This is a genomic window from Leucobacter celer subsp. astrifaciens (genome assembly GCF_001273835.1).
In the GTDB taxonomy this organism is placed as follows: Bacteria; Actinomycetota; Actinomycetes; order Actinomycetales; family Microbacteriaceae; genus Leucobacter; species Leucobacter celer.
The window spans coordinates 113,962-171,355 of the sequence record NZ_JHEI01000138.1; the positions used below are offsets into that span (position 1 = coordinate 113,962).

The following is a 57,394-nucleotide window of genomic DNA, read 5'->3' on the forward strand; positions in this document are numbered from 1 at the left end:
CAGGATCAAGGCGACCGTCTCGGGCACTCTCGGACAGCTGCTCGACGGGAGCGCAACCGTGGTCGTCGACACCTCGGCGCTCAATCTCGGGCTCATCGGCAGCCTGCTGACGCCGCTGCTGGGAGCGGTCACTGGAGTGCTCGGGAGTGTTCTCGGCCCGCTGGTCGGCGGGGTGCTCCAGGGGCCGATCACCAACAACGTGCTGCCGCTCGCGAAGCTCCCCGCGGATGCCCTCGTCTCACTCGGCGGACCGATCTCGGGCGCTCTGGGATCCGTCTTCACCGGGCTCTCCGGCGCCGGCCTCGTCTCGATCACCGTGAACGCGCAGAACCGCCCCTCGTCCGGAGGCCCGGAGCCGCCGGAGTGGTCGACCGGCCTGCCGAACTCTCAGTACGAGATCGCGGCGCTGCGCATCGGGCTGCTCGAGCTGCTGCCCGCCCCGGTGCGACTCTACCTGGGGCGCGGCTCGGTCGGCCCGGTGTGCTCGGCGGCCGGCACTGCGGCCGGCGGCTGCGCCGGATACTGACCGGGTCAGGCGATCCGCTGCGCCACCACGATCGTGTCATCGAGGGTGCCCGGAGCGCCGTCCGGATCGGTCGCCTCTCGGGTGCGCACCTCGGCGGTCACGGTCCACTGCTCGGGATCGAGGTCGAGCGTCGCCAGCTCGCTCTCGGGGCTCGGGAACGGCCCGGGGTGCCCCTCCGCCCACGACGGCGGGGCCGCGTGGGAGATCACGACGAGCCGCCCGCCCGGGGCCACCCGGTCGGCCGCCGCGCGCAGGATCCGCTCGCGCGGCAGCTCCACCGGCGACTGCAGGAAGCTCGCGGTCACGAGGTCGAAGGGCTCGTCGGCGACGCTCCGCGGATTCTCGATCCACTCCCCCAGATCTGCCGCGACGAATCGCGCGTCGATCCCGTCGCGCACCGCCGCGGCCTCCCGGGCCCGGGCGATCGCGGTCTCCGAGAGATCGATGCCGGTCGCGCGCCACCCGCGCTCGGCGAGCCAGAGCACGTCGCCGCCCTCGCCGCAGCCGAGATCCAGCGACCTCCCGGGTTCCCAGCTGCCGGCGGCATCGGCGAGCGTGCGGTTGACGCGCCCCGACCAGACCGGCCCGGATCCGGTGTAGCGGCGCTCCCAGAAGACCGCGGGGTCCTCGTCGGCATCGGCCTCGGAGTGGGCGCCCGCACCGTGCTCGTGCCGGTGGACCGGGCCTCGCTCCGGGTGATGCTTCCGCGCCTCGGCGGCGAGCGCGAAGTCCTCCTCCACCAGTGCGGCGTTCACGGCCGCGCCCGCGAAGGTGCCCGCACCCATCACCATCGGCACCGACGCGAACGAGTTGACCACGTTGCCCGCCGCCCAGATCCGGGGGTGAGTGGTGCGGCCCATTCCGTCGATCGCCAGGAAGCTGCCCGCCGGGGTCTCCGACCGTTCCAGGCCGAGCTCGGCGAGGAAGCCGTCGTGCGGCACCGTCTGGCTCGCGGTGAACACCGCGTCGACGGCGAACTCGCGGCCCGTCTCGGTGCGCACCGCGGTAACGCGGGATCCATCGCCCACGATCTCGGCGACCGGGGCCGGCTCGATCGTCACGCCCCTGGCCTCGAGCGCCCGCGCGGTGTCGGCGTCGAGCACACCCACACCGGCGCTGAACACCACGAGATCCTCGCTCCACTGCCGCAGCAGCTTCGCCTGGTGCAGGCCGAGCGGCGAGGTGGTCAGCACCGCGAGCCGCTGCCGGCGCACCTCCCAGCCGTGGCAGTAGGGGCAGTGCAGCACTCCGCTGCCCCAGTGCTCGGCGAGGCCCGGGATCGGGGGCAGCACGTCGCGCAGGCCGGTCGCGACGACGAGCGCCCGCGCTTCGAGCGTCTCGCCGCCCTCGAGCTCGAGCCGCACGGTGCGCGGCGATCCCGCGCTCTCGCTCCCGGCCCCGGATACCGCGCCCGCCTCAGCGCCGTCGCGCACCGCGAGCACCGAGGCCGCCCGGAACTCGACCCCGTAGGCCTCGGCCTCTTCGCGGCCACGGGCCACCAGTTCGGCGGGCGGGGTGCCGTCGTGACCGAGCACGTTGTGCATGTGCGATGCGAAGCGGTTGCGGGGCCGGCCCGCGTCGATCACGAGCGTGCGACGCAGCGAGCGGCCGAGCGCCTGCGCCGCGCTGAGTCCGGCGGCGCCCGCGCCGATCACGATGGCGTCCCAGACGGCGGGGTTGGAGTGGTGCGTGTTCGTCATGCTCCCATGCTCGCCAGGGCGTGCCATAATTGCAATCAGATTTGCAAAATCAGCAAGGAGTATCCGCCATGGACGAACTGCAGCAGCTCGGCCCGCGCCTGCGCACCGCCCGCCAGGAGCGCGGCTGGACGCTCGATGAGCTCGCGGGGCGCGCCGGCATGTCGGTCAGCACGCTCTCGCGCCTCGAATCCGGCAAGCGCCAGGCGAGCCTGGAGCTGCTCCTGCCCCTCACCCGCCAGCTCGGGATCCGCGTCGACGACCTGCTCGAGCCGCGGGATCGCGACCCCCGCGTGCGACGCCGCGCGATCCAGCGCGACGGCATGACGATCGCCCCGCTCACCCGAGAGGAATCGGAGGTGCGGGCCTTCAAGATCACCTACCATCCCGACACCCCCGAGCAGCCGCTGCGCACGCACGAGGGGCACGAGTGGTTGTACGTGCTCTCGGGGCGGCTGCAGCTGACGCTCGGCGAGCAGGAGCTGGTGCTCGCCCGCGGCGAGGCGGCCGAGTTCGACACGAACACACCGCACCGTATGCGCGCCGCGGGCACCCGCCCCGCCGAGGTCGTCAGCATCTTCAACACGGTCGGCGAGCGGCTGCACCTGCACAGCCACGAATAGGGGTGGAGGCGGTTCGGCGGGCGGTTCGGCTGCCCAGTCCCGCTGCCCGGTCCCGCTGCTCTGACCCGCGACCCGCGACCCTGCCGAGAGTAGGGTTTCGGCGGGGCCTGATCCGGATCACTCGGCACCGAGGGTCGCTGGCGCGTTCAGCTCTCGAAAGACCCGGGCCGGTGCGGGGCAGTGGCCCCGCCGCATGCCGCGCAGAGACGCTCCGCGTCTCTCTGCGAACGACATGCGCACCACGGAATTTGCTGAACGCTGGCGCGTTCAGCCCTGAAAATTCCGTGCCCACTCCCGCACGCGGGCGGCGCTCTCCGCCTCGGAGAGGTCCTCGACGCGGGTCATCACCGACCACCGCACGCCGAACGGATCCCGGATGCTCGCGTAGCGATCCCCCGAGACGAAGTCCGTCGCGGCCTCGCGCACCGTCGCGCCCGCGGCGACCGCGCGCTCGACCGCGTCGTCGACGTCGGGCACGTACAGCCCCATGGAGTAGCAGTCGTCCTCGCCCTCCGGCGGGGCGACCATGTGATAGTCGGGCATCGGCTCGCCGAACTGCAGGCGCCCCGTGCCGAAGTCGAGCTCGGCGTGCGCCACGACTCCGCCCATCTCGGTCACGTCGACCACGCGCGCGCCGAACACGTCGCGGTAGAAGGCGATGGCCTCGGCAGCGCGCGGGATCGCGAGGAACGGCGTGAGGCTGGTGGATCCGTGCGGCATCCCGTTGGTCGTGTGCGCGCCGTTCGCGGCGCGGGTCTCATGAGCGTTCATGCCTTCAGCGTAGGATCGGGCCGAGATCGTCGCTTGTAGATGTGCGCCACGATGGGTGCGCGGAGGTGATCGCCGAGGTGCCCCGATCACCGGAGGGAGACGGCATGGACGAGGATCGGCGCGGCATCCTGTACCCGCAGCGACTCCCCGAGTTCCACCGCGTCACCCCGCCTCCGGGGCTCGCCCACGCGGTGCGCTGGTTCTGGATCCCGGAGTGGTCCCTCCCCGGCGACGAGGAGTCCCGCCAGGAGATCCTCCCCTTCCCCGCCTGCAACCTCGTCGTCGAGCCCGGCAGCATCTCGGCGGTCGGCCCCACCACCCGGGCATCCGAGCGTGTGCTCGCGGGCAGCGGGTGGGCGGTGGGCGCGCTGCTGCGACCGGCGGCGGTGCCCGCGCTGGTGCCGGATCCCGCGAGCTGCCGCGATGCGGAGCGCGCGATCCGGGATCCCGAGCTGCTCTACGGGGTCGTCGCAGCGATGGCCGACGTGTCGGTTCCGGGGTCGGTGCGCCGGCAGCGCGCCGTGGCCGTGCTCTCGCGCTGGGTGCTGGACCGGGTGCCCGTTCCCAGCGCGGACGGCGCGCTCGCGAACGAACTCGCCGAGGCCCTCGCGGATCCCGCGATCACGCGCGTCGACCAGCTCCCCGCGAGGCTCCACACCTCGGCCCGCACCCTGCAGCGGCTCGCCGAGCGCTTCTTCGGCCTCTCACTGCACTCGATGATCCGCAGGCGCCGGCTGCAGGAGGGTGCGCAGCGACTGCGCGAGGACCCGGAGCTCGGGATCGCCGCGCTCGCGAGCGAGCTCGGCTACGCCGACCACGCCCACTTCAGCACCGATTTCAAGGCGCTGCTCGGGGTCACGCCGAGCGAGTACCGCGCCCGGGCCGGTGACGCGGGCGGCTCGGGTTAGCCGGCGCTCGCCGGCCCCGGCCCCAGACCCGGGCCGGGCACGGCACGGGCGCAAGCGGAATCGCGGGCGGGGCCCGGGCTGCGCCCTCAGACCGTGGGCTCGCCCAGCGAGAGCATGAGGCGGTTGGCCCAGTTGAAGAAGGCCCCGGCCTGGATCGCGTCGAGCAGTTCGAGCTCGTCGAGGCCCGCGCCGCGCAGCGCCACGACCTCCGCGGCGCCGAAGCGGGAGGGCGTCGCGGTGAGCGCCACCGTCGCGTCGATGAGCGCGTCCCACTGCGTGCCGAAGCGCGCGGTCACCCCCTCGTCGAGCAGCCGCTGCACCTCGGCGCGGTCGGCGCCCTGCTCGGTGGCGAAGCGCGAGTGCACCGAGGCGCAGAACACGCAGCCGTTGAAGCGCGACGCGGCGGCGGCCGCGAGCTCGCGCTCCGCGCGCGGCAGGCCCGCGTCGGCGTTGTGGAAGATGTCGAGGTCGGTGAGGGTGCGCTCGAGCAGCGCCTCGGGATCGCGCGCCAGCACCCGGAAGTAGGGCATGTGCACGCGCTCGCGCTCGACGAGCGCCTCGTAGTGCCGCTCGGTGAACTCGGCCACCGGGAGCGGCTCGAGCCACGGCTTCCACCCGAGCGAGTCCTGGGTGAAGCGCGGCGGCTCGGTGACCCGCGGCGCAGGCGGCAGCTGCTCGGCGGCGGCAGCCCCGGCGCCGGGATCCCCGGCACCCGCCGCGAGCTGCGCCTCGGCGGCTCGTGCGACCTCGCCGGCAAGCGCGGCCAGGTCGTCCGCGGCGACCGCGGCGCCGCCGTCGGCCCGACGCACGGCGTCGAGCCCGTGGGCGACCCGCAGTTGGAACGTGAGGAAGGCGATGAGCTGCGAGAGCGTGACGACGCCGGTGCTGCTCCAGCCGGCATCGAGCAGTCGCTGCAGATGCTCGCGCGCCGCGTCGCGCGGGTGCAGCACCAGCAGGTGGGCGTGCTCGAGCGCGGCGGCGAGCCGGTCGCCGAGGGCGTAGGCCGCTTCGACGGACGCCACGGTGTAGACGGGGCCCTCGGTGCTCTCCGGCGCGTTCTCGGCGTGGAACGCCCCGTAGGGTCCGGATCCCGCCGCCCGCTCGGCCTCGGCCACGATCAGGGGCTCGACGCCCTCCCCGCCGCCGGTCTCGCGCAGCAGCGCACCGTAGAACGCGACGGCGGCCGGCTGCGCGTGCAGTCGCGCCACGAAGAGCGCGACGGCGGCGCGCTCGGACAGCGACACCTGCGAGTCGTCGACCGGCAGGAACAGGGCCCCGAAGCTGCCCTGGGCGTGGTCGCGCGCGTCGGGTCGGCGCCGGCGGGCCGCGTCGAGCGCGTCACCCGCGCTGATCCCGGTCAGCGCATCGATGATGTCGGTGGTCGGAGGTACGTTCGGTGCGTTGGAAGGCATGAGGTTCCGTTCGGAGAGGAGCGGTCGATGAGTGGTCAGGAGCGGCGGGCGAGAGGAAGGGATCCCTAGATCACCCAGTGCCCCGAGGTGAGCGATGCCCCGGGGATCGCCTCGATAAGCCGCTGCGTGTAGGGGTGCTGGGCGTTGCTGAAGACCTCCTCGGTCACGCCGTGCTCGACCTGGCGGCCCCGCTGCAGCACCGAGACGGTGTCGGAGATCTGCCGCACGACGGCGAGATCGTGCGAGATGAACACGTAGGTGAGGCCGAGCTCCTCCTGCAGCTGGGCGAGCAGCCGCAGGATCTGCGCCTGCACCGTCACGTCGAGCGCCGATACGGCCTCGTCGAGTACGACGAGCTCGGGCTCCACGATGAGAGCCCGCGCGATGGCGACGCGCTGCCGCTGGCCTCCCGAGAGCTCCCGGGGCTGCCGGTGCGCGAAATCGGGTGGGAGCGCCACGAGCTCGAGCGCGTGGGCCACCCGATCCGACTGCTCCCGCCTCGCGCCGATCCGGAAGTTCTTCAGCGGTTCCGCGAGGGCCTGGCCGACGGAGAGGCGGGGATCGAGCGACCCGTAGGGGTTCTGGTAGACCATCTGGGTGGTGCGCCGGAACTCGCGCAGCGCCCTGCCCCGCAGCTCGGTGACCTCGACCGCGCCGCCCTCGGCGTCTCCGACGCGCACGCCGCCCGAGGTGGGCTGCGAGAATCCGGCGATCGCGCGGCCGGTCGTGGTCTTGCCCGAACCGGACTCGCCCACCAGCGCGTGCGTGGTGCCGCGGGCGACCGTGAAGGAGACGCCGTCGACGGCCACGAATGCGTCGGCACCGCGACCGAACTCCTGCCGCAGCTCGCGCACGTCGACGAGCGGAGCCCCGGAGGAGGAGGCTCGGCGTTCCTCGATTTCGACTCGCTGCGCTCGCCCAGCCAGCGGAGACCCAGCGGTCTCGACTCGCTGCGCTCGCTCAACCAGCGGAGCGAGCGTCTCCCGCGCGATCAGCCGGCCGAACGACGGCGCGTCGTCCATCAGCTGCCTCGTGTACTCCGACTCGGGCTGCGCGAGCACGCGGGCGCTGGGGCCCGCCTCCTGCACCTCGCCGCTGCGCATCACCACGACGCTGTCGGCGCGATCCGCGGCCACCGCGAGATCGTGCGTGATGAACAGCACCCCGGTGCCGGTCTCCTCCCGCAGCTGGTCGATCAGGTCGAGCACGGTGCGCTGCACGGTGACATCGAGCGCGCTCGTCGGCTCGTCGGCGATGATCAGCTCCGGATCGTTGGCGATCGCCGCCGCGATGAGCACGCGCTGCCGCATGCCGCCCGAGAACTCGTGCGGGTACTGCTTCGCGCGCCGGATCGGGTCGTCGATGCCCACCTGCTCGAGCAGGGCGTGCACCCGATCCCGCACCTCGCCGCGGCTCGACGAGCCGTGGATGCGCAACGACTCGCTGATGCTCTTGCCGATCGGCTGCACCGGGTTGAGCGAGTTGCCGGGATCCTGCGGGATCAGACCGATGCAGCGGCCGCGCAGATCCTGCCAGCGGCGCTCGCGCAGCCCCACGAGCTCGGTCGAGCCGAGCCGGCGCTCGTTCAGCGTGATGCTGCCGCCGGCGATGCGACCGTTCGAGGCGAGCAGGCCGATCACCGACTGGGCGACGGTGGTCTTGCCCGATCCCGACTCGCCGACGACGGCCGTCACCTTGCCGGCCTCGACGTCGAAGCTCACGCCGCGAACGGCATCGACCGTGCCGCGCTTCGTGCGGTACTGCACCGCGAGGTCGCGGATGCTCAGCAGCGGCGACTCGCTCATCGGACTCCTCCAGCGTTGATGGCCTGGCTCAGACGATTCGTCGCGATCACCACGACCGCCACGACGATGCCGGGCAGCGTGGTCAGCCACCACGCGGTGGCCACGTAGTTGCGGCCCTCCGCGATCAGCAGCCCCCACTCGGGCGTGGGCGGCGGCGCGCCGTAGCCGAGGAAGCCGAGCGTCGAGATCTGCAGGATCGCGGATCCCAGCTGCAGCGCCGCGAGCGCGATCACCGGGGTGAGCGAGTTGGGCAGCACATGCCGCCACAGCACGCTCCAGAAGGTGCCCCCGGAGCCGTAGGCGGCCTCGACGAATTCACTCGCGCGCACGCTCACCACCTGTGAGCGCGACAGACGCGCGAACACCGCGACCGAGGTCACGCCGACGGCGATCGCGGCGTTGGCCGTGCCGAAACCGAGCAGGATCACGATGCTGAGCGAGAGCAGCAGCGTGGGGATCGCGAGCAGCACGTCGACCAGCCGCATCAGCGCCTCGTCGACCCTGCCACCCGTCGCCCCGGCGGTCACTCCGATGAGAGAGCCGAACACCAGGCCGACCGACACGGCGATGAGCGCCGCGGTGATGGACTGCGACGCCCCGAACACCACTCGGGAGTACATGTCCCGACCGGTCGCGTCGGTGCCGAACCAGTGCTCGGCGCTCGGCCCCTGCAGCGCGGCGCCCACCTGCGCGGTGGGGCTCACCGAGGTGAAGAGACCGGGCGCGATCGCCCACGCGAGCGCGATGAGCAGGATGAGCAGCGGCACGAGCACCCCGGGGCGCAGTGCGGCGCGCCAGGCACTCGCCTGGCGCGCACCGCGGGAGGGGCCGCCCGACGGGCCGAGGGTCGCGGTCGAGGTGATCGCGGTCATCGGGTGCCTCCTGGGGTCTCCGCGCCGGGAGCGGACGAATCGGTCGCCGCGGTCTGCTCCGCGGCCGGTACGACCGCGGTTGCAGCGGCCTCGACGGCTGGTGCCGAGCGACGCGAGGAGCGCCCGCTCGACGCGCCGCTGCGCCGCAGCCGCGCGTCGAGCACGGGGTACAGCAGATCCACCACCAGATTGATCGTGACGAACACCACGGTCGCGATCACCACGACGGCGAGCAGCACCGGGGTGTCGCGGTTCGCGACGGCCTGCGCGGTGAGGCTGCCGATCCCGACCCGCCCGAAGACGGCCTCGGTGACGATCGCACCGCCCACCAGCTCGCCGAAGAGCAGCCCGGCCATCGTCATCGCCGGCAGCAGGGCGTTCGGGGCGACGTTGCGCCACAGCAGCCACGAGGTGCTCGCCCCGCGGGCCCGCACCACGTTCACGAAGGGCTGCTCGCGCACCTCGTCGATGCTGCGCAAGAAGACCTGGGCGAGCGGCGCTGCGATCGGGATCATGAGCGTGAGCACCGGCAGGATCAGCGCCTGCGCGGGGCTCGCGCCGATGACGGGGACGAGACCGAGCTTGAAGGAGAAGACCTGGATCAGCACGATGCCGATCCAGAACACCGGCAGCGAGATGAAGAGCGGCGGCAGGTTGCGGAACAGGCGGCGCAGCCACAGGCCCTTGCCGTAGCTCGCCGTGAAGGCGATCACCACGGCGAGGAACACCGCCCCGACGAGCGCGATGCTCGCCAGGGCGAGTGTCGAGGGAAGCGCCTCGGCGATCAGGTCGGAGACCTTCGCACCGCTCTGCACCGAGTACCCGAAGTCGCCGCGCAGGAACGCGCCGATCGACTCGAAGTAGCGCACCAGCAGCGGCTGATCGATGCCGTACGACTCCCGGATCTCGGCGATCTGCTCCGCGGTGAGGCCGAGGTCGGGGCTGCCGTAGCGAGCCATCACGGCATCGCCCGGCAGCGCCGCGAGCAGAATATAGGCACCGGTGTATGCGAGCACGAGGACCAGGAAGGCCTGGCCCACGCGCCGCAGCAGCGCCACCCTACTCATTTCTCGATGGTGACTTCATAGAACGAGGGACGACCGATCGACTCGGTCTGGAACCCCTTCACCCACGACTGCAGACCGAACACCTGCGGCTCCTCGAAGAGGGGCAGCACGTAGGCGTTCTCGGCGATGTGCTGCTGAGCCGCGGCCGAAGCCTCCTGGCGCTCCTCGGTGGTGGGCACGGAGGCGATCTTCGCGAGCAGCTCGTCGAGCTCGGGGTCGTACAGATCGCCGGTCTCGGCGTTCAGGTTCAGCGCCGCGTTGCGGTTCGCCGAGTACAGCTGCGACTTCAGCACGTCGAAATCGGCGCGACCGACCATGGAGTGGTAGACCTGCACGGTGTCGATGTTGCGCTGAGCCTCGTCCTGGGCGACCTGGTCGCCGGCGAAGATCTCGACGCCGATGCCGATCTCGGCCAGCTGCTCCTGGATGAGCGTCACGACCTCCCTCGAGCGCGGCTGCGGCAGCGCCTCGTTGAAGGTGAGCGTCAGCTTCTCGCCGTCCTTCTCGCGGATGCCGTCGGATCCGGGGGTCCAGCCGGCCTCGTCGAGCAGCTGCTTCGCCTGGTCCTGATCGAAGACGTAGTTCTCGGAGGTGTCGACGTAGCCGAGAGCACTCTTGGCCAGCACACCGGTGGCCAGCGGGTAGCTCTCGGTGAAGAGCGTGTCGACGATCTTCTGGCGGTCGATGCCGGCGATGATCGCCTGCCGCACCTTGATGTCCTCCAGCAGCGGGTGGCCGAAGCGGAAGTTCAGGCTGTTGTTCACGCCGTTGGTGGCCGCGGCGACCAGCTCGAGGCCGTCGGCCGCGAACTGCCCCTCATCGGGCGCGGGAATGGTGCGCGCGATGTCGGCCTGGCCCGACACGACGGTGCCGACGCGTACGCTGGCCTCGCCCGCGACGATGAAGTTCACGCCGTCGATCCGCGCCGCGCCCTGGTGGTCGCGCGACGGGGGAGCCCAGTCGTAGTCCTCGCGGGTCGTGAGCGACAGCTCGCTGCCGATCTTCTCATCGCCGATCACGAAGGGGCCGCTGCCGATGATCTCGGTCGCGTTGCCCGGACCGAACTCCTCGCCGGTGCGGTCGAGCGTGTCGCTCGAGAGCAGGCCGGAGTTGATGGTCGAGACGGCCTGACCGAAGCCCGGCGACGGCGCCGAGAAGTGGAACTTGACCGTGTGCTCGTCGACGACCTCGCCGTGGTCGTAGTTGTTGATCGCCTCGGAGACGTTCAGCGCACGATCCGGATCGCCCGAGCCGAAGAGGTCGATGTTCTTCACCACGTTCTCGGCGTCGAGCGGCGTGCCGTCGGAGTAGGTGACGCCCTCGCGCAGCTTGAAGGTGTACTCGGTGGCGTCCTCGTTCACCTCCGGCAGCTCCTCGGCGATCCAGGGCTCGAGCTCCAGCGTCTCGGGGTTCTGGTAGAGCAGGCGATCGGTGATCTGGTTGACCACGCCGCCGTTCGGGTAGAAGCCCGCGGCCGGCGGGTACAGGGTGGTCCAGGTCTGCGGCTCGAGATAGGTGAGGGTTCCTCCGGCAGATGCACCGGATCCGGAGTCTCCCCCACCGTTCTCGCTCGCGGAGCAGCCCGTCATCGCGATTGCGACGGCGGCTAGTGCTCCGATCCAGGCGACACGGCGCTTGTTCATGTTGGGGACTCCTCTGTGGGTTTCTAAGCGGTGGTCCGCGATGGGTGTGCGGATGCGCGGAATTCCACGCATCGAAGCTATTCTTATACGTGTCATAAGATACAAGAAAGTGCAGCCGTCACAGAACTTCATGAAATCCGTTCCGAATTCCGCCCGTCACATTCGGTCATCCGCCTCCGCGTACCCAGCGCCCACCGCGTATAACGGTGGGATGGCCTCTTCCCCGCACAGAGCCTCGATCGCGCTGGTCGGCGCCGGCCCGCGCGGCGCATCGCTCATCGAGCGCATCGGAGCGAACCTCGAGGTCGCACCGGCATCGGCCGAGATCGACCTGCACGTGATCGACGACGCGCAGTCCGGAGCCGGGCGCATCTGGCGCACGGACCAGACCCGCGAACTGTGCATGAACACGCTCGCCCATGCCGTCACCCTCTTCACGGAGCCGGGCAGCTCGGTGGCCGGACCCGTACGCCCAGGCCCCACACTCTACGAGTGGTGCCTGCTCGTGCTGCGCGAACTCCTCGTCCAGGACGATCCGGCCGCCGGCTCCGACCTGCGCTCCGGCCTCGCGGAGATCCCGCGCGCCCACGTCGAGACCTTCGAGTCGCACCCGGTGCGCGCGGGTCTCGCGCACGACTACCGCGACGAGCTCGCGCGCACGCTCCCCGATTCCCACCCCAGCCGCGCGCTCTACGGCGAGTACCTCAGCTGGTGCTACCACCGTGCCGTCGCTGCCCTGCCTGCCGGGGTGCGCGTGATCCGGCATCGCGCACGCGCCATCGGCATCGAACGCGTCGTCGACTCGGGACGCACAGCCGGCTCCGACCACACAGCCGACGCCGGGGCTCAGCGCGAGATCGTGCGGCTCTCGGACGGCGAGCGCATCGTCGCCGACTCCGTGATTCTCGCCACGGGTTGGATGCCGCGCGGGGAGACCGCCGCCGAACGCGGCATGGCGGCGGCGCTGGCCGACCGCCCGGAGCTCACCTGGGTGCGGCCCGCGAGCCCGGTCGACCAGGATCTCGACGGCATCGCCCCCGGCTCCCACGCAATCGTGCGCGGCATGGGCATGGGGTTCTTCGACACGATGGCGCTGCTGACCATCGGGCGCGGCGGTCGATTCGTCGAGGATCCGGCTGCACCGGGCGGGCTGCGCTACGAGCCGTCGGGGCGCGAGCCGATCCTGCACGTCACCTCGCGCCGCGGCGTCCCGTTCCGCGCGAAGACCCTCTACGGATCGCTGCCGCCGAGCCCGGAGCAGCGCTTCGCGCTGGGCGTCGACTGGAACGCGATCCCCCGCCCCATCGATTTCGATCGGCAGCTGTGGCCCCGCATCGTGGCCGACGCCTACTTCGACTACACCGATGCGCTGCGCCGCACGCGACCCGGATCGGTCACCGCGGGACCGGAGGAGCTGCGGGCCGCAGTCTCAGCCGCTCTCGCCGACCTCGCCGCAGAGACCGACGACGCGGACGCCGCGCCCGTGGACCTCTTCACCGCACCCGCCCGTATCGGCGAGGCTTTGGCGCCGTTCGTCCCGGATCCGGCGCTCCGCTTCGACTTCGCCTCCGAGATGCGCCCCGTGCGCGGAACCTTCGAGAGCCCGGGCGAGTTCGACGCCTGGGTGCGCGACCGGGTGCTCGGCGACCTGAGCGAGGCGGCGCTCGGGCACGACAGCGCGCTCAAAGCCGGCCTGTGGTCGATCAGCGCCGCACGCGGCGTCGCGGGCTCTCTGGGCACGCTGGGCGGCTTCGACGCCGAATCGCGCGCGTCGGGGTACGGCCTGCTGATCGCGATCGGCGGCATGGTGGGGTCGGGGCCGCCCGCCTTCCGCAATCGTCAGCTCGTCGCACTCGCCGAGCAGGGCCTCGTGCACTTCATCGGCCCGGAGGCGCGCGTCGCGGTGAGCGCGCACGGCTTCACCGCGAGCTCGCCGGCCGTCGCCGGGTCCGAGGTCACCGCGCCCGCTCTCATCGACGCGTGGATGCACTTCCACAGCCTGGCCGAGACCGCGGATCCGCTCGCCCGGAGCCTGCTCACCGCCGGTCGAGCACGATCCTTCACCGTGCCCGCGAGGCGCGGGCCGCGCGCGATGACCGGCGCCTTCGACCTGGACCGGGCGACCGGGCTGCTGATCGGGGCCGACGGCTCGATCGACCCGGCCGTGCACATCGCCGGGATCCCCGTCGATGAGGCCGTGCACGGCACCATCATCAGCCCGATGCCGGGCACCGATCCACCCATGCTGCGCGAGACCGACCGCGTGGCCCGCAGCGCGATCCGCATCGCGGTCGCCACCCACGACACCAGGAGCAGCGCATGTCTGACCCCCGTCCCGTAGCCCTCATCACCGGCGCCTCCAGCGGCATGGGTCGCGAGATCGCCCGCGAGCTGTCCCGCACTCACCGCATCATCGCCGTGGGCCGCGATGCCTCGAGGCTGAGCGCCGTCGCCGCCGAGACCGGCGGGGAGCCCTGGCGGCTCGACGTCACCGACGCCGAGGGCCTCGCCGAGCGCGTCGCCGGCCTCGACCGGCTCGACGTGCTCGTGCACGCGGCGGCGATCGCCCGCACCCTGCGCGTCGACAACGCCGACCCGCACGACTGGAGCACGCACTTCGCCGTCAATGTGACCGCCCCCGCGGTGCTCACGCGCCTCGTGCTCCCGCTGCTGCGCGCGGCGCAGGGCACCGTGGTCTTCATCGGCTCGGGAGCGAGCACCCGCCCGGTGCCCGGCAGCGCCGTCTACGCGGCCACCAAGCACGCCCTGCGCGCCGTGTCGGATGTGCTGCGCATCGACGAGGAGCCGCACCGCCTGCGCGTGGTGACGGTGGCTCCCGGGCAGACCGACACGGAGATGCTGCGCAGCATGGTGCCCGACGAGCACTACGCGCCGGAGCGGTACATCCGCCCGGAATCGGTCGCGGGCGCCGTGCGATTCGTGGTCGACGCCCCCGCCGACGTGCAGATCACCGACATCGCGGTGCGCCCCCGGCAGGAGATCAACCGCATCTAGGGTGCGGCCGTCGAGGTCGCAGCACCCCGGGAGCCGTCCCGTGATTCGCGATGCAATCGTGACGGCCACCACACGGCCGGACCGATGTCGTACATGAGGGCCGGCACCAGGAGCGCACGGACGACGAACGTGTCGATCAGCACGCCGAAGGCGACGATGAAGGCGATCTGCACCAGGAACAGGATCGGGATGACCGACAGCGCGGCGAACGTCGCCGCGAGGACGAGCCCCGCCGAGGTGATGACCCCTCCCGTGACCGACAGCCCCCGGACGATCCCCTGACGGGTTCCGTGGCGCAGCGATTCCTCCCGCACCCGCGTGGCGAGGAAGATGTTGTAGTCGATGCCGAGCGCGACGAGGAACACGAAGCCGTACAGCGGGACGGCGGGATCGGCGCCCGCGAAATCGAAGACGTGGTTGAACACCAGTGCGGAGACCCCCAGTGCGGTGCCGAAGGACACCACGGTGGTGAGGATCAGGATCACCGGCGCGACCACAGAACGCAGCAGCAGCATCAGGATGATCAGGATGACCATCAGGACGATCGGAATGATGAGGGTCCGGTCGCGGATCGACGCGTCGTTCGTGTCGATCGCGGTGGCGGTGATGCCTCCTGTCAGGGCCTCGATGCCGCCGTCGGCGAGGGTCTGCCGGAGTTCCCGCACGGTCTGCTCGGCATCGGCGGAGTCGGCTGCGGCGGTCAGGGTGCCTTGGATCAGCACCCGCGCGTCGACGACCGCGGGTTCGGGCGCCGGAGCACCCTGCGGGCCGATCGCCGCGATCCCATCGGCCGTGATGGGCACCGCACCCGCCGGAGAATCCTCGCTCAGCACGCTCACGCCGTCGATGCCCGGGTGGTCGAGCAGCACGTCCGCGACGCCCTGGAGATCATCCAGATCCGCGAGCACCGAGACCGGGCTGCCCGAACCGCCGGGGAAGTGCTCCCCCAGCACCTGCTGGCCGTCCCGTGCTTCCGAGGAGCCGAGGACGAGTTCCGACTGAGCCACCCCCTGAGCCTGGAGTTGCGTGACACCCATGGCACCTGCGAGCAGCACGACAAGGGTCACCACCCATACCGCTCTTGGGCGTCGGCTGATCAGCGCACCGGCGCGATGCCAGAGCCCCGTGCTCGACACACCCCCTTCGGCGGCGACGATCTCGGGTTCGTACACCGGCCGCTTCGGCCAGAACGCGGCCCTTCCGAAGATGAAGAGGATCGCCGGCAGCAGGGTGAGAGCCGAGAGCATGGCGAAGACGATGCCGATGGATGCGACCGGCCCCAGCGTGCTGTTCGACTTGAGATCGCTGAACAGCAGGCAGAGGAGCCCGGCGATCACCGTTCCGCCAGAGGCGAGGATGGGTTCGAACGAGCCGCGAAGAGCCTGCATGCTCGCCATCCATCGATCCTGCTGAACACGGAGTTCCTCGCGGTAGCGGGCGACGTAGAGCAGCGAGTAGTCGGTGGCGGCGCCGATGACGAGGATGAAGAGAATGCCCTGGGTCTGCCCGCTGAGCAGCAGCACCTCCGCCTTCGCGAGCCACCACACCGTGAGGAGCGCGACGGTGAGCGCGAAGAGACTGGTCGAGAGCACCGCGATGGGGAGCAGCAGCGAGCGGTACACGACAATCAGGATGACGAGTACGGCGAGGAGCGCCACGACCAGCAGGATGCCGTCGATCCCGGAGAACGCCTCGACCAGGTCGGCCGTGAACCCCGCTGGACCCGTGACGAACACCTCGATGCCGGCGGGCATCGCGTCTCGGAGGTGCTGGGACAGGTCGGACACGACGTCTCCGATCTCGGCATCTCCCGCGACGGGGACGAAGACCTCCAGCGCCCGCCCGTCCTCGGACGGCAGGAGCGGTGAGGTCCCCTCTGCGACGCCGTCGATGCCGGGAAGGGTATCGACCGCCTCCTGCACCTGATCGATCTGCGTGTCGGTGAGCGGGGTCGACGAGGTCACCACCACCACCGCCGGCAACGCGTCCGAGTCGCTGAAGTCGCCGAGCGCCTCCTGCACGCGCGTCGCGTCGGCCGATTCGGGGAGATACGTCGTCTGGTCGTTCGAGGAGACCTCGCCCACCTTGCCGAAGTAGGGCCCTCCGACGCCGGCTCCGACGAGCCAGATCAGGATGATCAGCGCCGGCAGGAGCACGCGGATCACACGCGGCGGCCGAATGCCGGTGCGTGATCGCGACGCAGGGCGGGTATCGGGGTCGAGGATTCGTGCGTTCATGCGGTGATGCTCCAGAACAGGATCAGGATGAGTGTGATGAGGAAGCCGGAGAGGTAATTGAGCCGGATGAAGCGACGCCAGGCGCGGTTCGCGCGCCACGCCTCCGCGTCGGTGATGTTCGCGTAGGGGAGGCAGTTGATGAGGTACGGGAGCGCGACCAGCGCGGCGAGCGGCCCCGGCCAGGGGACCGCGAGCATGATCGCGCCGGACGCGGCCCAGAGGATCAGTGCGACTCGAACCGTCCTCCGGCCGCCGATGACGGTCGCGATGGATCCGATTCCCGCCTCGCGATCGGGGACGATGTCCTGTACCGCGCCGAACGCGTGGGCGGCCACGCCCCAGATGAAGAACGCGGTCAGCGCCAGGACGAGCCCGAGATCGAAGTGCGCCTCGGCAAGCGCGAGGCCGACGAGCGCCGGGCTCACGAAGTGGGTGCTCGAGGTGATCGAGTCGAGCAGCGGCCGCTCCTTGAAGCGGAGCCGCGGTGCCGAGTACGCGTAGACCGCGAAGGTGCTGAGGGCGAGCGCGGCGGTGGACGCCGGGTTGCCCGCGATGATCAGCACCACGAGGAACGGCGCGTTCGAGGCCACCGCCAAGCAGATCAGCGGTCGGTGGAACTCGGGCGGGAGGAGGGCGCCTTCGATGCCTCCCTTGCGGGGATTCCGAACGTCCGACGGGTAGTCGAAGACATCGTTGATGCCGTACATGGCCAGGTTGTAGGGCACGAGGTAGTACATGGCCCCCACGACGAGCAGCCAATCGATCTCACGAGTGGTGAGCAGCATCGCGGCGGCGAAGGGGAATGCGGTGTTGACCCAGCTGATCGGGCGGGAGGACACCCAGGCGTGCCTGAGCAGATGCCGCATCGACACACCGCCCTCGCGGGTCAGCAGCGCCCAGAGGGCCGGGAGTGCGAGCACGGCGGCGAGCGGATAGGCGAAGTCCTCCACCGGAGCGAGGCCCACGCGCAGGCCCGAGATCAGATCGGGAGCATATGAGAAGAGTTCCGCGGCGATCATGATGCTGTCGAAGACGGCGGTGAGCACGAGCAGCACCGCTCCGGCGAGCACGACCGCGCCCCAGGAGGGACGGCGACCGCCGGCCCTCCGCGCAAGCACGGCCCCAGCCACGGCGGCGACCGCCAGGAACCCTGCGGAGACGAGGGCGTAGGTCACGGTCCGGGCCTCTCTCGCCGACGTACCCGATTCTCCATGAGTCGCTCGGTCCCGGTATAGAGCACCATGGTGCAGAGCACGAGGAACACGAGGAATACGGGTTCCTCGATCGGCATCTCGGGCGCGAGCAGGATCCCGGATGAGATCGCCCCGCTGCCGTGCAGGAAGATCCCGCTCGCGATGCCGGCCGCATCCCACAGCAGCAGGAAGCCGGTGCCGGCGATCGTCACGAGCGATGCGGCCGCCGCGTCTCTCCAGAAGAACAGTCGGAACCGATGGTCGAGCAGCAGCATGCATCCGATGCCTGCGAGCAGGCTCGCGAGATACACGAGAGGGATCATCTCCGCGCCTCCGCGACGGCGGACGGGACGAGCGGGCCGGGCGAGTGATCTCCTCGAATGCGCTTCACGACGAGCTCCGCACTGATGAGGCACATCGGCACACCCACGCCTGGAGCGGTGGTGGCTCCGGCGTAGTACAGGCCGTCCACCCGCTTGGACTGATTCTGCGCGCGGAAGAGCGCGCTCTGTCGCAGCACATGCGACGGGCCGAGCATGCCGCCTCGCCAGGAGGAGTAGTCGGCGGCGAAGTCGGCCGGACCGATCGTGTGGCGCACGACGACTCTGCTGCGCAGATCCGGGATCCGCGCCCACTGCTCGATCTGCTGCAAGGCGGCGTCGGCGATCCGCTCGACGATCGGGTCTCCGGTGCCGTCCGGACCGCCGGCCCCGATGGCGGTATCGGCCGGAACCGGGACAAGGACGAAGAGGTTCTCGTGCCCCTGCGGAGCCACACCCGGATCCGTCGCGCTCGGCCGGCAGACGTAGAGCGAGGCGGGATCGGGGATGCGCGGCGCCGGGCCGAAGATCGCCTCGAAGTTGTCTCGCCAGTCTCGGGCGAAGAACAGCGAGTGATGTTCGAGTTCGGGCAGCTCTCCCTCGATCCCGAGCATCAGGATGACCGCCCCCGGGCCGCTCTCCACGCCCCGCCACCAGTGCTCCGGGAAGCTGCGCGCCTCGGGCGGGAGCAGCCCGGTCTCGGTGTGGTGCAGATCGGCGCCGGACACGACCGCGTTGGCGTGCTCGATGTGCTCCGAGCCGTCGCGGTCACGCCACCGCACCCCGCTCGTGCTGAGCCTGCCGTCGGATCGCCGGGTCAGGATCGCCGAGACCTCGGCCTCCGTCGAGATCCGCACGCCCTCATCTCGCGCCAGCGCCTCGACTCGCTCGACGAGTCCCCAGAATCCGCCCATGGGATACCGCACCCCCTCATCGAGGTCGAGCGCACTCATGAGGTGGTACATCGCGGGGGCACGAGCGGGGTCGGTTCCGAGGAACACCGCCGGATAGCCGAGGATCTGACGCAGCATCGGATCGGAGAACCTGCGGGAGACGAAGCGCTCGAGGGAGGTGCCGAGCAGACCCACGATCCGGGGAGCCGCCCTCAGCACCGGGGCAGACGCGAGGGAGCTCACTCGGGTGAACGGGTTGTAGAGGAAGAAGCGCTCGGCGAGATCCGACGCCCGCGTCGCCGACCGCAGGTACGCGCGAAGTCTCTGGCCGCTCCCCGGTTCAACGGCGTCGAAGCGGGCGATCACCCGTTCGACGCCGTGCGGCACCGTGATGCTGCGATCCGTGGGGCCCGGCTCGCCGAACACCCGATATCCCGGATCCAGCATGCGCAGATCGAGCTGTTCTTCGGTGGAGGTGCCCAGCATCTCGAAGAAGTGGTCGAAGACCCTGGGCATGAGATACCAGGACGGGCCGGTGTCGAATCTGAATCCCTCGCGCTCGATCGTGCCTGCACGACCGCCCAGGCGGGCGTTGCGCTCGAACAGATGCACCCGGTGCCCCTCTCGGGCGAGGAGCGCGGCCGTCGCGAGGCCGGCGAGGCCTCCCCCGATCACGACGGTGCGAGTCATGCTGCGGCCTCCCTCGAAGCGGCCCTCGGCAGGTCCAACAGCGCCTGCAGCGCCAGCCTCGCCTTCGTCGCCGTGCCCACGCGCACTCGGCATCGCTGCAGCGCCTCGGCGGGCGTGCGGGCGATGCGGTTCGTCAGCTCTTCGAAGAGTCGCAGCGCGCACCCCACCGCAACACGGGCATCTCGCGGCAGGAGGGGCAGCGTCTCGGCCGCATCGCCGAGCTGCTCGCGCACCGTGGCGATCCAGCGCGCCTGCAACTCGGCATCCATCTCCTCACCGGATCCGAGGTAGTCGCGTCCCAGCCGATCGCGGTCGTCACCGAGGTCGCGCAGGAAATTGATGTTCTGGAACGCGGCTCCGAGGCGCCGGGCGCCGTGCTCCAGCGCGGAGATCTCCGTGGCGGTGAGGGACTCGTCTCGTATGAACACCCGCAGGCACATGAGTCCGACCACCTCCGCAGAACCGTAGACATATCGGTCGTGGGCGAGGCCTCCCGGCCGGAAGGCGTCGTGCTCGAGCGAGAGTGCGCCGCTCGCCTGCTGATGCGGCTGCAGGTCCATGCGCATCGAGGTGAAGAAGGGCGCAGTGAGGTCGGCGTCGATACCGGCGACTCGCGCAGTGCCGGCGAAGGCCTGTACGACGGGGTTGCTGCTGTATCCGCTTCTCCTCGCGAGCTCCGTCTCGCGCTCGAGCTGCTGCAGCGATTCGAGTTGCTCGATCGGAGAGAGGCCCGCACCATCGGCCGCGCCGTCGACCAGCTCGTCGGCGACCCGCACCAGCGCGTAGATGTTGCGCACATGCGTCCGATGCCTCGGTCCGAGCAGTTTCGTCGCCATGCCGAACGACGACGAGTACGCGCGAATGATCTGGTCTGCGGCGCGCTCGGATGCGAGCGAATACCTGGCGAAGGGCGTGAGGTGTTCGAGGCCGGCCATCAGAATCGCCTCGATTCGAGCGTGTCGACGAGCTGGAGCAGACGATCGACCAGCGGACCCGGCAGGACCGGGTCATCGGTCGACACGAGTTCGAGGGCGGCGCGAAGGTGCTCGTCGACGAGCGATCGGATGAATTCCTCGGCACCGCAGCTCACCAGGAGGTCGCGAATCAGGATTCCGTCCTGCTCGCAGAAGTCGACGGCGCCGAAACGGGGCTCGATGCTCGGCCATGCGCTGGTCACCCGCGCGTACGCGATGATCGCCGTCTCCTTGCCCTCGCGGAAATCCGAGAACGGATCCTTGCCGTGCTCCAGGCAGGGTGAGAACGCGGAGAAGAGGTCGTCCTGCAGTTGGAAGGCGACGCCGATGCGTCGGGCGATCGCAGCGATCGCGGCCTCGGTGCGGGGTCCGCTCTCGGCGAGCACAGCCGCCGCTCTGAGGGGCAGTTCGAAGGTGTACGTCGCGGTCTTGAGGCGCGTCATCTCGAGCACGGCGCTCAGCTCTGCAGGCATGATCCCATCGCTCAGCCCCACGTCCGCATGCTCACCCGCAACGGATTCGGTGATCGCGTGGTCGAGCAGATCGAGCAGTCGCACTCTGATCCCCTCGGGAAGCGGCTGCCTGGCGAACACCTGGTGGGCGAGCGACAGCATCACATCGCCGACGAGGATCCCGTTGCTGCGGGCCCAGTGCAGGTGGTTCCGCGTCGCCTGGAGCCCCGCCGGAACGTCACCGCCCGTGACGCCGGAGCCCTGCTGCAGGATGAGCTCTCCGATCAGATTCGGAGCTCCGCGCCGCAACAGGTCGTCGTCGATCACGTCGTCGTGGAGCAGGAAGGAGAAGTGGAGGATCTCGACGGCTGCGGCGATGCGCAGCGCAATCCCTCTGCGCGCGGGGTCGATCGTCGCCTCGACGACCATCGCGTCGAAGGCGTCGACGAGGAGCCGCGGTCTCAGGAGCTTGCCCCCCTGCGCGCAGCGCGAGGACATCTCCCAGAGCAGGGAGAACGACGGGCCGTATGCGGCGGCTCGACTCACCCTTCCGTCGAGCAGCGCATGGACCTCCCGGCCGATCTGATGCCCGGTATCGACCGAGCCGTGGGCCACGGCATCCGGAGGGGCTCCGGGCGAGCCGAGTTCAACAGCGGCGGTGAGTCGATCGCCGGGCATCGATACCTCCCTCGGTAGATATAATCAACTAGAGTTAATAGTATCCATACATGATTTATTATCCAATAAGTTACTATCTACCTCTTCGGTTGAGCAAACCGTAGGATGGTGACGTGCAGAAGAACGAGGAGAAATCAGGCGAAGACGCCATCGCCTCGAATCTCTACGCTTTCACCGAGGCCAACGGTGCTCCGCAGCTCGCGGAGGCCGCGCACCTCGCCCCCCAGGATCTCGCCGAGATCAGCGAGCTCATGAACGCGCTCGCCAGACTCCGCGAGGCGGAGCTCCGGCTCTCGGAGGCATCCAGGAAGTACATGCGCCTGAGCACGCAGGACATGCGGGCGCTGCACTACCTGATCGTCGCGAAGCGCCAGGGAGAGACGGTGACTCCGAGCATGATCGCGGCGCACCTGCGCGTGTCGGCCGCCTCCACGACGAAGCTCCTCGGACGGCTCGAGAAGGGCGGGCACATCATCCGGCACATCCACCCGTCGGACCGACGTGCATTCGTCATCGAGATCACGCCCGAGACCCAGGCGTCCGCGCAGGAGACGGTCGGCCGGCTCCAGGCCCGACGGTTCTCCTCAGCCGCGCGGTTGACCAGCGCCGAACGAGCGGTCGTGACACTCTTCCTCGACGACATGACCGAGCAGATCTCCCTGAAGAATGCCGATTGGGCTCAGGAGCCGAGCACCTCCTGATGCGCACGGCCGCTCCTCGCGTCTTCCGCGGGGCGGGACTCCCGAGGCTGGGGAACCTCGCAGGGTCGGCGCCCACCCCATCAGCGAGCAGTGCCTGCTCGAGCGCGCGGACCCCGTCGAAAACACCAGCGGGACCCTGCCGAAGCAGGGTCCCGCTGTGTTGTTCATCTGGCGGAGACGGGGGGATTTGAACCCCCGGTCAGGTTTTAGCCCGACCCTTCATTAGCAGTGAAGTCCGTTCGGCCGCTCCGGCACGTCTCCATACGCGAACAACGTCATCCATTCTAACCGGACGACCCGCCCCGCAGGAAATCGTGCGCGCTCCAACGCAGCCGCTCAGCCGCACGGGGCGCCGCGCTCGAGGCGTCAGAAGACCGTGCGCCCGGCAGAGCAGGTCGCGGTGCTCGCGTCCTGCCCGGTGATGCCCTCCGGCAGCAGCACCGCACCGTTCTCGTCGGTCGCCGGGCCCTCGGGCTCCACCGGCGCGTTCGGGTCGACCGGGGTCTCGGCGTTCGGATCCTCGACGGGAGCGTTCGGATCCTCGGCCACCGCGCCGGAATCCTCGGCCGCTTCCTCGCCCTCCTTGACGACACCCTCGCCGGTACCGGTCACCGAGAAGGGCTGACCGCTCTCGAGCACCTCGAAGAGCACCTGGGCGTTGAGGGAGTCCGGGGTGAGACGCCCCTCCTGATAGGGGTGCGTGAACGACGGGTACTGCACGAAGTTGATGCGGTCGAGATCGATGTCCTTCACCGTGCCCGCGACGGCCTGCATGAACTGCACGCTGGCCATGCTGCTGGAGAGGGTCAGGTTGTCGACGCCCGCCTTCGCGAGCCCGTACACCTTCACCGGGTCGGAGAGCGTGTCGGCGCTCTTCAGCTGCCGCACGAGCGCAGACATGAAGACCTGCTGGTTGCTGATGCGGCTCGTATCGCCGCCGTCGCCGACGCCGTGCCGCGTGCGCAGGAACTGCAGGGCATCCGAACCCTCCAGCGTGTTCATACCCGCGGGCAGGTCGAGCCCCGTGTGCTCGTCGACGATGGGCTGGGTGAGACAGACCTCCACGCCGCCGATCGCGTTGGAGATGCCGATCACGCCGTCGAACGTGACGAGCCCGGCGTAGGGGATGCTCATGCCGGTCAGCTCTTCGATGGTGCGCACGACGCAGGGCAGACCGCCGTACATCATGGTGCTGTTGAGCTGCTGCTCGCTCATGGCCGGGTAGTAGTCGGGCTGGCCGTCCTCGCTGGGGCAGCTCGGGATCGGGAGCATGAGGTCGCGGGGGAAGCTCACCACGGTGGCGTTCTGGTGGTCGGCGGAGACGTGCAGCATCAGGGTGACGTCGTTGAGCTCGCCCTCCTCGCCGTCCTGATAGCTCTGGCCCTCGCGCGAATCGGATCCCACGAGCAGGATTGTCAGCGCCCCGTCGATGGACTGGTCGCCGGCTCCGACCGCGTCGGCTCCCGGCCCGAGATCGACGGTGCGCACATCGGAGACCAACCCCCACACCGCGTAGGTGACGGTCGCGACACCGCTCAGCGCGACCACGATCGCAGTGGTCAGCAGCACGCGGAACGCATTACCCCAGCCGCTCGAGCGGCGCAGCCTGCCGTGACGCACCGAGGTCGAGCGATCCGCCCCTGCAGCGAGTTTCTTGGCCATTCAGCTTCCCGGAGTTCCTGCGAGCAGCGACAACCGCACTCGACGATAACGCCTCAATCTACCCGAGGCTACTGTGTGCGTCCTTGGAACCCCGGAGCGGATCGGCGCGGGATCTGCGCGGGATCCGCGCTAGATCGGCGCGGGATCCGCGGCAGCAGCCGCGACTCCTCCACGGCGCGCGGCGCGGCTCAGACGGATGTCAGCGCCGCGCGATTCCGCGTCACCCAGCGCCACAGCTCATCGCGGTTCTCGATGCCGAGCTTGGCGAAGATGTTGGAGAGGTGCGTCTCGACGGTGCGCACCGAGATGTACAGCCGCTCCGCGATGAAGCGGCTCGTGTGCCCCAGAGCGGCCAGCAGCACGACCTCGCGCTCCCGCGCGGTGAGGCCGGGGGCGGGGGGCAGCGGCAGCCAGACGCCGAGATCGGCGAGTAGCCGCACCTCGGGCTCGTCGCTGTCGGCCGGGCTGAATCCGGGCTGCGCGGCGATGCGCTCGATGTGCGCGGCGAAGGCGTCCCCCACCGTCGGGTCGATGCCCGCGGCGATGCTGCAGGCGCGAGCGCGAAGGCCAGCAGACGGCGCACGCCCCTCGAACGCGATCGCGTGCAGCGCCTGCAGCTCGATCAGTCCCAGATCCTCGGCGCGCGCCCACTCCGCGATGCGCTCCGCCTCGTCGAGCGCGTCGCCGCACCGCAGCCACTGTCGCGCGCGCAGCGCGAGGATCGCGCCGTGGCCGCCGAGGGCCCGGCCGATTCCGGGCCTCGGCGACTCCGAGGCCCGGATCGCGCGCAGCGCCGCTTCGCGCTCTCCGAGCACCGCGAGCGCCAGTGCGAGCGCCGCCTGCACGAGCGGTTCCAGACCGTACCGGTCGCGTCGCGCGAAGCGATCCACCAGGCGCTCAGCGCTCTCGACGACCTCGCCCCAGCGGCCGTCCTGCACTCCGAGCAGCACGGCGCCCACTTCGACCAGCCCTGAATAGCGGGCTTCGGCGTGCGTATCGGCGTAGGCCTCCTCGACCAGCTCGTCGAGCACCTGCCGCGCGTTCTCGGCGCTTCCGCTGCCCCAGTACCCGAGCAGCCAGCAGAAGCCCTGAAGGTCGATGTGATCGGTGCGGGAGCGGGTCCCGAGGCGGCTGAGCCGACGCGCGTTCTCGGCGCTCGCGACAGCGCGGTGGAGCAGGCCCTGCTGCTCGAGGATCAGCGCCTGCACGGCGCGGGCCGGAGACCGCACCCACTCCACTCCGAGATCGGCGGACAGCTCGGCTTCCGGACAGGCCTCGGCCGCCGCGCGGATGCGACCCGAGCAGGCGAGCAGGAGCACCCGTGTGCTGCGCACCATCTCCGCGGCGACCGGATCCTCCGCCCGCTCCGCATCCCGATCGAGCCGGTCGAGCGCGAGAAGCGACTGCCCCACTTCTTCGCCGTCCCACACCAGCTGGCAGATCAGCGCGGTGCGCAGCGCGATGCAGAGCCGGGGGCCGACCGACTCCGACCGCTCAGCATCGCCGAGGATGCCGTCGATGACGCGCATCGTGCCGCGCAGGGCGACGTCGTCCCCCAGCAGACTCGCGATGCGGAACGCCCGCAGCGCCGCAGCGCCCGCCTGTTCGCTCTCCGCCTCGGGATGCACGGCGGTGGCCATCGCCAGCCGCAGGATGACTCTGGGGTCGCCGTTTCGCGCCGTGAGTTCGAACGCCGTCCACAACCACGACAGCGGGATGTCCCTGCCGCCCTCGAGTCCGAACACCACGAGACGCATCAGCCGATCCGGCATGTGCGTCGGATCCACCCCGCCGCGATCCTCGTCGAGCGCGCGGAAGATGCGGTCGTTGAGCTGGATGCGGCGCACGGGCGACATGCGCGTCCGGAGCGAGGCGGCGAGCAGCGTGTGCCCGAGCACCAGCGAGAGGCCGCCCTCGTGCATCTGGGACGCCACGAGCCCGCGTTCGAACAGCTGCGACAGGCAGCCGGCGTCGAGGCTGCGCAGCAGCGCCGTCTCCACGACGGGCTCGGCCAGCGCGATGGTCTCGAGCACGTCGACCTCCTTCGGGCTGCAGGCGTCGGTGATGAGCTCGGCGAATTCTCCGGGCACGTAGTCCTCGTCCGAGGACACCCACGCGGTCCCCCGGTTGCGCTGCACCGCGCCCGTCCGATCGCTCGCGAGCGCGAGGACGGAGAGCGCGTGGCGGTTGCCGTCGGAGGCCTGGTGCCACCGATGCAGTGTCTCGGCCTCGATCCGCTCCACACCCAGCAGCGAGGCGAGGTAGGCCTCGCTCTCGGCGCGGTCGAGCGGGCCGATCGAGATCAGGCGCCCGTTCGGTCCGTGGCAGAGCCGTTCGACTTCGCTCGTCAGGTGCTTCGCCGTCGCGATGATCCGCGTGCGGCGCGTGCTCGCGAGACGGGTGAGATGAGTGAAGATCTGCGCGTCGAGCGGCGAGTAGTCGTCGATGTCCGGAGCGACGAGGATCATCTCGCACCCCTCGGCGCGGCGCTCGAACTGCTCGAAGATGCGATGCGACAGGTCGACCGGGCTCTGTTCGCCCTCGAGCACTCTGAGGTCGCCGGAGAAGATCGACGCGACACCGCTCGCGGCGTGCGGAGGATTGGGCAGCACCAGCACTTCGATGCCGCCGAGTCGTTCGTGCAGTTCATCGGCCGCCTGAACGGCGAGGAAGGCCTTCCCGTTCCCCTGCTCTCCGATGAGCACGGTTACTGACGCCGGAGCATTGGCAGCGGTGATCACGCGTTCGAGTCGATGCGTACCCGCTCCTGCTGTTCGATCGCGGCGCCCATTGTCGTCGTGAGAGCCGCCACTCCCACGACGGGACCCGACAGGCATATTGTTTCCCTCCCTGTTCCCTCGCCCCCCGATTCCCCTTGAGCCAGATTCTCACCCCGCCTCTGCTAAATAGCAAGCGATTCTCAGACTTTAGTCATAGGCGCACGGCGTGTTGCCTGGACAAAGGTCCATCCTGTTTGTATTGAAAGTCCAGATCGCATCCGCCGTTCGCGGTGCCGATACGCTAGAACCATGCGCATCGCCACCTGGAACGTCAACTCGATCCGCACCCGTTTCGGCCGCGTCGTCGACTGGCTCGTGCGCGAGGACATCGACGTGCTGGCCATGCAGGAGATCAAGTGCCGGCCCGAGCAGTTCCCGGTCGACGCCTTCGCCCAGGCGGGGTACCAGCTCGAGATCCACGGACTGAACCAGTGGAACGGCGTGGCCTTCGCGAGCCGTCACGAGATGACCGACGTGGCGCGCTCCTTCACGGACATGCCCGGCTTCGGCAAGCCCGTGAAGGGCCAGGAGGCGGTGCAGGGCACGGGCCCGAACGGGCTGCCGCTCGAGGCCCGCGCACTCGGCGTGACCGTGGGCGATCTCCGGCTGTGGAGCCTCTACGTGCCCAACGGCCGGGCACTGGGCGACCCCCATCTCGAGTACAAGCTCGCATGGCTCGAAGCTCTGCGGCACGACGCCGAGAGCTGGCTCGAAGAGGATCCGGATCTGCCGCTCGCGCTGATGGGCGACTGGAACATCGCCCCCCTCGACGGCGACATGGGCGACCCCTCGTTCGTCGTCGGCGAGTCCACCCACGTCTCCCCGGAGGAGCGGGCGATGCTCGCCTCGTTCTCGCCGACGGTCGAGGACGTGGTGCGCCCCATCGTTCCGGAGGGCTACACCTTCTGGGATTACAAGGCCGGACGCTTCCCCAAGGACCAGGGCATGCGCATCGATTTCATCATGGGGTCGCGCGCCTTCGCGGACGCCGTCACCGGAGCGTCGATCGAGCGCGACGAGCGCAAGGGCGACTCCCCGAGCGACCACGTCCCCGTGGTGTGCGACATCGATCCCTCGCTGCTCGGCGACACCTTCGAGGACGAGTACGACCGGCCCATGGTGTTCTGACTTGTAGCGCTGCCCCGGGGCGGATCGGGATCTCGCGAAGGCGACGCGTCCATCCGCGGCCGGCGCTCCGCGCTGGCCGCTCCCGCCAGACCCAGCCAGCGTCCGCCTTCGCGAGATCCCGATCCGCCCTCCCCATACAAGCGTGGTGGAGGAGAAGAAAGTTAGACTTGTGGGCATGTCAGAGTTTCTGCGCGTAGCCTCCGTCAACGTCAACGGCGTCCGTGCCGCGTACCGCAAGGGCATGGGCGACTGGCTCGAGAACCGGGGCATCGATGTGCTCGCGATGCAGGAGGTGCGCGCGGACGACTCGCACCTGCTCGAACTGCTCGGCGACGGCTGGCACATCCTGCACGATCCCTGCCAGATCAAGGGTCGCGCCGGCGTCGCGATCGCGAGCCGCGTGCCCGCCGTCGAGCACCGCGTCGGGCTCGGAGCGCTGGACGCCCAGGAGAGCATCCAGTCGTCGGGCCGCTGGCTCGAGGCCGACTTCGAGCTCGGAGGATCCCCCTTCACCGTGATCAGCAACTACACGCACTCCGGCGAGGTCGACACCCCCCGCCAGGAGGCGAAGTGGGCCTTCCTCGACGCCATGGGCGCGCGCATGAACGAGCTCATCGACGAGCGCGAGCTCGTCGCCATCGTGGGCGACTTCAACGTGGGCCACCGCGAGTTCGACATCAAGAACTGGCGCGGCAACGTGAAGCGGTCCGGCTTCCTGCCCCGCGAGCGCGCCTACTTCGACCGCTTCTTCGGCCCCCGCGGCGAGGCCGTGCTGGGCGTCGACGGCACCGAGGGCCCCGGCTTCGGTTGGGTCGACGTGGGCCGCCGCTTCCACGGCGAGATCGACGGCCCCTACACCTGGTGGTCCAACCGCGGCCAGGCCTTCGACAACGACACCGGCTGGCGCATCGACTACCACGTGGTCACCCCGACGCTCGCGGAGCGGGTCGAGAACTACGCCATCGACCGCGCCGCCTCCTATGCCGAGCGATGGTCGGATCACGCGCCCGTCATCGTCGACTACCGCGCCTGAGCCTCGCGGTGCGGGGCCGGATCCCGCTCCTCGCAGCCCTCCATCCGCGGCCGGTGCTGCGCACGGGCCGCTCCCGCCAGACCCGGCCAGGCTGCTCGGCCCGGGATCCGGCCCCGCACCGCTCACCTTCTTCAGGCGGCATCACCGCCTAGGCCTCGTTTGTAAGGGAAAGAGAACCCCACACCATGACCGTTAGTCCCACCACGTCGTCCAAGCCCGTCCTCTTCTCCGGCATGCAGCCCTCCAGCGACTCGCTGCAGCTCGGCAACTACATCGGCGCGCTCAGCCAGTGGACGCAGATGCAGGAGGACTACGACGCCTTCTTCTGCGTGGTCAACCTGCACGCCATCACCGTGCCGCAGGATCCGGCCGAGCTCGTGGCCCGCACCCGGCGCACCGCCGCCCAGTACATCGCCGCCGGCATCGACCCGCAGAAGTCCACCCTGTTCGTGCAGTCGCAGGTGCCGGCGCACGCCGAACTCGCCTGGGTGCTCAACACGGTCACCGGCTTCGGCGAGGCCAGCCGCATGACCCAGTTCAAGGACAAGTCGCAGAAGCAGGGCGCCGACGCCGCCTCGGTGGGCCTCTTCACCTACCCGATCCTGATGGCCGCCGACATCCTGCTGTACCAGGCCGCGAGCGTGCCGGTGGGCGAGGATCAGCGCCAGCACGTCGAGCTGACCCGCGACCTCGCCGCCCGCTTCAACTCCCGCTTCGGCGAGACCTTCGTGGTGCCGGAGGCGCAGATCCCGAAGGGCACCGCGAAGATCTACGACCTGCAGGAGCCGACCGCCAAGATGTCGAAGTCGGCCGAGACCGAGGCCGGCCTCATCAAGGTGCTGGATCCCGCGAACGTGACGAAGAAGAAGATCATGCGCGCGGTCACCGACGCCGACGGCGAGATCCGCTTCGACCGCGAGGCGAAGCCCGGCGTCTCGAACCTGCTCACCATCTACTCGGTGCTGTCGGAGCGGTCGATCGACTCGGTGGTCGAGGAATACTCGGGCCGCGGCTACGGCGACCTCAAGAAGGGTCTCGTCGAGGTGGTCGAGGGGAGCCTGGCCCCGGTCCGCGCGCGCACCGAGGAGCTGCTGGCGGATCCGGCCGAGCTCGACCGCCTGCTCGCGGCGGCCGCGGATCGCGCGAACGAGGTGGCGAACCGCACCCTCGACCTCGTCTACGACCGGATCGGCCTGCTGCGGTAGCGCGAGACGCAGCCCGTATTTCGGCTCTCACCCGTATTTCGGATCGATTCGCGAGTTTTCTTCCGAAAGACGGGTGGGAGCCGAAATACGGGGCTCAGAACCCTGCTCGGGATCCCAGGCTTCGACTCGCCTGCGGCTCGCTCACCCAGCGGAGGCTGCTGCCGGTTGAGCGAGCGAAGCGAGTCGAAATCCGAGGCGCCCTACGGCACGAGCACGGCGCGCCCCTGCACGCGGCCGTGATGCAGATCGTCGAAGGCCTGCACGGCGTCGTCGAGGGAGTACCGCACCACCTCGACGCCGATCTTGCCGGCACGCGCGAGTCCGAGCACCTCCAGCAGCTCCGCCCGGGTGCCGCCGTAGGCGCGCTCGATGTTGACGCCCCAGGGCAGCTCGTTCGCGGAGGCGGCGTAGTCGAAGTGCCCGCCGCCGAGCCCGACGAAGCGGATCGCCCCGCCGCCGCGCACGACGGCGAGCGCCAGATCCACGGTGGGCTGCACGCCCACGAAGTCGAGCACCACGTCTGCGCCCGTGCCACCGGTCTCCTCCAGGATGCGAGCGGCGGCGTTCGCGTCGCTCGGCAGCGCAAGGTCGGCGCCGTGGGATTCAGCGAAGGCGAGCTTCTCGGGGTCGGTGTCGAGCGCGATGATGCGCGCGCCCGTCGTGGCGGCGAGGATCTGCAGAGCCATGTGCCCGAGACCGCCGAGTCCGATCGTGACGACGGTCGCGTCGCCGGTCATCCGATCCCGCACCGAGTTGATGGCGTGCATCGGGGTCAGGGCGGCGTCGGCCAAGGGGGCTGCGGCAACGGGATCGAGACCGCCCAGGGGCAGTAGATGGTGCGCTTTCACCGCGATGTAGTCGGCCATGCCGCCGGGGCTGCCGATGCCCGGGGAGAGCGGCGCAAGAGCGGAGCGCGGATAGAAGATCTCGCACTGATTGTCGCGGCCCGCGAGGCACTCCCGGCACTTCCCGCAGCAGAGGATCAACGCCACGATCGCGCCCTCCCCCTCGCTCCAGCCGCTCACGTCCGCCCCGACCTTCGCGACGGTGCCCGCCACCTCGTGGCCGAGCGTGCTGCCGATGAGCGGGTTGTCGTCGCCCATACCGATGATGGTGATGTCGGAGTGGCAGAGGCCGGCGCCGCCGACCTGCAGCAGCACCTCGTCCGGGGCGATCTCGGGGACGGGCTTGTCCTGGAGCTCGACCGTGTCGTTCTTCACGTAGGTCACTGCGCGCATCGCTTCTCCTGTTCCGGCCGCGGGGCTCGCGGCCACGGTGGGTCAGGGCGTCGGATCAGCGTCCTCGCTTCCAGGGTACTCCCGCCCGCGCCATAAAACATCAGGCGTTGCTTTTCGTTCACGGCTCGTTCCGCGTCGCATACGCCATGGTTCCGGACCCCCGAGATCCTTAGACTGGGTCCATGACCGACGACGACGTCAGCACCCGGGCCGCGGGGGCCGCCGAGGCCGCTCCCCGGTCGCGCCGCGCGCTCGCAGTGCTCCGGCGAACCCCGTTCACGATCGCCCTCGTGCTCGCGATGCTGATCGTCGGCGCGGCCACCGGCACACTGCTCGCCCCCGCCTCGGAGCAGCCCTGGTACTCGCAGGTGGCGACCGGGCTGCCCGCCTTCGCCGAGGGACGATGGTGGACGATCCTCACCTCCCCCTTCTTCGTGGATCACCCGCTCGTCTTCCTCACGCTCCTGCCGCTCGTGATCGGCGGCGTCGGCTGGGCGGAGTGGCGCTTCGGCTCACCGCGCACCATCGCGCTCTTCGCCGCCGGGCACGCCATCGGGGTGCTCGGGGCCGCCGGGATCCTCGCCCTCGTCTCGCAGGGCGGCTGGCCGTGGGCGGTGCGGCTCTCCGAGACGTACGACGTGGGACCCTCCTGCGGCGCTCTCACGGCCCTGGTCTTCGCGATCGCAACGCTCCCGGCCCCGTGGCGGCTGCGAGCGCGCATCGCGATCGCGGTGTGGGTGGGCATCTCGGTGCTGTACCTGGGTCAGCTGCACGATCTCGAGCACGCGGTCGCCATGGTCGCGGCGCTCGCGGCGAGCGGCTGGCTGCCCGCCTTCCGGCATCCGGCGGGCCGTCCGAGCCAGCGCGAGTGGCGCCTCATCGGACTCGCGGCGCTCATCACGGTCGGCGCCGTGCAGGTGCTCGACCTCGTCGTCCCCTACGACGGGCCGCTCGGCAGCAACGATCCGACGGCCCCGCTGATCGACGTCGCCATCGACGTGGTGATCATCCTGCTCATCGCCAACGGCATCAGGCAGGGCTATCGCGTCGCGTGGATCGCGGCGATCGTGCTCGGAGCCTTCAACGTGGCGACCGGCCTGCTGGGTCTGGCGCTGCTGCCGCTGCTCGTCGAAGTCGGCGCGCTCGACTCGCCGGGCGAAGTGCTCGGCCTGCTGATCGCGCCCACGTTCTTCTGGGCCGCGACCCTGCTCCTGCTGATCGTGGGGCGCGGCGCGTGGCGGGTGCGGCTGCGCACCTCGCGGCGCGAGGTCGCCGCCGAACCCCTGAGTCGGGAGCAGCTGATCGATCGGCTGCGGCGCTTCGGCGGCGGCACGATCTCGTGGATGACCACCTGGGAGGCGAATACCCGCGTCGCCGCGTCGGGCGGGGGCGCGATCGGCTACCAGTCGCACGCCGGCGTGGCGGTGATGCTCGGCGATCCCATCACGGCCGAAGCCTCTCGTGTCGATGCGCTCGCCGAGTTCCAGCGGCGGACGCAGCACGCCGGCCTGATCCCCTGCGTCTTCTCCGCGAACGAAGCCACCGCGGCCGCGCGGCCGCACGGGTGGCGCTCGGTGATCGTGGCGGAGGACACGATCGTCGACCTGCCGGGACTCGAGTTCAAGGGCAAGGCGTGGGGACCGGTGCGCACCGCGATGAACCGGGCCGGCCGGGAGGGCATCGAGTTCCGCATGGTGCGCCTGGCCGAGCAGCCGTGGAACGTGCTGGCGCAGGTGCGGGCGATCTCCGAGCAGTGGACCGGGGACAAGGGGCTGCCCGAGATGCGATTCACGCTGGGCACGGTCGATGAGGCGCTGGATCCCGAGGCGCTCGTCGGCCTCGCCGTCGACGGGGAGGGCAGCCTGCACGGGGTGACCTCGTGGCTGCCGGTCTACGGACCGGCGGATCCCTCGAACGGCGAACCCCGGATCGTGGGTTGGACCCTCGACCTGATGCGGCGACGCGACGGCGGTTTCGGCCCGGTCATGGAGTTCCTCATCGCGGCGTCGGCGCAGCACTTCTCGGACGAGGGCTACGCCTTCGTCTCGCTCTCGGGGGCTCCGCTCGTGCGTCCCGAGCAGGCCGAAGCCGGCCCGGTGGATCAGGTGCTCGAGCAGATCGGCGGTCTCATCGAACCGCTCTACGGGTTCAAGTCGCTGCACCGCTTCAAGCAGAAGTTCAACCCGCGCCACGAGTCGCTCCACCTGCTCTACCGGGATGAGGGCGACCTGCCCCGCATCGGCATCGCGCTCACCCGCGCCTACCTGCCCGACGCATCGCTGCGGGATCTCGTCGCGTCGGCGGCCTCGGTCGGCAAGACCGAGGCCGAGTAGGCGCGGGCCCGGTTCAGCCGGCTTCGCCGAGGATCAGCGCGGCGCCCTTCTCCCCGATCATCATCGCCGGCGCCTGCGTGTTGCCGCTGATGATCTCCGGCATGATCGAGGCGTCGACGACTCGCAGGTGGTCCACTCCCCTGACGCGCAGCTCCGGATCCACGACCGCCAGGTCATCGGCGCCCATTCTGCAGCTGCCGACGGGGTGATAGTCGGTCTTCGCCCACCGGGTGATGAAGTCGCGCAGGCCCTGCTCGTCCTGTACGTCATCGCCCGGGAGCATCTCGCTGTCGATGTAGGGCGCGAAAGCCGGCATGCTCAGGATCCGGCGAATGATCTTCATCCCCTCGATCGAGATGCGCCAGTCGTCCTCGTCGGCCAAGTAGTTGGGGTCGATGATCGGGTTCTCGTCAGGGTCGGCCGAGTTCAGGCGGATCTCACCACGACTCTTCGGGCGGGCGACGTTGGCGAGCACGGTGAAACCGTGGCCCTTGACCTTCTCCGCGGTCCGCTCTCCGTCCTTCCACTGCACGACGACGGGGAGGAAGTGGAGCTGCAGGTCGGGGCGGTCGAGCGAGGGATCCGTCCGCAGGAAGGCACCGGCCTCGGTCACGGTCGCGGTCGCGGGGCCCGTCCTGAAGAGCGTGTACTGGATGCCGTGCTTCAGCATGCGCAGCGCGCGATCCTCACCGGTGTAGCTCACCGGTTCCCGCGTGGCCACGGTGACGAACACCTCGAGCTGATCGTGCAGGTTCTTGCCGACGCCGGGGAGATCGTGCACGGGATCGACGCCGACATCGCGCAGTTCGTCTGCGGGACCGATCCCCGAGAGCAACAGGATCCTCGGCGAATTGATCGCTCCGGCGCTGAGGATCACCTCCCTACCGGCCAGTGCTCGGCTCTTCTGCCCCTTCCGCCGGTACTCGACGCCCGTTGCGACGCCGTTCTCGACGAGCACGCGCGTGACGTCCGCATCGGTGAGCACGGTGAGATTGCGGCGTTTGCGGACCGGGTGCAGGAACGCGGTCGAAGCGCTCTCGCGTCGGGCCTTCCGCTGCGTCACCTGGTGGAAGAAGACGCCGTCCTGCGCCGCTCCGTTGTGATCCGGGGTGAACGGAATGCCGCTCTGCTGCGCCGCGCGCACGAAGGCCTGCGAGAGCGGATTGTGCTGCACCTGGTCGGCGACGTTGAGCTCGCCCTCCGTGCCGTGGTACTCATCGGCGATGCGCTCGTTGCGCTCGTGCTTCTTGTAGTACGGCAGCACGTCGTCGTATCCCCAGCCCGGATTGCCGCGGTCCCGCCATCCGTCGTAGTCGGCTCGGTTGCCGCGCACGTAGAGCATCGCGTTGAGAGAGGTGGAGCCGCCGAGAACCTTGCCCTGCGGCAGGAACATCATGCGGTTCGCCATGTGCTTCTGGGGTGCGGTGTCGAAGATCCAGTTCACGGAGGTGCCCATCACCTTGCCGAACCCCGCGGGGATCTTCAGGAGCATCGAGGAGTCCTCGCCTCCCGCCTCGAGCAGCAGCACCCGGTGCTTCGGATCCTCGCTCAGCCGATTGGCGAGCACGCAGCCGGCGGCGCCCGCGCCGACGATGATGAAATCGTAAGTGATTGCCACGATGTCCTCTCCTACTGTCCGAAGTCCGGGAAGCCCGCGGGCTGCGTCGGCATGATGCCGCGGAACGAGATGTTCTTCAGGTGCGTCATCTCCTCGAAGCTGATCTCCAGCCCCTCCCGCCCGAAGCCGCTGAGCTTCCTGCCGCCGTAGGCGATGGCATCGGGGCGATAGAGTCCCGTGGCGTTGATGGAGACGGTGCCGGCCTGGAGATGGTGCGCCGCGAACATCGCCGCCTGCGCGTCGTTCGTGAACACCGAAGCGTTGAGGCCGAAATCGGTGTCGTTCGCGATCTTGATCGCCTCGACGTCGGACTCGTAGCGGATCACGGGGAACACCGAGGCGAAGATCTCCATGTCGGTCGCGACGTCGGTTCCCGCCGCCACGTTCGCGAGAACAGTCGGAGCGAAGTAGTTGCGGTCTGCGACGCCCGTGCCGTGCACGATCTCGGCGCCCTGCTCGACGGCGCGCGCCACCTGCTCGGTCGCGGTCTGCGCGGCGCGGGCGTGGATGAGCGGCCCCATGCCGACGTTCCGGTCGAGGTTCGGATCGCCGATACGGATCGGGGTCAGCTTCTCGACCAGGAGCCGGGTGAACTCGTCCAAGATGTCCGCGTGCACGATCAGACGCTTGTTCGAGCAGCAGATCTGCCCGTTCGCCTGGGTCCGCCCGAAGACCGCCTGCTCGATCGCGAGATCGAGATCGGCATCGGGGCGCACGATCAGCGGATCGTTCCCGCCGAGCTCGAGCATCACCGGAGTGAGTCGTCGAGCTGCGGAGCGAGCGACGCTGATGCCCGCCGCGGTGCTGCCCGTGAGAGAGAGGATGTCGATTCCCGGGTGCTCGGCGAGCGCGGCCCCGACGTCGCGGCCGCGACCGGTGAGGATCTGCAGCGCGTCGCGAGGCACGCCGGCATCCCAGATGAGTTCCGTCGCGCGCATCACCGTGAGCGGGGCGGCCTCGGCGGGCTTGATGATGACGACGTTGCCCGACGCCAGAGCCGCCGCGGTTTTATGCGAGAACAGATCCATCGGAGCGTTGAAGGCGATGATCGCCCCGAGGACGCCGCGGGGCTCTCGACGGGTGAAGATCAGATCGCGCTCGGTACCCGGCTGGGCGTCACCCGGAATCGTGATGCCGTGCTGACGCACCGCTTCGGCGCCGTACGAGGCGAAGAGGCGACTCGCGGTCCCGATCTCGGCGAACGCCTGCTCCCAGGGCTTGCCGTTCTCCCGGACGAGCAGCTCCGCCAGCTCCTCCTGATGCTCGGCGATAAGGCGGGACGCCTCGTGCAGGCGCCGGGACCGCTCGTGCGCGGGGACGGCCGCCCAGGCGGGAAACGCCGCGCGGGCGCGTGCCACGAATCCGTCGAGGGTCTCAGGCGTTTGGACCTCGATCTCGCCGATCTGCGCATCGTCGGCTGGGTTGAGGACGGGGATGCGTTCAAGTGTTGACACGATCGGGCTTCCTTGCTGCTTCTCTGGGGTGGTTTCGGGTGGCCGGTGGGGACTAGGAGACGGGAACGAAGGGGTATCCGAGTCCGCCGCGAAGGTGCTGACGCACGGCGCGGCGGCCGAGCATCGTCTCGTGGATCTCGCTGGTGCCGTCGAAGATCTGCGTCACCTTGGCGTCGCGGTGCAGGCGAAGAGTCGGCGAGTCCGCCGCGAGCCCCTCCCCGCCGAAGATCTGCATCGCCTCGTCGGTGTGCTTGCGGGCCTCGTCGCTGGCGAAGAGCTTGGCCATCGAGATGATGTCCTGGTTGCCGCCGTCGCCGTCGCTGAAGCTCTCCGCGGCCGCGAGGGTGAGCAGGCGAGCCGCCTGGTAAGCGGTGCTCATGCGACCGATCTTGGTCTGGATCGAGGGGAGGTCCCCGATCCGACCGCCGAAGGCCTCTCGCGTCGCGGCCCGGTCTACGCTCAGCTCGATCGCCCGGCGCAGGAAGCCGCACGCGTAGGAGGCGGCCTCGATGCGGGCCATGTTGAGCCCGTCCATCATCCCGGCGAACCCGTCGCAGCGAAGCGCGTGAGCCGCGGGCACCCGCACGTCCTCGAAGGTCAGCGTGCCGTTCGGCATGCCGCGGAACCCCGAGAGCTCGGTCCCGGCCTCGCCGTGCGCGCCGGCGCTCGACATGTCGACGACGAGCGCCACGGTTGCGGCGTCGCGCGCGTCGGAGTCGACCTTCGCGAGCACGATGGCGTAGCTGCAGACCGGTGCGAGACCGATCCAGCACTTGCTGCCGTTCAGCACATAGGTGTCGCCCTCCCGCCGAGCCACGGAGGTCAGCGCCCGGATATCGGTGCCGGCCTGGGGCTCGCTGATCGCGAACGCGCCGAAGATCTCCGCTCGCACCGTGGGCCCGATGTACCGCTCCTGCAATTCGGGATCCGCGTAGCGCGCGAGCAGATACGTGTGCAGGCGCGCGACGCTCACCGCGAGCGCCACCGGAGCCGACTCGGCGGCGATCCGCTCGGTGGTCTCGTGGATGAGCCCGGTGCGATCGAGACGGAGCTCACCGTCCTCCCCGAACAGCAGCGACTGCAGCCCGAGCTCCGCGGCCGAGGACAGCAGGTCGGGGAAGAACTCCCGTTCGCGGTCGATCGCCGCCGACCGGGGCCTGACCTGTTCGACGCAGAACGCCTCGAGCCGCTCAAGCAGCTGCTCGTCCGTCGGGGTGTCGTTCTTGAGTGTGTTCATCTCGTATCTCGATTCGTCGTCTGATCGCACCGGTGCAGTGGGGCTATCCGGCGAGTGCCATGCGGGCGATGTCTTCCTCGGTGGCGCCGGCAGCATCCACGTCGCCCACGATCCGCCCGCCGCGCATCACGAGCACACGATCGCAGCTCGTCAGCAGCTCGGGGATCACGGAGCTGACCATCAGCACGGCGAGGCCCTGTTTCGCCAGCTCCCTGATGAGGCCGAGGATCTCCTCCTTCGCGCCGATATCGATGCCCTTGGTCGGTTCGTCGAGCAGCAGGATCCGGGGGTTCGTCGCCAGCGCGCCGGCGATCACCACCTTCTGCTGGTTGCCGCCGCTCAGACTCTCGACCGCGACGTCGGGGCCGGCCACCTTGATGCGGAGCTGCTTGATGTACTTCTCGGCGAGCTCGGCTGAGCGCTTGCGCGACGTGAAGAGTCCCGGCGTCAGGGATCCGAGCGCAGCGAGGTCGATGTTCTCCTGCACCGACGCACCGAGCACGAGGCCCTGCTCCTTGCGGCTCTCCGGCACGAGCGCGAGGCCCTTCCGCATCGCGGCGAACGTCGACGACGGAACGTATTCCTCGCCGAGCAGCTCGATGCTTCCGCTGCGGATGTGGTGCTCGCCCATGAGCGCGAGCATCAGCTCGGTGCGGCCGGAACCCACGAGGCCGCCGACGCCGAGGATCTCACCGGCGTGCAGTTCGAACGTTGCGCTCTGCAGGCCCTCGGCGACGAGATCGGAGACAGCGAGCACGACCTCGCTGGTCGCGTCCGACTCGTGGCGCGCGGAACGATCGATGTCGCGGCCGGTCACCAGTCTGATCAGGCGCTCGTTGTCGACCTCGCTGATGGGACAGGTCGTGACGAGCTCGCCGTCGCGGAGACAGGTCACCGTGTCGGCGATGTCCATGACCTCCTCGAAGTCGTGGGACACGAGAATGACGGTCTGTCCCGCCGCGCGGAGGCGGCGTACGAGGTCCATGAGCTTGCGGGCATCGTGCGTGGCCAACGAAGAAGACGGCTCGTCGAGGATGATGACTCGCGCGTGCGTCGCGACCGCGTGGGCGATCTCGAGCAGCTGCTGCTGCGGAGTCGTCAGGGATCCTGCGACGTCGTTCGGAGAAACGTCCAACCCGACGAGTTCGAGATAGGGGATGGAGTCGCGCCGCATCTTCTTGCGCTGTACGAAGCCCGCGCGCGTCGGCTCCAGGCCGAAGAGCACGTTCTCGGCGACGCTGAGCGACGGCTTCACGCTGAGTTCCTGGTGCACCATGGCGATGCCGTAGTTCTTGGCTTCGTAGGGGCCGGAGAACTCGACCTGTTCGCCATCGACCAGCAGCTCGCCGCCATCGGCTTTCTGCACGCCGGCGATGATCTTCGCGAGGGTCGACTTGCCCGCGCCGTTCTCGCCGACGAAGGCGTGCACGGTTCCGGGCAGCACTCGAACGGACACGTCATGCAGCGCGACGTTGCCGCCGAAGACCTTGTTCACACCGCGCACCTCGACGGCGGCGCCCTCGACCGTGGTGATCAGGCGGGTCGCGCCGACGAGTGCTGTGGAATCGGTGGCGCTCACAACTTCGCCTTCCGCTTGCGGCGCACGACGAAGTCGAGCAGCACGGCGAACAGGATGACGAGGCCGGTGAGGATCTGCTGCCAGTAGGTGGGCACATCCATCAGCGTAAGGCCGTTGCCGAGAACCGCGATGAGCAGCGCACCGAGGAACGTGCCGCTGAGCTTGCCGTATCCGCCCATGAGGCTGGTCCCGCCGACGACGACCGCAGCGATCACGTCGAGCTCGAGGCCGACGAACCCGGCCGGTTGCCCCGAGTTGAGGCGAGCCGTGGCCATCGCCGACGCGAGGCCGACGCAGGTGCCGGCGAAGACGTAGACGAAGATGTTGACGCTCGTGACGCGCACTCCCGAGAGACGCGCGGCCGTTGCGTTGCCGCCGACGGCGTAGATACGGCGGCCGATCTTCATGCGGGAGAGGATCAGGTACCCGATGAAGAAGGTCAGCGCCATGATGACGATGGGCACCGGCACCGGGCCGATGTACCCCTGCCCGAGCCAGGTGAACGGCGAGTCGGCCGGGAGCGGCACCGGGTTCGCATTCGTGAGGAGCAGGGCGGTGCCGCGCCACGCGGTGAGGCCCGCGAGCGTGGCGATGAAGGCCGGGACGTGGAGGACGCCGATCACGACGCCGTTGATGAGGCCGATGAGCGCGCCGACGCCGAGGCACACGATGAGTGCGAGGATCGTCCATCCGACGCCGCCGCCCGGACCGGCGTTGAGCACCAGTGCTGTCACGACTCCGCAGAGCGCGATGACCGAGCCGACCGAGAGGTCGATGCCCGCGATGAGGATGATCATCGTGGCTCCGACTGCTGCGACGGCGACGATGGAGACCTGACGCAGGACGTTCAGGCCGTTGAAGGCGGTGACGAAGTTGGGTGCGATGATGGCGAAGACGACGATCAGCAGGATGACTGCACCGAGCAGCCCGAACTGGCGGAGATCGATCCTTCGCCGGTTCTGGGACCACGTCGTGCTGGACTTCGCCGCCGCGCCGACCTCTTCTTGAGGAGTCGGCACGCGACTCTGCGTAGACGGTGTGGGGTGTGCGTTCATGAGCGATTCCTTCGACTCACGGCGGCTGCGCGCCATGCTCAGGGTGTTGAGTGGTCCGCTTCGGAGGCGGGTGCGCCCGCTGCGCGCAGGGCCCGCCTCCGAAGCGGAATGGTCCGAGTTACCAGGCCGGCGTCTTGCCGCCTTCGATCGCCTGCAGGTCGACGAGATCGCCGACCATCACCTTAAAGGCGGGGACTTCCTCGCCACGGAGGCAGGAGACCAGCAGCTTGGTCGCTTCGCCGGCGCTCGGCAGGTGGTCGACGGTGGCCAGGGCATCGCCGTTCTCGATCGCGTCGTACATCTCCGGCTGGCCGTCGATGCCGACCACGGAGACCTGGTCGCTCAACCCGGCCGCCTTGACCGCGTCGATCGCGCCCAGGGCAGCCTCGTCGTTCGCGCCGAAGACCAGCTGCACGTCGGGGTTCGCAGCAAGAATCGCGTCCATGGCGTCCTGCGAGGGCTGGCGGCGGTACTCGCCCGCCTGCTCGGCGACGATATCGAAGTTGCCGTTCTCGAGCAGTGCGCGCTTGAACATGCCCGTGCGGGCCACGCTCGAGACGTCGCCGGTGATGCCGCTGATGACCGCGACCTTCACGGGCTCCTCGCTATCGCCGAACTCGTTGACGACGAACTCGCCCACCTTGGCGCCCTCCTCGCCGTACGGGGCGAGGAACTGGACGACCGGATTCACGCCGGTCATTCCCTTTCCGGTGAAGGCGTAGGGGACATCGGCCTCCTCGTAGCTCTTGAGAATGGGCTGCAGGCCCTCGGTGGTCGCGGGCATCAGCAGCAGGCCGTCGGGGCTCTGGTTGAGTGCGGTCTCCAGCGTCGACAGCTGCTTGTTCACATCGTCGTCGCCGGACTGCACTGTGACGGTGGCGTTGACCTCGGATGCCGCCTTCTTCGCCGCATCGACCTGCGCGTTGAGGAACGGATGGGAGAGCCCCTCGATCGAGAACGCGATGTCGACGGACTCGTCGGCACCGACGGTCACGGGGCAGGTGTTGCTGCCTTCTCCGCTCTCGGCCGCGGCCTGAATGTACAGGTTGCCCTCGAGGCTCTGATCGATCTCGGCGAGCTGGGTCTCGTTGTCGGCGGCAGAGCCTCCGCCGCCGTTCGCCGAGCATCCGGCGGAGCCGAGCAGCAGGGCCGCACAGGCGAGAACTCCGAAAGTCTTCTTATACATGGTGGGTGTGCCTCATTTCGTGTTCGACGGGTCCGCCGCGCCTCTGCGACGCAGTCCCCGTATGGGTGAGTGTTGACGGTTCGAGATTCATGGCAGCCGCAGGAAGTTGGGGTCAGCGCCCGGGGGTCGGCCGGTAGATCGCCCCCCGCGCCACAACGGCCTCCGTGAGGGCGACATCCTCCGGGTGGCCGCCTGGTTCGATGGGATCGGGCCGCTGACCGGCGTAGCCGAGCGCGGCTCTCACCTCCTCGCTCATCAGGTACGCCGCGGGGAGGATCGTGGTGAGCACTTCCCAGGAGGGATCGTCCGCCTGGCGGAGCCCGGCAAGCGCCGCGTCGAGGTCGGCCTCCCTGCACTGATCCACCGCCGCGAGGAAACGGCCGACGAGATCGGGCCGAGCGACGAGCGCGACATCGAGATGACGGCCGGCGGTGTCTGCCGCGTCGACCGAGGGCAGCAGCGCGTCATCGGGCATCAGCCGGTCGGCGATGTCGCGGATCAGCACGCGGGTGTCGGCGGCGATCTGCGGCGGCGCGGGTCGGGGATCGCTCAGCTGCACGGGCCTGGTCATTTCGCCACCTTCTGGAATCGGCGTTCTTCGACGAGATGCTCGGTGTTGCGCAGCGCGAGCGCCGCAATGGTCGCGGTCGGGTTCATGCCCGAGGAGGTCGGCATCACGCTGCCGTCCATGACGAACAGGTTCGGCACGTCATGGCTGCGCCCCCACCCGTCCACGACCGAGGTCTCGGGGTCATCGCCCATGAGCACCGTGCCGAGATGGTGGAACGCGCTCTCCTTGATCCAGGAGCCGCGGATCACCTGGCTCGCGCCGGCGGCCTGCATGGACTCCATGGCCCGGTCGAGGTGGAACTTCAGCATCCGATCCGAGTTCTCGGAGGTCGTGTACTCGATCTTCGCGATCGGGTCGCCCCAGCGATCGGTCCGGGCGGGATCCAGCACGATCCGATTGTGCTCCTCGGGGAGATCCTCGGAGATGATCGCCCACCACGCCGATCGCGAGAGCCGGGAGCGGAGACCCTCCTGGAACCCGTCGCCCCAGATCGAGTTCTCCGATCCCCAGGGGTAGGAACGTGTCGCGGTGAGCGGGCCGCCACCGGGGAGGAGGCCCCACTTCGCTCCGCGCACGAAGTCTCGAGAATCGTCGGTCTCGTAGAACTCGAGCGAGTGCATCTGCTGCCCGTGCACCCCGCGTGTAGTGCCCAGGTCGTCATCCCAGACACCGATGACCTGGCCGAGCGGGTGCATCATCAGTCGCTTGCCGATCAGGCCGGTCGAATTGCCGAGCCCGTCATCGGAATCTCCGGAGAGCAGCATGAGCCGCGGGGTGCCGATCCCGTTCGCGCAGAGGATCACGATGTCCGCATCGACCCTGTGGTCCCGGCCATCGGCATCGGTGTAGACCGCACCGGTGGCGAGTCCGTCGGAACCGGTCGTGATGCGGCGAACATGCGCCCCGGTCACCAGATCCACGCCGCCGCGGACGAGTGCCGGCCAGTGGGTCAGATCCGGCGACGACTTCGCGTGCTCGACGCAGCCGCGCATGCAGGTGGCGCGCTGGGTGCACGCGCGCAGATTCGCCTCGGCGTAGTCGCGCGTGGCGATCGCGTTGGTCCCCGGCCACCAGTGCCAGCCGAGATCGTTGTGCGCTTGGGCAACGCGCCGTCCGTGCTCGCGAAGCGGAACGGCCGGCATGGGCGGGCGGTCTTCTGTGGCGGGGAAGGCCGGGTCGCCCGCGAGACCGGAGACCCCGAAGTCGCGCTCGACCCGCGCGTAGAAGGGGACGAGGTCCTCGTAGCTCAGCGGCCAATCGTCGGCCACGCCGTCGAGTGTGCGCACCTTGAAATCGGAGGGCATCTGGCGCTGCCACTGGGCCGCCCAGAGCAGGGCGCTCCCGCCGACGCCGTTCCACATGAGAGGCGTGAGCGTCGACTCGCTGTCGTCGAAGGGATATCCGGGATTGTTCGGATCCCGATTGGGGTCCCACGGCCAGTAGCGGTCGAGCGTCAGCTCGTAGTCCGGATGATCCGCCCGAGCATTGCCGTAGTCGGGCCACGGGCCCTGCTCCAGGACGATGACGGAGAAACCGTCTTCGCGAAGACGCTTCGCAGCGACGGCGCCGCTCGGCCCCGCCCCGACGATCAAAGCGTCGTACCGCTCCTGATGATTCCTCATTGAATTCCTCCGTAAGAGTGGGCGCTCCGGATGTTGACGTTGAGGTTCTCGGCAATGGAGAGCGCTTGCCGAAAAGATTACACACGGCATTACGAAAGAGTCAACTCACTTCGACAAAATCGTTACAACGGCTCAATTAAAGGGCACTTGCAGAAGTCCGACCCACTGGGCTAGTGTGGCAAGCACTTTCCATAAGACTCACGGATAGGCATAGAACTCACATGGGCGTGACGCTAGAAAACACCGGCGCAGTAGCTTCTCCGCATCAGCTCCGCGAGCCGATCGGCATCACAATCGCGTTGCCCGCGAAAGACGGAGGCACCGAGGAATACCGGCCCCGCACGGCCCTCCGGCTGACTCCGACGGCGAAGTCCGGGCAACGCTCGCGCATCTTCTACGCCGCACCGCACGTGATCGCATCGCCGCTCAGCGGCGGCAGCCTGCCCGCGAACGAGATCGACTGGGAGGCGACTGCCAGCTTTCGGGAGCACCTCTGGGACCTCGGTCTCGGCGTCGCGGAGGCCATGGACACGGCTCAGCGGGGCATGGGACTCGACTGGCAGGGCGCCAAAGAGCTCATCGCACGCACCAGCCGTCAGGCTCGCGAGCGCGGCGCGCTCCTCGTGTGCGGTGCCGCGACCGATCAGCTCCCCGAGGGGAGCGGAAGCAGCCTCGATGAGATCGTCGCGGCGTACGTGGAGCAGTGCGACTTCATCTTCGATCAGGGATCAACCCCCGTGCTCATGTGCAGCCGTCAGCTCGCGCGAGCCGCCCGCACGGCAGAGGACTACCGCTCCGTCTACGCCCGAGTGCTGGAGCAGTGCCGACGGCCCGTGATCCTGCACTGGCTCGGCGCGGCCTTCGACCCGCAGCTCGCCGGCTACTGGGGCGTCTCCTCGCTCGACGACGCCATCGGCAGCATCATCTCCCTCATCGAGGAGTTCTCGGACCGTATCGACGGGATCAAGGTCTCGGTGCTCTCCGCGGAGCACGAGATCTCCATGCGCAGACTGCTCCCCGAGGGCGTGCGCATGTACACCGGCGACGACTACAACTACCCCGAACTGATCCGAGGCGACGCCCACGGCCACAGCCAGGCGCTGCTCGGAGCGTTCAACCCCCTCGCAGTGGTCGCCTCAGCCGCGCTCGACGCGCTCGACGCGGGCGACATCGCCGGTTACGATGCGCTCATGCTCCCCACCGAACCGCTGGCCAAGCTGCTCTTCGCGGCTCCGACCGGCAGCTACAAGTGCGGGATCACGTTCCTCGCGTACCTGAACGGCCAGCAATCGCATTTCAAGATGCTCGGCGGCGCCGAGAGCCTGCGCTCGGTGGAGCACTACGTCGACGTCTTCCGCTTGGCGGACGAGGCCGGGGTGCTGCTCGACCCCGAGCTCGCCGTCGACCGCATGCACGAGTATCTGGCTCTTGCGGGAGTGCGCGATGCCTGATCCCACGAGCCTCGTCCGCCTCGAGCGGCCCTCGGTTCACCGCGCCGACATCGTGCTCGATCGCCCGCACAAACTCAACGCGCTCACCGCCGGGATGCTCGAGGAGATCGCGCGTATCTCGCACGAGCTGCACACGCTCGACACACCTCGCGCCGTGGTGCTGCGCAGCTCGACGACACGCGCGTTCTGCGTCGGAGCCGATCTCGTCGAGCAATCCGACCTCGAGGCCGCCGAGGAAGCATACCGCCTCAGCGAGCTGGGCTGCTTCGCATTCCAGGCGCTGGCGCAACTCCCCGTTCCAGTCATCGCCCAACTGGACGGGTACGTGCTCGGCGGCGGCCTCGAGCTCGCTCTGGCCTGCGATCTGCGCGTCGCGGGCGCCACCGCCCACCTGTCGTTCCCCGAGACCGGCCTCGGCAATTCCCCGGCCTGGGGAGGCACGGCCCGCCTCGCAGCGCTCGTCGGCCCGTCACGCGCCATGGAGATGCTGCTCACCGGCATGCCCCTCGACGCCGCCCACGCTGAGCGCTGGGGCCTCGTCAACCGCTCGACGACCGGGGACGCCGGCTCCGCGGTCGACGAGCTCGCCGACGCGATCACATCACGGGCCCCGATCGCACAGCGCGCGGTGAAGCGCACCATCCAAGCGACGCTTCCCCCCGCCGCACCGTTCTTCGATGCTCCCCATGCGGCGTTCCAGATCACGACGGCCGATTCCCGCGAAGGCAGAACCGCGTTCGCGAACCCGGACCGCACACCCGAATTCCGCGGAAAGTAGGCCACAGTGCACCACACCGAAACACCGACCACCCGGGCTGTCTCGCCCGGCGGCCCGCCTCTGCGGGGCCGCACCGCTCTCATCACCGGCGCTGCCGGCAGCCTCGGCTCCGATATCTGCCGTGAGCTGGCCCGCTCGGGCGCCGACATCGCCGTGCACCACCTGGACACCCCGTCCGAGGCCGAGGCGCTCGCCGAGGAGTTGCGCACGCTGGGTGTGCGCGCCGCCGTGGTCCAGGGCGACGTCGTGACCGAGGCGCAACGCATCGTCACCGACACCGAATCCGCGCTCGGCCCGATCGACGTGCTCGTCAACAACGCCGGCTACATGGACGAGCGCCCGATGCTCGAGACCCCCTTCGAGATCTGGCAGCGCACACTGGACATCGATCTCACCGGCGTCTTCCTCATATGCCAGGCCGTCCTGCCGGGCATGACCGAGCGAGGCCGGGGCAACATCATCAACGTCAGCTCGCAGCTCGCGTTCAAGGGCGGCGTCTCGGTCGCGCCCTACTGCGCGGCGAAGGCCGGCGTCGTCGGCCTCACCCGCGCGATGGCGCGGGAGTTCGGTCCGGCGATCCAGACCACCGCGGTCGCACCGGGGCCTCTCGAAACGGCGATGACGCAGCCGTTCGCGGACGAGGCATGGCTGTCGGCCCGAACCTCGGGACTCGTCATCGGCAGACTCGGCCAGACGCATGAGGTCGCGCCGGTCGTGGCGTTCCTCGCCGGGGATGGCGCGACGCTGCTCAACGGACAGGTGATCCACTGCAACGGCGGAGGGGTGATGCAGTAATGGCACGACGACGCGGACAACCGCCGGTGATCTCCGCGGCTGAGGCGGTAGCACTCGTCGCGGACGGGGATACGCTCCTCATCGAGGGATCGGGCGGCGGCATCATGGAACCGGACCGGCTGCTCGCCGCACTCGGCGAGCGGTACCGGGAGACGCAGTCCCCGAAGGGTCTGACGCTCGTGCACACGACGGGTATCGGCGACCGAGCCGGCGCGGGCATGGACCACCTCGCGCAGCCCGGGCTCGTCCGTCGCGCGGTCGCGGGCAACTGGGGCATGGCCCCGGAGATGTCCCGCATGGCGCTCGCCGGCGAGTTCGAGGCCTACAACTTCCCGCAGGGCGTCATGGCTCAGATGTGCCGCGAGATGGCGGCGCGGCGTCCGGGAGTGACGACCCATGTCGGCCTCGGCACCTTCTGCGACCCGCGGGTCGACGGCGGCAAGCTCAACTCGCGCACCACGGAGGATCTGGTCTCCATCGTGAACCTGCACGGGAAGGAGTGGCTGCACTACCGCTCCCAGGTCCCGACCATCGGTTTCATCCGCGCGACGACCGCGGATGAGGACGGGAACCTCTCGATCGAGCACGAGGCCGCGCGCCTCGAGGTGCTCGCCATCGCCCAGGCGGTGCGCAACAACGGCGGAACCGTCATCGCCCAGGTGAAGCGCCGTGCCGCGAGCGGTTCCCTCGATCCGCGCACCGTGGTGGTGCCCGGATACTGCGTCGACGCCGTCGTCGTGGTTCCGGATCAGCGGCAGCTCGTCGAGTACGACTACGAGCCTGCGCTCTCCGGCGAGGTGCGCGGACCGATCTCGGGAGTCTCGGTCATGCCCCTGACGCCGCGCAAGGTCGTGGGCCGTCGCGGTCTGCAGGAGATCTCCTACGACGACGTCGTGAACCTCGGGGTGGGCATCGCCGACGGGGTCGCCGCAGTTGCAGCGGAGGAGGGATGCTTCGATCAGTTCATGCTGACCGTGGAGCAGGGCCTCATCGGCGGCATTCCGGTCGGCGGAGTGAGCTTCGGCGCCTCCTACAACCCGGTCGCGATCATCGAGCAGCCCGCGCAGTTCGACTTCTACGACGGCGGCGGTCTCGACATCGCCTTCCTCGGTTTCGCGCAGTTCGATCGGAACGGCAACATCAACGTCTCAAAGTTCAACGGTCGTCTCGTGGGATCCGGCGGCTTCATCGACATCACCCAGAACACCAAGACCGTCTGCTTCTGCGGCACGCTCACGGCGGGCGGGCTCGAGGTCGAGATCGGCGACGGACGCATGTCGATCGTGGCCGAGGGCCGCCATGCCAAGGCCGTCCCCGAGGTGGAGCACATCACCTTCAACGGCAGATGGGCCGCGGAGAGGCGACAGCGCGTGCTGCTCATCACCGAGCGGGCGGTGCTGAGCTTCGAGGAGAACGGGTGGCACCTGATCGAGGTCGCTCCCGGCGTCGACATGCAGACCGAGGTGCTCGACCTCATACCGTTCCCCGTTCAGGCGACGGAAGTTCGGTTGATGGATGAGATCCTGTTCATTGATTCGCCGATGGAGTGGAAGGTTGAATAAATGGAGTTCAAGGATCCAACGGACGGCCGGCGCTCGGATTCGGTCACGCTCGGAGACGTCGCGGCCCACGCGAACGTCTCTCTGACGACCGCTTCGCGGGTGCTCGGCGACTCGAGCCACCCGGTCTCCCAGAAGACCAGGGACCGCGTGCTGCAGGCCGCCTCCGAGCTCGGATACTCCGCCAGCCCGCTCGCCCGAGCGCTCGCCAGCAAACGCAGCCGCATCATCGGCGTCATCGTGCCCGACAACGTCGACTCCTACTTCGCGGAGATCGCCCGCGGCATCGATGACATCGCGAACGAGGCCGGCTACCTCACGATCATCTGCAACGCGGAGCGGGACAGCCGACGTGAGATCGACCACATCCAGATGCTGCGCACGTACAACGCCGCGGGCGTCGTGTTCGCGGGATCCGGAACCCACCTGCACGATGAGGACGCGGAGCGCCTCGCCCGCACAGTGGACACGGTTCGCAGCGAAGGGATGGTGGTGATCTCACTCGCCACGCGGGACTTCGCCTGCGACGTGGTGAGCTACGACAACGTGGAGGCCTCGCGCGCGCTCGCGCAGTATCTGATCCAGCTCGGACATCGCGAGATCGCCTTCATCGACGGCACCGCGGGCGTCTACTCCGCCGAGCAGCGCCGCGAGGGCTACGAGATCGCGATGCGCCAGGCCGCTCTCGAACCCCGCATCATCCCGGGCAACTTCGATTCCGACTCCGGCACGAATGCGGCCATAGCCCTGCTGTCGCAGGGCCAGCTGCCGGACGCCGTGATCGGCGCGAACGATCAGACGGCCGTGGGCGCGATGACGGCGCTCCGCCACGCCGGCCTGCAGATCCCGGACGACGTCTCGATCGCCGGTATCGGCGGCACCCGGCTCGCAGCGCTCGTGGACCTCACCACCGCGGCCGCACCCTTGTACGAGCTCGGAGCGACAGCCGCGACCCGCGTCATCAGCCCTGAAGAGGCCGGCCCGGTCGAACCCGTGCTCCTCCCTCACCGGGTCATCGTCCGTCAGACCGCAGGTCGCAAGGCGCCCCGGTCGAACGGAGCGATCCCATGAGCACCATTCCCCGGGACTTCGACATCGAGCACGAAAGCGTCTTCGCGAAGACGGTCGGCGAGTACGACATCTACTCGTTCGCCGGCATCACGGGCGATTTCAGCCCGAACCATGTCAATGCCGAGTTCATGTCGGAGACTCCCTACGGCGAGCGCATCGCCCACGGCGTGCTGATCCTCGGCTACGCGTCGACGGTGGCATCGCAGTACGTCCGCGAGACCGGGGCCAAGGCGGTCTCCTACGGCTACGACCGCGTCCGTTTCATCGGCGCAGTGCGCATCGGCGACACAGTCACGCTCAGGTATCGAGTGACCGGCGTCGATCGGGAGCTGGGCCGCACGACCGCCTCGGTCACCGCCGTGAACCAGGTCGGCGAGACCGTACTCGCGGCCGAACACATCCTCCACTTCATCTGAACCACCCATCACCCACGGAAGGAGGCGGGTTGCGATGACGCCACCCGGCCAGAGCATTCCAGAGCACCCGGAATCGCTGCCCTACGAGCGAGAACTCGGAGGCGCTCGCGCCCTCATCTACGATCTCCGCGCCCGCATGGAAGACCCCGATGCGAGCCTCGTCGTCGACGCCACCGCGCGACTCGCGGAGTGGCTCATCCCGAACGCGAAGAGCGACCGCCACGAGCCGCTCACCGTCGTGCTCATCGACCCGGACGACGCCGGGCCCGCGCTCGCGCCCAGCGTCGAAGCGCTGTACGCGTCGCTCCGCGTCATGGTGAACTCCGTCGCACTCGAGCGGCCGCGCACGCACCTCACGACGATCCGGGTGGACTCGGGATCCCTCAGCGCTCTCGAGGACACCGTCGCCTATCTCGCGAAGCCCGCCGGGGCCTTCGTCACCGCAGCGAGCATCGATGTGAGGAGCGCAGCATGAGGATCCTGATCACCGGAGCCAGCGGCGGCATCGGCGGCGCGGCAGTGCTCCGAGCTCTCGAGGACGGCCACGAGGTCTACGCGCACGGACGCGATGCCTCCCGCCTCGCAGGGCTCGCCGAACGCGACGCGGAGGTCATCACGGGAGACCTCGCGACCGAGGAGGGGCTCTCGGCGCTCTCCTCGAGGTTCGACCGAGCACCGCTCGACGCCGTCATCGCGGCCCAGGGCGTGCCCGGGGGCGGTGCGATCGATTCCTTCACCGATGCCGAACTGCGCCGAGTGCTCGAGGTCAACTACCGCTCGGTCGTCCGTCTCTTCCGGGCCCTGCGCACGGGCGCCCTGCAGGCCGGGTCGCGCTACGTCGTGGTGGCCTCGCAGGCATCGCTCCGATCCGAGCCCTACGACGCCGTCTACTGCTCGTCGAAGTGGGCGGCACTCGCGTGGGCCGAGGCGCAACGGAAGATCGAGGGCGATTCGGGCGTGCGGATCCGGTCCCTCTGCCCCGGCCGCACGGTCACGCCGCTGTTCGATGACGCGATGGCCTCGTTCGCCGCGGCGCGGGGCCTCTCCCTCGAGGATTTCACGGCCGACACGCTCGAGCTGATCCCGCTTCGGCGCTTCGCCTCTGCGACCGAGACCGCGGAATCGGCGCTCTTCCTCGCCTCGCCCGACCCCCGCCCGGCCGTGCTCGCGCAGACCGGCGGTGAGGTGCCGTGGTAGCGGTCCTCGTCTGCCCGGACTCCTTCAAGGGATCGCTCACCGCCGCCCAGGCGACGGCGGCCATCGCCGCCGGCGTCCTGGAGAGCGGCCTCGACCGCGCCGAGATTCTCCGCTGCCCACTGGCCGATGGTGGAGAGGGGTCCCTGGGGCTGATCGCCGAGCGCTGGGACGTTCCGCTCGAGCAGACGAAGACCGAGGATCCTCTCGGTCGCCCGCATACGGCGCGCTGGGCCTTCCTCCCCGACGACGAACGGGCCGTGATCGAACTCGCCGAGGCGAGCGGTCTCCCGCTCGTACAGGACCTCCCGCTCCGGGTTCTCGACGCGCATACGCGCGGCACCGGTCGCCTGATCTCCGATGCGCTCTCCCGCGGTGCGCGCTCGATCACGCTCTGCCTCGGCGGGTCGGCCACGGTCGACGGCGGGGTGGGGATCGCCCACGCGCTCGGAGCACGCTTTCTCGACGGCGAGGGCGAGGAGCTGCCTCCGACGCCTCGAAGCCTCGGCGAGATCGCCGCGATCGACCTCTCTCGTGTCGTTCCCGAAGCGTTCGAGGCGGAGTGGAGCCTCCTCGTCGATGTCACCAATCCGCTCACCGGCCCTCAGGGGGCAGCGGCGGTGTTCGGACCGCAGAAGGGCGCCAGCCCCGAGGAGGTGGCGCTGCTCGAAGCGGGTCTCGCGTCCCTCGCCGGGCTGCTCCGCGAACTCACCGGCCGCGACGCGTCCGGTCTGCCCGGAGCAGGCGCAGCCGGCGGTGCGGCGCTCGTGCTGCACGCGGTGTTCGGAGCCGAGATCGTGGGCGGGGCCGAGCATCTCGGCCTGCTGGTCGGCCTCCCCGAGCTCATGGCCCGAGCCGATGTCGTGTTCACCGGCGAGGGCCGGCTCGATGGGCAGAGCGGAGGCGGCAAGGTGGTCTCTCACGTCTCCGACCTCGCCGCGTCGGTCGCCGAACCGCCCCCGGTCGTGTGCCTGGCGGGCGAGGTGCTGTGCACACCGGCCGAGCTCCGCGGACTCGGCCTGACCGCTGCCTTCAGCATCGCCAACGGAGCTCAGACGCTCGAGGCGCTCATGAACGAGGCGGCGCCCGGTCTGCGGAGCGTCGCCGCCAACGCGACGCGGTCGCTCCTCGCGCTCTCAGGGGATCGCCCGAAACGCTGACGGCATCGTCCTGCGCGCTACTGCCCACGCGGACCGCCATCCTCTACAGTGGGGGATCATGTCCAGGTTGCACGCATTCCGCACCACGACCGGCGCCGTGCTGAGCATCTCCGGCGAGATCCTCGGCCTGCTCCTGCAGCTCGTGCTGGTGTGGCTGGGTGCCCACATCATCTGGGGCAGCGAGGGGCAGATCAACGAGGAGGAGGCGGTCATCCTGATCGTCTGGTGCCTCGTCGCCAGCCTGTACCTCGGCCTCACACTGCTCTGGCTCAACGTCCTCGTGCGCATCGACACCCCCGACCCGGCGGCCACGCGACTACTCGTCGGGCACCCGCTGACACGGATGCTCTCGATGGTGCTGACCTTCGGGGCGAGCCTGCTGGGGCTCACGGTGGCGCTCGACCTCATCACGAGCCTCGGACGGGACGTCCACAACCCCTTCCTCGAGCTCAGTGCGGTGTGGGCCATGCTGCTCTCGTGGGTGCTGTTCAACTGGGGCTACGCCCGCATCTACTTCTCGCGCTTCCACCGCGCCCCGCAGCCACCGCTCGAGTTCCCCGGCACCGACGATCCCCGCCTCGTCGACTTCGCATACTTCGCGTTCACCAACGCGACCACCTTCTCCGTCTCCGACGTGAAGGTGGTGCACACCCACATGCGCTGGACCGTCGTCTGGCACACGACGCTCGCGTTCTTCTTCAATGCGCTCATCATCGTGCTCACGATGAACGTCATCTCGAACGGATCGTTCTTCACCGAGCTCTTCGCGTAGTGCCCGCCATCGGGCCCACGAGTTCGGCGGTCGTCGCGAGCGTCACCATCGGGCCCAGCATCGCCATCAGTTCGAGCCCCTGTTCGTGCGCTCGCTCGGTCGCGCCGGCACAGGCGTCAACCGCCACAGTCACGTGTTTCCCCGCGTCTACCGCGCCGAGCACCGTCGCGAGCACACAACAGTCCGTGGCGACGCCACACACTACGATGCGGTCATGGTTCCGGGTGAGTTCCGCAAGCTCAGCGCCCCATTTGCCGAAGGTCGGTAGTGAGAGCACCGCGTCTGCCTCGGCGATCGGCAGCGTGAGGTCCCAGACCGACGAACCTTCAGGCTCGCGGCACCGCTCCCAGCGGTCATAGTAATCCTTCCAAGAACCGTGTTCGAGCGGGTCCCGAACGAATCTCGTCCACACCACGCGGTCGGCGAGAGCGGCAGTCAGCTCGCTCACCCGCTCAGCGGCATCGTCGTATCCGGCGCAGCTCCACTGGCTGTCAGGATCCCGGAAAATGCGCTGCATGTCGATGACAACGAGGGCCGCGGGACTCACACCGCTACCTTCTCGTGCTCGCGCCGGCCGCGCAACAGTCCCGACAGCGCAGGCAGCCGCCGAAGCGCGAAGTATGAGGCGAACGCAGCGAGCGCACCTACGGCAAAGGACACATCGCCGTATCGGGCGAACGCCGCCGAGAAAGGTCCCGTCCATATGGCCGAACTCCAGAAGAGCGACGATGCCGCGCACCCGATGATCCAGGCCACGAACCCCCACTCCACAGTACGGCGCGTGTCGAACAGCTCCCGCGTGGCAGCATCTCCCCGCTCGCGCATACGGAAGTAGTAGTCGAGCAGCAGTACCGTGCTGAACGGGACGACCAGATAGGCGAGCACGTTCAGGAAATCATAGAAGCTGCCGTAGGGATTCGTCTGCATCACCAGCGTCACGCCGAGGCTGATGGCCGCGATGAGGATCACTCCGACGATTCGGCTGACGGGAACTCGGATGGTGAGCAACGACAGCGAGCCTCCGTACAGATTCATCGCACTCACCGGCAGCGTCGATACGACCACAGTGATCATCGCGACGGGCATCCAGGCACCGGTCAGATCGGCGAGCGCGGGGATCGCATCCAGTTCGCCGGCGAAGCTCGAGACGAGCACTCCGATGCCTCCCAGCCACATCATCGCGAAGAACGTTCCCGCTGCGGTGTAGCCGGCGACCTTCGCGTGCGATGTGTTCTGCGGCAGGTAGCGGGAGAAGTCCGAGGCGAACGGCGTCCACGTCATCACATACGCGAAGAAGAACCCTGCGAAGGTCACCCACCCCCCGAGGACTCCCATGTAGAACGGAGCCTCCGGGTTCACGCCGACGCTCAGGTCCACCTGTCCGAGCGACAGCACCGTGATCACGGCGAAAAGGATCGCGAGCACCACGGTGGCGATCTTGTTGATGAGATGGATGAGGTTGTGGCCCCAGATCGCGAACACCGTCTGCACCCCGAAGATCGCGGCTGCGGCGATCCAGAACGGTACGTCGATGAGCATCTGCAGCGCGATGACCGCGAACACGGTGTTCACTGCGGTCCATCCGATCGCCGAGATGACCGTGAGCAGCGCGATGGGCACGAAGTTGCCGAAGTACCCCATGGGGCCTCGGGCCTGTATCTGCTGCGGCACGCCCATCTTCGTGCCGACGCCTGCGAGCAGACCCATCACGGTGGCGCCGAGTGCGGTGCCCACGGCTACTGCGGTGAGCCCCTGAATCACGGAGAGCCCGAAGAGGGAGGAGAAGAACCCGGATACCATCACCGCAAGCACCATGTTGGCGGCGAACCACAACGTGAACTGGTGGCGCGGGTGCCCGTGACGCTCGGTCAGCGGAATGTGGTCGGTGGAGAACGGCTCGGTACGCGTCAGCGAAGTGCCGTATCGAGGTTCCTGCGGAACTGATCCGCTGCTGGTCGTCTCAGACATTCGTAGGCTTCCTTTTCCTCAGAGCTGAGTGAATGGGGTGGAACGTTTGGAACTTCTGCAATGCATCACCGGGCGACAGCCCGATCGAACCGGGTGCGGCTAGTTCTTGTTCACCAGCCGGTCCAGCTGGTCCCGGGTCACGAGGTGGGTGCCCTCGAAGCGATGGTCGTGCCGCAGTTCCTTCACCAGCGATATGCCGAGCAGTGCGACGATCACGGTGAACGGCACCGCCGAGAGGATAGCCGCCTGCTGCAGCGCCTGCAGCCCGCCGACCAGGAGCAGCACGATGGCGCAGAGCCCCGTGAGGATGCCCCAGACGCCGAGCACCGGCCGCGGCGGGTTCGGCACCCCGCGCGTCGAGAGCGAGCTCAGCACGAAGGTGTTCGAGTCGGCGCCGGACACGAAGTACAGCACCACCATGATGATGGTGATCACCGAGGAGACCTCGGTGAGGGGCAGCTCGGCGAGCACCGCGAAGAACGTGGTGTTGGTGTCGGCGAGAGTCTGTTCGCCGATGTTGGTGCCCTTGAACATGTCGAAGTTGATCGCGGCCCCGCCGAAGATGGTGAACCAGGCGCTGAACACGAGTGTGGGCACGCCGAGCACGACGATGACGAACTCGCGGATCGTGCGGCCCTTCGAGATGCGCGCGAGGAAGATGCCGACGAACGCGCCCCAGCTCAGCCACCAGGCCATCATGAAGTAGGTCCACCACTGCATCCACTGCAGGTCCTCCGGGGTGCCCGGGGTGAGCAGGGCCACGATGGGGAACTCTCCGATGAACTGTCCGATGGAGCGGAAGTACAGGTTCGAGATGAAGCTCGTCGGGCCGAGGATCAGCACGAACAGGCCGAGCAGAGCCGCGCCGATCATGGTGATCTGGCTCGTCCACTTGATGCCCCGGCCGACCCCCGAGAGCGCGGAGAGCGTGAAGATGAGGGTGATGCCGGCGATGATGACGATCTTCACGAACAGGTCGGCGGGAAGCCCGGTCAGCCGGCTCACGCCCTCGGCGATCTGCGAGGCGCCGAGGCCCAGCGAGGTCGTGGTGCCGAACAGGGTCGCGATAACGGTGAAGATGTCGATCGCCTTACCCGCCCAGCCGTCCATGCTCTTGCCGAGCACCGGGCGCAGCATCGGCGAGACAAGACCGGAGTTGTGGCGCCGGTGGGTCGAGTACGCGATCGCCAGACCGAAGATGCCGAACAACGCCCAGGCGTTGGGGCCCCAGTCGAAGTAGGAGAACTGCATGGCAGCGACCGCCGCGTCCATCGTCTCCGGCTCGGCCCAGCCGTGAGGCGGATGCATGAAGTGACTCATGGGCTCCGCGGCTCCGTAGCTGATGAGGCCGATGCCCATCACGGCGCCGAGGATCATCGCGATCCACGCGATCGTGCTGAACTCGGGTCGGTCGTCGTCGGCGCCGAGTCGCACGCGGCCGAACCGGCCGAAGCCCAGGTAGAGCATGAGCACGATGCAGCCCAGGGTGACCACGAGGTAGGCCCAGCCGATGTTCTGCGCCGACCAGTTGGAGGCCGAGGTCATCACGCTGCTCACCTGCTCCGGTGACAGCGCTGCCCACACCACGAGAGCGCCGATCAGGCTGACCGATATCCAGAAGACCGCGCTCGGGCGCTTGCGCAGCTTCTCGGCCTCGATCACCGTCACCGATCGGGTCTGGAACCTCTCGTCCGTCTGATGGGTGCCCATCGCAAGCCCGTTCGTGGGCGGGTTCGTATCGTTACTCACGTCATGCACTTCCTCGTGTCGAGCGGTGTTGGATGGATCGATGGCCTCAGAGTTCGATGAGCTCGGCGCCGTCGTAGAAGCGACCGGCCTTGTAGATCATGGGCGCGGCCTCGGCGATCTCGGCGTGGGTGACCTTCGCGATGAAGACCGTGTGGGTCTTCGCCTGGAAGCGCTCCTTGATCTCGGCCTCGATCGAGGCCGCCGAGCCATCGATGAGCGGGCTGCCCGAGGGGCCGGCGTGCCACTCCACCGTCGCGAACTTGTCGTCGCCCTTCGAAGCGAAGACGCCCACGGTGCCGCGCT

48 protein-coding genes and 1 tRNA gene (2 of these 49 running past the window's edge) are annotated in these 57,394 nt (G+C 69.1%); 20 read left to right on the top strand and 29 right to left on the bottom strand.

Annotated features, from left to right (window positions below; all coding sequences use genetic code 11):
- Window positions 1–526: the 3' end of a choice-of-anchor G family protein gene (locus AMS65_RS11945; protein WP_053384389.1), read on the top strand. The gene continues 1,391 nt to the left of window position 1, outside the view; the window shows 526 of its 1,917 coding nt (coding positions 1,392–1,917); its start codon lies beyond the left edge, outside the window; the stop codon is at window positions 524–526.
- A 5-nt stretch (window positions 527–531) separates the two neighbouring features.
- Here AMS65_RS11945 and AMS65_RS11950 read toward each other — a convergent pair whose 3' ends face one another.
- Window positions 532–2,226: an FAD-dependent oxidoreductase gene (locus AMS65_RS11950; protein WP_053384390.1), complete on the bottom strand. Its 1,695-nt coding sequence runs from the start codon at window positions 2,224–2,226 to the stop codon at window positions 532–534.
- A 68-nt stretch (window positions 2,227–2,294) separates the two neighbouring features.
- Here AMS65_RS11950 and AMS65_RS11955 point away from each other — a divergent pair, with 68 nt between their 5' ends.
- Window positions 2,295–2,846, top strand: coding sequence for a helix-turn-helix domain-containing protein (locus tag AMS65_RS11955; protein ID WP_053384391.1), 552 nt, complete (start codon window positions 2,295–2,297; stop codon window positions 2,844–2,846).
- A gap of 267 nt (window positions 2,847–3,113) precedes the next feature.
- Here AMS65_RS11955 and AMS65_RS11960 read toward each other — a convergent pair whose 3' ends face one another.
- A complete protein-coding gene (locus tag AMS65_RS11960; protein WP_053384392.1) occupies window positions 3,114–3,617 on the bottom strand; it encodes a VOC family protein in 504 nt (167 codons plus the stop codon).
- Between the two features lie 104 nt (window positions 3,618–3,721).
- On the opposite strand from AMS65_RS11960, the gene AMS65_RS11965 reads away from it, so the two are divergent.
- Window positions 3,722–4,525: a helix-turn-helix domain-containing protein gene (locus AMS65_RS11965; RefSeq protein WP_053384450.1), complete on the top strand. Its 804-nt coding sequence runs from the start codon at window positions 3,722–3,724 to the stop codon at window positions 4,523–4,525.
- Window positions 4,526–4,611: 86 nt separating this feature from the next.
- Here the strand turns inward: AMS65_RS11965 and AMS65_RS11970 are convergent, their stop codons facing one another.
- From AMS65_RS11970 to AMS65_RS11990, 5 genes are all read right to left on the bottom strand, one after another.
- On the bottom strand, window positions 4,612–5,937 hold the full coding sequence (locus AMS65_RS11970) for an alkylhydroperoxidase domain protein (RefSeq protein ID WP_053384393.1): 1,326 nt from the start codon (window positions 5,935–5,937) through the stop codon (window positions 4,612–4,614).
- Window positions 5,938–6,002: 65 nt separating this feature from the next.
- Entirely contained in the window at window positions 6,003–7,742 is a 1,740-nt protein-coding gene (locus tag AMS65_RS11975; RefSeq protein ID WP_053384394.1) for a dipeptide ABC transporter ATP-binding protein, read from the bottom strand.
- Window positions 7,739–8,614: an ABC transporter permease gene (locus tag AMS65_RS11980; RefSeq protein WP_053384395.1), complete on the bottom strand. Its 876-nt coding sequence runs from the start codon at window positions 8,612–8,614 to the stop codon at window positions 7,739–7,741. Before AMS65_RS11980 ends, AMS65_RS11975 begins: the two co-directional genes overlap by 4 nt.
- A complete protein-coding gene (locus AMS65_RS11985) occupies window positions 8,611–9,681 on the bottom strand; it encodes an ABC transporter permease (protein WP_083451665.1) in 1,071 nt (356 codons plus the stop codon). The genes AMS65_RS11980 and AMS65_RS11985 overlap by 4 nt, the downstream gene beginning before the upstream one ends.
- Complete coding sequence (locus tag AMS65_RS11990) at window positions 9,678–11,324, bottom strand: TIGR04028 family ABC transporter substrate-binding protein (protein ID WP_053384396.1); 1,647 nt, start codon at window positions 11,322–11,324, stop codon at window positions 9,678–9,680. The genes AMS65_RS11985 and AMS65_RS11990 overlap by 4 nt, the downstream gene beginning before the upstream one ends.
- A gap of 211 nt (window positions 11,325–11,535) precedes the next feature.
- Between AMS65_RS11990 and AMS65_RS11995 the strand changes: the two genes are divergently transcribed.
- Window positions 11,536–13,665, top strand: coding sequence for an FAD/NAD(P)-binding protein (locus AMS65_RS11995; protein ID WP_053384397.1), 2,130 nt, complete (start codon window positions 11,536–11,538; stop codon window positions 13,663–13,665).
- The gene (locus tag AMS65_RS12000) at window positions 13,644–14,339 is read left to right on the top strand and encodes an SDR family oxidoreductase (protein ID WP_053384451.1); all 696 of its coding nucleotides are present in this window, start codon (window positions 13,644–13,646) and stop codon (window positions 14,337–14,339) included. Before AMS65_RS11995 ends, AMS65_RS12000 begins: the two co-directional genes overlap by 22 nt.
- Here the strand turns inward: AMS65_RS12000 and AMS65_RS12005 are convergent.
- The 6 genes from AMS65_RS12005 to AMS65_RS12030 are packed head-to-tail and all read right to left on the bottom strand — an operon-like array spanning window position 14,336 to window position 21,776.
- Window positions 14,336–16,576, bottom strand: coding sequence for an MMPL family transporter (locus tag AMS65_RS12005; RefSeq protein WP_053384398.1), 2,241 nt, complete (start codon window positions 16,574–16,576; stop codon window positions 14,336–14,338). The two genes, AMS65_RS12000 and AMS65_RS12005, sit on opposite strands and share 4 nt — an antisense overlap.
- Window positions 16,573–17,751 carry a prenyltransferase gene (locus AMS65_RS12010; RefSeq protein WP_053384399.1) on the bottom strand — a complete coding sequence of 393 codons (1,179 nt, stop codon included), beginning with the start codon at window positions 17,749–17,751 and terminating at the stop codon, window positions 16,573–16,575. Before AMS65_RS12010 ends, AMS65_RS12005 begins: the two co-directional genes overlap by 4 nt.
- On the bottom strand, window positions 17,748–18,092 hold the full coding sequence (locus tag AMS65_RS12015; RefSeq protein WP_157502245.1) for a lycopene cyclase domain-containing protein: 345 nt from the start codon (window positions 18,090–18,092) through the stop codon (window positions 17,748–17,750). Before AMS65_RS12015 ends, AMS65_RS12010 begins: the two co-directional genes overlap by 4 nt.
- Complete coding sequence (crtI, locus tag AMS65_RS12020) at window positions 18,089–19,672, bottom strand: phytoene desaturase family protein (RefSeq protein WP_053384400.1); 1,584 nt, start codon at window positions 19,670–19,672, stop codon at window positions 18,089–18,091. The genes AMS65_RS12015 and crtI overlap by 4 nt, the downstream gene beginning before the upstream one ends.
- Window positions 19,669–20,607, bottom strand: coding sequence for a phytoene/squalene synthase family protein (locus AMS65_RS12025; RefSeq protein WP_053384401.1), 939 nt, complete (start codon window positions 20,605–20,607; stop codon window positions 19,669–19,671). The genes crtI and AMS65_RS12025 overlap by 4 nt, the downstream gene beginning before the upstream one ends.
- Entirely contained in the window at window positions 20,607–21,776 is a 1,170-nt protein-coding gene (locus AMS65_RS12030; protein WP_053384402.1) for a polyprenyl synthetase family protein, read from the bottom strand. The genes AMS65_RS12025 and AMS65_RS12030 overlap by 1 nt, the downstream gene beginning before the upstream one ends.
- A gap of 113 nt (window positions 21,777–21,889) precedes the next feature.
- Between AMS65_RS12030 and AMS65_RS12035 the strand changes: the two genes are divergently transcribed.
- Window positions 21,890–22,477 (top strand): MarR family winged helix-turn-helix transcriptional regulator, encoded by a 588-nt coding sequence (locus AMS65_RS12035; RefSeq protein ID WP_053384403.1) that lies wholly within the window; start codon window positions 21,890–21,892, stop codon window positions 22,475–22,477.
- 169 nt (window positions 22,478–22,646) lie between these two features.
- On the opposite strand, the gene AMS65_RS12040 is transcribed toward AMS65_RS12035, so the two are convergent.
- The 3 genes from AMS65_RS12040 to AMS65_RS12050 all read right to left on the bottom strand — a co-directional run bounded on the left by AMS65_RS12040 (window position 22,647) and on the right by AMS65_RS12050 (window position 26,880).
- A tRNA-Ser gene (locus AMS65_RS12040) sits at window positions 22,647–22,738 on the bottom strand.
- 105 nt (window positions 22,739–22,843) lie between these two features.
- On the bottom strand, window positions 22,844–24,139 hold the full coding sequence (locus tag AMS65_RS12045; RefSeq protein WP_053384404.1) for an LCP family protein: 1,296 nt from the start codon (window positions 24,137–24,139) through the stop codon (window positions 22,844–22,846).
- 188 nt (window positions 24,140–24,327) lie between these two features.
- Window positions 24,328–26,880 (bottom strand): helix-turn-helix transcriptional regulator, encoded by a 2,553-nt coding sequence (locus AMS65_RS12050; RefSeq protein WP_053384405.1) that lies wholly within the window; start codon window positions 26,878–26,880, stop codon window positions 24,328–24,330.
- 288 nt (window positions 26,881–27,168) lie between these two features.
- Here AMS65_RS12050 and AMS65_RS12055 point away from each other — a divergent pair, with 288 nt between their 5' ends.
- The 3 genes from AMS65_RS12055 (at window position 27,169) to trpS (ending at window position 30,285) form a co-directional block, all read left to right on the top strand.
- Window positions 27,169–28,047 (top strand): exodeoxyribonuclease III, encoded by an 879-nt coding sequence (locus tag AMS65_RS12055; protein WP_053384406.1) that lies wholly within the window; start codon window positions 27,169–27,171, stop codon window positions 28,045–28,047.
- A gap of 175 nt (window positions 28,048–28,222) precedes the next feature.
- Complete coding sequence (locus tag AMS65_RS12060) at window positions 28,223–29,080, top strand: exodeoxyribonuclease III (RefSeq protein WP_053384407.1); 858 nt, start codon at window positions 28,223–28,225, stop codon at window positions 29,078–29,080.
- 185 nt (window positions 29,081–29,265) lie between these two features.
- The gene (trpS, locus tag AMS65_RS12065) at window positions 29,266–30,285 is read left to right on the top strand and encodes a tryptophan--tRNA ligase (protein WP_053384408.1); all 1,020 of its coding nucleotides are present in this window, start codon (window positions 29,266–29,268) and stop codon (window positions 30,283–30,285) included.
- A gap of 200 nt (window positions 30,286–30,485) precedes the next feature.
- On the opposite strand, the gene AMS65_RS12070 is transcribed toward trpS, so the two are convergent.
- A complete protein-coding gene (locus AMS65_RS12070) occupies window positions 30,486–31,523 on the bottom strand; it encodes an alcohol dehydrogenase catalytic domain-containing protein (RefSeq protein WP_053384409.1) in 1,038 nt (345 codons plus the stop codon).
- 182 nt (window positions 31,524–31,705) lie between these two features.
- Here AMS65_RS12070 and AMS65_RS12075 point away from each other — a divergent pair, with 182 nt between their 5' ends.
- A complete protein-coding gene (locus AMS65_RS12075) occupies window positions 31,706–33,856 on the top strand; it encodes a bifunctional lysylphosphatidylglycerol flippase/synthetase MprF (protein WP_053384410.1) in 2,151 nt (716 codons plus the stop codon).
- A 13-nt stretch (window positions 33,857–33,869) separates the two neighbouring features.
- Here the strand turns inward: AMS65_RS12075 and AMS65_RS12080 are convergent, their stop codons facing one another.
- From AMS65_RS12080 to AMS65_RS12115, 8 genes are all read right to left on the bottom strand, one after another.
- Window positions 33,870–35,474 (bottom strand): GMC family oxidoreductase, encoded by a 1,605-nt coding sequence (locus AMS65_RS12080; protein ID WP_206541988.1) that lies wholly within the window; start codon window positions 35,472–35,474, stop codon window positions 33,870–33,872.
- Between the two features lie 11 nt (window positions 35,475–35,485).
- Window positions 35,486–36,928 (bottom strand): aldehyde dehydrogenase family protein, encoded by a 1,443-nt coding sequence (locus AMS65_RS12085; protein ID WP_053384411.1) that lies wholly within the window; start codon window positions 36,926–36,928, stop codon window positions 35,486–35,488.
- Window positions 36,929–36,980: 52 nt separating this feature from the next.
- Window positions 36,981–38,165, bottom strand: coding sequence for an acyl-CoA dehydrogenase family protein (locus AMS65_RS12090; protein WP_053384412.1), 1,185 nt, complete (start codon window positions 38,163–38,165; stop codon window positions 36,981–36,983).
- Between the two features lie 43 nt (window positions 38,166–38,208).
- Window positions 38,209–39,744, bottom strand: a complete 1,536-nt coding sequence (locus AMS65_RS19815) for a sugar ABC transporter ATP-binding protein (protein ID WP_053384413.1) — start codon at window positions 39,742–39,744, stop codon at window positions 38,209–38,211.
- Window positions 39,741–40,763 (bottom strand): ABC transporter permease, encoded by a 1,023-nt coding sequence (locus AMS65_RS12100; protein WP_053384414.1) that lies wholly within the window; start codon window positions 40,761–40,763, stop codon window positions 39,741–39,743. Before AMS65_RS12100 ends, AMS65_RS19815 begins: the two co-directional genes overlap by 4 nt.
- A 154-nt stretch (window positions 40,764–40,917) precedes the next feature.
- Window positions 40,918–41,985, bottom strand: a complete 1,068-nt coding sequence (locus AMS65_RS12105) for a sugar ABC transporter substrate-binding protein (RefSeq protein ID WP_053384415.1) — start codon at window positions 41,983–41,985, stop codon at window positions 40,918–40,920.
- A gap of 112 nt (window positions 41,986–42,097) precedes the next feature.
- Window positions 42,098–42,556 (bottom strand): hypothetical protein, encoded by a 459-nt coding sequence (locus AMS65_RS12110; RefSeq protein WP_053384416.1) that lies wholly within the window; start codon window positions 42,554–42,556, stop codon window positions 42,098–42,100.
- Entirely contained in the window at window positions 42,553–44,178 is a 1,626-nt protein-coding gene (locus AMS65_RS12115) for a GMC family oxidoreductase (RefSeq protein WP_053384417.1), read from the bottom strand. The genes AMS65_RS12110 and AMS65_RS12115 overlap by 4 nt, the downstream gene beginning before the upstream one ends.
- A gap of 299 nt (window positions 44,179–44,477) precedes the next feature.
- On the opposite strand from AMS65_RS12115, the gene AMS65_RS12120 reads away from it, so the two are divergent.
- From AMS65_RS12120 to AMS65_RS12165, 10 genes are read left to right on the top strand one after another with little or no spacing between them, the layout of a single operon-like run.
- Window positions 44,478–45,629, top strand: coding sequence for a dihydrodipicolinate synthase family protein (locus tag AMS65_RS12120; protein ID WP_053384454.1), 1,152 nt, complete (start codon window positions 44,478–44,480; stop codon window positions 45,627–45,629).
- Complete coding sequence (locus tag AMS65_RS12125) at window positions 45,622–46,407, top strand: enoyl-CoA hydratase/isomerase family protein (RefSeq protein ID WP_053384418.1); 786 nt, start codon at window positions 45,622–45,624, stop codon at window positions 46,405–46,407. The genes AMS65_RS12120 and AMS65_RS12125 overlap by 8 nt, the downstream gene beginning before the upstream one ends.
- A 6-nt stretch (window positions 46,408–46,413) precedes the next feature.
- The gene (locus AMS65_RS12130) at window positions 46,414–47,202 is read left to right on the top strand and encodes an SDR family NAD(P)-dependent oxidoreductase (RefSeq protein WP_053384419.1); all 789 of its coding nucleotides are present in this window, start codon (window positions 46,414–46,416) and stop codon (window positions 47,200–47,202) included.
- Window positions 47,202–48,764: an acyl CoA:acetate/3-ketoacid CoA transferase gene (locus tag AMS65_RS12135; RefSeq protein ID WP_053384420.1), complete on the top strand. Its 1,563-nt coding sequence runs from the start codon at window positions 47,202–47,204 to the stop codon at window positions 48,762–48,764. The genes AMS65_RS12130 and AMS65_RS12135 overlap by 1 nt, the downstream gene beginning before the upstream one ends.
- Window positions 48,765–49,832, top strand: coding sequence for a LacI family DNA-binding transcriptional regulator (locus AMS65_RS12140; RefSeq protein ID WP_053384421.1), 1,068 nt, complete (start codon window positions 48,765–48,767; stop codon window positions 49,830–49,832).
- Window positions 49,829–50,248, top strand: coding sequence for a MaoC family dehydratase (locus tag AMS65_RS12145; protein WP_053384422.1), 420 nt, complete (start codon window positions 49,829–49,831; stop codon window positions 50,246–50,248). Before AMS65_RS12140 ends, AMS65_RS12145 begins: the two co-directional genes overlap by 4 nt.
- A gap of 34 nt (window positions 50,249–50,282) precedes the next feature.
- Entirely contained in the window at window positions 50,283–50,723 is a 441-nt protein-coding gene (locus AMS65_RS12150; RefSeq protein WP_053384423.1) for a hypothetical protein, read from the top strand.
- Window positions 50,720–51,445: an SDR family oxidoreductase gene (locus AMS65_RS12155; protein ID WP_053384424.1), complete on the top strand. Its 726-nt coding sequence runs from the start codon at window positions 50,720–50,722 to the stop codon at window positions 51,443–51,445. The genes AMS65_RS12150 and AMS65_RS12155 overlap by 4 nt, the downstream gene beginning before the upstream one ends.
- Entirely contained in the window at window positions 51,439–52,602 is a 1,164-nt protein-coding gene (locus AMS65_RS12160; RefSeq protein WP_053384425.1) for a glycerate kinase, read from the top strand. The genes AMS65_RS12155 and AMS65_RS12160 overlap by 7 nt, the downstream gene beginning before the upstream one ends.
- Window positions 52,603–52,660: 58 nt before the next feature.
- Window positions 52,661–53,374 carry a DUF1345 domain-containing protein gene (locus tag AMS65_RS12165; RefSeq protein WP_053384426.1) on the top strand — a complete coding sequence of 238 codons (714 nt, stop codon included), beginning with the start codon at window positions 52,661–52,663 and terminating at the stop codon, window positions 53,372–53,374.
- Here AMS65_RS12165 and AMS65_RS12170 read toward each other — a convergent pair.
- The 4 genes from AMS65_RS12170 to AMS65_RS12185 form a co-directional block, all read right to left on the bottom strand.
- On the bottom strand, window positions 53,355–53,921 hold the full coding sequence (locus tag AMS65_RS12170) for a cysteine hydrolase family protein (RefSeq protein ID WP_053384427.1): 567 nt from the start codon (window positions 53,919–53,921) through the stop codon (window positions 53,355–53,357). The genes AMS65_RS12165 and AMS65_RS12170 overlap by 20 nt on opposite strands.
- A complete protein-coding gene (locus AMS65_RS12175; RefSeq protein WP_053384428.1) occupies window positions 53,918–55,342 on the bottom strand; it encodes a purine-cytosine permease family protein in 1,425 nt (474 codons plus the stop codon). Before AMS65_RS12175 ends, AMS65_RS12170 begins: the two co-directional genes overlap by 4 nt.
- 99 nt (window positions 55,343–55,441) lie before the next feature.
- Window positions 55,442–57,091 (bottom strand): BCCT family transporter, encoded by a 1,650-nt coding sequence (locus AMS65_RS12180; RefSeq protein WP_306455229.1) that lies wholly within the window; start codon window positions 57,089–57,091, stop codon window positions 55,442–55,444.
- A gap of 46 nt (window positions 57,092–57,137) precedes the next feature.
- A protein-coding gene (locus AMS65_RS12185) for a flavin reductase (RefSeq protein ID WP_053384430.1) crosses the window boundary here: on the bottom strand, window positions 57,138–57,394 show its 3' portion. 700 nt of this gene lie beyond the right edge of the window; 257 of the gene's 957 nt are visible here — the last part of the coding sequence; its start codon lies off the right edge, out of view — the gene reads right to left on this strand; its stop codon occupies window positions 57,138–57,140.

Bases quoted from the DNA above. Each gene is read 5' to 3' on its own strand.
- AMS65_RS11950 (WP_053384390.1), bottom strand. From the start codon at position 2,226: ATGACGAACACGCACCACTCCAACCCCGCCGTCTGGGACGCCATCGTG.
- AMS65_RS11955 (WP_053384391.1), top strand. From the start codon at position 2,295: ATGGACGAACTGCAGCAGCTCGGCCCGCGCCTGCGCACCGCCCGCCAG.
- AMS65_RS11960 (WP_053384392.1), bottom strand. From the start codon at position 3,617: ATGAACGCTCATGAGACCCGCGCCGCGAACGGCGCGCACACGACCAAC.
- AMS65_RS11965 (WP_053384450.1), top strand. From the start codon at position 3,722: ATGGACGAGGATCGGCGCGGCATCCTGTACCCGCAGCGACTCCCCGAG.
- AMS65_RS11970 (WP_053384393.1), bottom strand. From the start codon at position 5,937: ATGCCTTCCAACGCACCGAACGTACCTCCGACCACCGACATCATCGAT.
- AMS65_RS11975 (WP_053384394.1), bottom strand. From the start codon at position 7,742: ATGAGCGAGTCGCCGCTGCTGAGCATCCGCGACCTCGCGGTGCAGTAC.
- AMS65_RS11980 (WP_053384395.1), bottom strand. From the start codon at position 8,614: ATGACCGCGATCACCTCGACCGCGACCCTCGGCCCGTCGGGCGGCCCC.
- AMS65_RS11985 (WP_083451665.1), bottom strand. From the start codon at position 9,681: ATGAGTAGGGTGGCGCTGCTGCGGCGCGTGGGCCAGGCCTTCCTGGTC.
- AMS65_RS11990 (WP_053384396.1), bottom strand. From the start codon at position 11,324: ATGAACAAGCGCCGTGTCGCCTGGATCGGAGCACTAGCCGCCGTCGCA.
- AMS65_RS11995 (WP_053384397.1), top strand. From the start codon at position 11,536: ATGGCCTCTTCCCCGCACAGAGCCTCGATCGCGCTGGTCGGCGCCGGC.
- AMS65_RS12000 (WP_053384451.1), top strand. From the start codon at position 13,644: ATGTCTGACCCCCGTCCCGTAGCCCTCATCACCGGCGCCTCCAGCGGC.
- AMS65_RS12005 (WP_053384398.1), bottom strand. From the start codon at position 16,576: ATGAACGCACGAATCCTCGACCCCGATACCCGCCCTGCGTCGCGATCA.
- AMS65_RS12015 (WP_157502245.1), bottom strand. From the start codon at position 18,092: ATGATCCCTCTCGTGTATCTCGCGAGCCTGCTCGCAGGCATCGGATGC.
- crtI (WP_053384400.1), bottom strand. From the start codon at position 19,672: ATGACTCGCACCGTCGTGATCGGGGGAGGCCTCGCCGGCCTCGCGACG.
- AMS65_RS12025 (WP_053384401.1), bottom strand. From the start codon at position 20,607: ATGGCCGGCCTCGAACACCTCACGCCCTTCGCCAGGTATTCGCTCGCA.
- AMS65_RS12030 (WP_053384402.1), bottom strand. From the start codon at position 21,776: ATGCCCGGCGATCGACTCACCGCCGCTGTTGAACTCGGCTCGCCCGGA.
- AMS65_RS12045 (WP_053384404.1), bottom strand. From the start codon at position 24,139: ATGGCCAAGAAACTCGCTGCAGGGGCGGATCGCTCGACCTCGGTGCGT.
- AMS65_RS12055 (WP_053384406.1), top strand. From the start codon at position 27,169: ATGCGCATCGCCACCTGGAACGTCAACTCGATCCGCACCCGTTTCGGC.
- AMS65_RS12060 (WP_053384407.1), top strand. From the start codon at position 28,223: ATGTCAGAGTTTCTGCGCGTAGCCTCCGTCAACGTCAACGGCGTCCGT.
- trpS (WP_053384408.1), top strand. From the start codon at position 29,266: ATGACCGTTAGTCCCACCACGTCGTCCAAGCCCGTCCTCTTCTCCGGC.
- AMS65_RS12070 (WP_053384409.1), bottom strand. From the start codon at position 31,523: ATGCGCGCAGTGACCTACGTGAAGAACGACACGGTCGAGCTCCAGGAC.
- AMS65_RS12075 (WP_053384410.1), top strand. From the start codon at position 31,706: ATGACCGACGACGACGTCAGCACCCGGGCCGCGGGGGCCGCCGAGGCC.
- AMS65_RS12090 (WP_053384412.1), bottom strand. From the start codon at position 38,165: ATGAACACACTCAAGAACGACACCCCGACGGACGAGCAGCTGCTTGAG.
- AMS65_RS12105 (WP_053384415.1), bottom strand. From the start codon at position 41,985: ATGTATAAGAAGACTTTCGGAGTTCTCGCCTGTGCGGCCCTGCTGCTC.
- AMS65_RS12110 (WP_053384416.1), bottom strand. From the start codon at position 42,556: ATGACCAGGCCCGTGCAGCTGAGCGATCCCCGACCCGCGCCGCCGCAG.
- AMS65_RS12115 (WP_053384417.1), bottom strand. From the start codon at position 44,178: ATGAGGAATCATCAGGAGCGGTACGACGCTTTGATCGTCGGGGCGGGG.
- AMS65_RS12125 (WP_053384418.1), top strand. From the start codon at position 45,622: ATGCCTGATCCCACGAGCCTCGTCCGCCTCGAGCGGCCCTCGGTTCAC.
- AMS65_RS12135 (WP_053384420.1), top strand. From the start codon at position 47,202: ATGGCACGACGACGCGGACAACCGCCGGTGATCTCCGCGGCTGAGGCG.
- AMS65_RS12140 (WP_053384421.1), top strand. From the start codon at position 48,765: ATGGAGTTCAAGGATCCAACGGACGGCCGGCGCTCGGATTCGGTCACG.
- AMS65_RS12145 (WP_053384422.1), top strand. From the start codon at position 49,829: ATGAGCACCATTCCCCGGGACTTCGACATCGAGCACGAAAGCGTCTTC.
- AMS65_RS12150 (WP_053384423.1), top strand. From the start codon at position 50,283: ATGACGCCACCCGGCCAGAGCATTCCAGAGCACCCGGAATCGCTGCCC.
- AMS65_RS12155 (WP_053384424.1), top strand. From the start codon at position 50,720: ATGAGGATCCTGATCACCGGAGCCAGCGGCGGCATCGGCGGCGCGGCA.
- AMS65_RS12165 (WP_053384426.1), top strand. From the start codon at position 52,661: ATGTCCAGGTTGCACGCATTCCGCACCACGACCGGCGCCGTGCTGAGC.
- AMS65_RS12175 (WP_053384428.1), bottom strand. From the start codon at position 55,342: ATGTCTGAGACGACCAGCAGCGGATCAGTTCCGCAGGAACCTCGATAC.